The following is a 49,204-nucleotide window of genomic DNA, read 5'->3' as shown; positions in this document are numbered from 1 at the left end:
TCGAGCCGCTGAACAGCTCGTCGATCTTGACTTCGGTGGCTGCGACGTCAGCTGTCGCAGCGGCGGAATCAGCGGAAGTCTCACTGCCGCGGTTCGAGCAGCCCGCCACGCCGGCCAGCAGAACGGATGCTGCCGCCAGGGCAGGGAGAACGATCGTGCGCATGAATTCGGAAATCGGAACGGACAGCTTCGACAGTGTGACCCGTAACCGATCCCCGGCAGCTGTTGCCGCGAAGATCAGAGCACCTGTTCTGAAGTGATGGCCGGATTCGATTCCTCAACGCCGTTCATGCTGCTGGCCCGCATCCACGTGAAGCCGGACTGCGTGGAGGCCTATCTCCAGCTCGCCGCAGACACCGATGCGGCCGTGCAGGCCAGTGAGCCGGGCATGCTGCATCACACCTTTGATCAGGACCCCGACGATCCCCAGGCCTTCGTGTGGTCGGAGGTGTACGCCAATGATGCGGCGTTCTCCGCCCATGTGAGCAATCCGCCGGTGCAGGAGTACCTGCAGAAACATGCTGAGCTGGGTGATGGTTTCAGCGTTGAGGTGTACGGCACGGTCGGCGCTGAATGCCGCGCCCTGATGGAATCGTTCGGGCTGCCGCTGAAGATCTACGAAAGCCGACTGGGCTACAGCCGCGTCTGACAGCGGAACCTGGAGCCAGGCTCAGCGACTGCCTACATCGGGGGATCACTGCGGAGACCTGCGATCTCATTCATTCCTATTGAAACTTCACAGACCAACATCTCCGCCGTGAATTTCCATTGCCGGACGCAGTCAATCTCGCAATGGCGCATACGTTGTTGGGGAAATGCGTCAGGCGATGAAAACCGCTGTCATCCCTGAATTCGAACAGGAACGCCTCAGAGCCCTGAGCGAATACAGGATTCTCGGTACGCGCCCTGAGCAGTCGTACGACGACATCACCCATATGGCCTCCCTGGTCTGCGAGGCGCCGATTGCGTTGCTGAGCCTGGTGGACAGCGACCGGCAATGGTTCAAATCAAAGGTGGGAATCGATGCCGATGAAACCCCCAGAGACTGGTCGTTCTGCGCCCATGCCATCCACAGCGACCAGCCCCTGATCGTGACCGATGCGCTTCGCGATGATCGCTTCGTCGACAACCCACTCGTCTGCGGCGATCCCAAGATCAGGTTCTATGCAGGATTCCCGCTCAACAACGAAACAGAGCATCGAATCGGAACGTTGTGCGTGATCGACCGCAAACCCAGTCATCTGTCAGGCAGTCAGCTGCAGATCATGGAGGCGCTCTCCCGTCAGGTGGTGTCATTCCTTGATCTGAGGAAGCGCTCGATCAATCTGCTCGAGTCGTTCTGTTCCGAAAGCAAGCCTTCGGGAATCATCTCCACCTGCAGCTATTGCCGCAAAGCCAAGGATGAGCGTGGCGACTGGGTGCATCTCGATCAGTACCTCGCCAGACGCAGCACCCTGAACTTCTCTCACGGCATCTGCGACCACTGCATCGAAGAGCACTTCCCGGAAGTGCTGGAGGCCTGGCAGGCAGAGAGCAGGGAGTCAGGGCAAGACGCCTTGAAACCAGCCCAGGTGCTCGATGACGGGCTCTGATCAGGCCAGCTGACGACCTTTCCAGGTCCAGCCGCGGCCGGTGAGCGTGCGCCACACCGACACCGGTCCGATCGCCCCCAGCAGCAGGCCTCCCGCACCCATCAGCCACCAGTAGGTGAGCGGAACATCAAAGCGCTGGCGCTGCCAGAAGCGCAGAGCCAGCTGCTGCCCGATCCCCAGCAACGCCAACCCCAGCAACAGCAGCCACCAGCCCGACAACTGGGGCAACAGCCAGAGCAGCACAAGCGCCGAGGGCAGCAGCAGCCAGGGAACGCTGAACATCAGCACGACCACAGCGGCAGCACCCAGTGCCTTGCCCACGTCGCGATCGAGACCGATCAACCAGTTCTTGGTCCACCCCTCCCAGAGCGATGGCAGATCGGCATACATGCGCAGATCCACCGCATCCAGACCGAGCAGGTAGCGCAAGCGGAAGCCGGCACCCTTGATGCCCCTGGCCAGGGCCAGATCCTCCACGACTTCGGCGGCGAGAGCACGATGCCCGCCAACGGCCTCGTAGGCGCTGCGGCGAAACAGCATGAAGGGCCCTGCCGCGAACGCCACCTCTGAGGCAGGGTCGTTGGTGGCTTCGATTGGAAACCCCAGCCCCAGCAGGCTGGCCATGATCGGTTGCACCATCCACTCCGCCAGGCAGCCGCAGCCAAGCCGTGGCGCCAGGCTGAACAGATCCGCCTCTTCCCTGATCGCCTGAGCCAGTGCACGGCGCAAGGCCGCGGGCTGCAGACGCACATCGGCATCGATGAACAGCACCCAGTGGCTGGTCACCTGCTCCATGGCCCGCGTGCAGGCCCAGTTCTTGCCCACCCAGCGTTCACCGGCGGGACGGGGGCCGGCCCTGAGCAGTTCAAACGGCAGCTCAGCAGCGTTGCACTCAGTCGCTGTGCGCAGTGCCTGTTCGCTGGTGAGATCCGTGGAGTCGTCATCCACCACCAGCACCTGCCAGTCACGGCAGGGAGTGTCGCTGGCAAGCACGCTGGCAAGACAGGGACCGATGTTGTCGACTTCGTTGTAGGCGGGGATCACCACGCACAGAGAGGTGTCCGCAGGATCAAGCTCAGGCGCTGCCTCGAGACAGGGGGCGATCGAAAACACCCGCTGCAACCCCACAAGAGCGATCAGCAGACCGGCGCAGGCGGCAAAAGCGGTGGCCACCAGCAACAGGGCTGTGATCAGCAGAGGGGCCAAGACAAGATCCGAATCGATCACTCCAGGAAATCACCCGGGGCTGCTGAACAAGCGACGCGAGTCCACAGGTCGCCCCATCCAATGATTCAGTGCAACAGGTGTCGGCATGACCGCGCAGCTGAACGGACAGCTCAAGAAGCCAGGCAGAGTGAACAGCTTCGGTGGGTTTCAGTGTTGTGACTGACCTGCCTTGCCTCCAGATCCACGCCTGTTCCTGTATCCCTGCGCTTCAGCGAGATGGCGCAGAAAAACAATCTGATGACGATCGGGGAGACCCGCAGCGGCGATCAGACCCAGCAAGCCGAACAGCAGGCCCGCGATGAACCACATCCTGCTGCTGCGAGCCTTCTGCCGCGCAATCGTCGCGGCCAGAAAGGCGCTGGCCAGATGGGAAGCGGCAATCAACAGCAGCAGCATCCAGTCCATGGGCAGAGAGACAGGTCACTTCAACTAGCTAGCCACATCCACACCACCTGGCTCAAGCTGCGGTCAACAACGGCTCGTACATCATCAGGGCGTGGTTTTCCACCAGCAGCCTCTCTGAGCTGGAACCATCGAGATCCTGCCGGATCCGGAAGATCTGATTGTGCCTGGAATAGCCGCCCCAGATCTGTTGCTTGATCTGGTGATGGCGCTCTACCAGGGTGTAAGTCGATGAATAGTTGGTGTCACAGAAGAGCTCACCATGCAGATGTGTCTCATCCAGCCATAAGTGAATGCGAAAGCAATAGGCCGTGTGATTGGTCAACTGCAGGTCAACATAGTTGTAAGCCAATGTTGCTCCAGCCCCGAAAGGAATCGATCGATTCACATCAGGAAAAACGTCAAACCCATGCCTCCATCGCTCGCTGATCGTGAGTGGACTGTGTCCTGCGATCCAGAACAGAAGATTTCCCAACTGGCAAAGTCCCCCTCCCGGACCTTGAGCAATCCTTCCCTGTTTTAAAACCAAACCATCCAGATAACCTTTGCTTCTGGTCGGCCGGCCAACCAGCTTCCACACTGAGAATGTATCGCCGGGACGCAACACAACTCGGTCCAATCGAGCGATTGCCAGCTCGAGATTCCTGCGCTTGTTGTGCTGGAGCTGAAGATCCACTCCTGGCAGAGGACGAAGAATCAACGACTGATGACTGAACTTCAGATGGTTGATCAACAGGTCGTCCGAGCGGGCAGCCCAGCTCTGGCCACCCATCAACCAGTGGATCTTTCGTTTTGCAATATGGAACTCTCGACCCAGCAAATGCCGGATCCTGTTGCGCTGAATGGGTTGGGGAAGTTCAAACATGCCCAACAGGGGACTGACTCAGAGGTCAGCCACGAATTTTGAATGGCCACACAGAGACGCGTCCATCGGAGTCAATCGCCGCCAGGGCGGTGTCATCCGGCTTCCAACACACCGCACTGATCTTTTCAGCGGTGAAGGCTCCTCCCAGTGGATTGCCATCACCATTGTGATCAAGCAACCAGACAAACACCGATCCATCCCTCGCACCTGAGGCCAGGATCCGTCCCTCATGTGCAAAAGCGAGGGTGGAAACGGGTTCGGGATGAAGCACAAGCTGACCGGGCAGTGATCCTTCAGGACCATCACCTTGAAAATTCCAGACAATGATCTGATCACTGCCACCAGTGGCCAGAAACTGACCGCTTTGATCAAACGCCAGCTGACTGGGCTTTCCTGGATAGCCGGTCATCTCAGCATCCAGGCCGGTTGATCGGCGCCAGAAATGCACGGAATTGTCCTGGCTGCCGCAGGCCACGATGTCTCCGCCGGGGCTCAGCACCATGGAGACCAGGGATCCCTGCCATTTCAATTCCTGGGCAACTTGCTGCCTGGTGATGTCAAAGAAGCTGACCTTCCCATAACAAGCGGTGGCGAGCTCATCGGGCTTCGACCAGGCAATCGAACTCACGGTGCTGGGGTGTTCCTCAGTGCACCATTTCTCAACACCATCAGGGTGATAGATGTGAACGATTTTTGATGCAGCAACAGCGAGCATGTCGCCGCTGGCTGACCAGGCAAGATGCTCCACCCAGCCTCGCCCAGGCTTGATCGAGTGCAGGATTTCCCCCCGCTGACCATCCCAGATCAGGACGCAACCATCCTGGCCGGATGTGGCGAAACGATCCCCTTTCGGATGAATCGCCAGAGCCAGTAAACCACCCTGGTGAAGATTGTTTTTGGTCCAGATCAGTTCACCGGTCTTGCCTGCAAAAAGAGACAATCCACCGGCAACATCGCCAACAAGCAGATTATCTCCATCGCCCGTCCATCCACAGGCCAGCGCGTAGTCATCAACCTGGGCAGTCCAACCCTCATGAAGCATGCCCTGGGGGGCAAATGTCTTCAGATCAGGCATTCGTCAAAGTCCTTGCGCATCTGAGCCTCATCAAGATTACGGCCGATGAACACGAGCTGATTGCAGCGCGGCGCATCTCCCCACTCCTGCCCCGGTTGGGCGGTGAACAACATGTGGACCCCCTGGAACACAACTATCCGGGATTCATTCTTGTAACTGATGAATCCCTTGGTCCGGAAAATATCAACGCCCTTTTCTGCCAGCAGTGTTCCAATCCACTGATGGAGCTTTTCAGGATCAACATTGCCCTGACGCTCGATGGCGATGGAACCGACCTCATCGTCATGCTCGTGCTCTGCTACCCAGACGCGCTCTTTGATCGGGCTCATCACTTGCCCGGCCTTGATGATCTTCAGGTCGAATTCCTCTGCCGTGTGCTGGGCATAGAAACCGATCGTTTCTTCGTTCTTGACTTCAAACAGAAACGATTTCGTCCCCTTCGACTCCAACTCAAGACTGAGATGTTGGTTGGCAGCAATCGAATCGCCTGGCTTGAGGGGTTGCGCGGCCTGGGCGAAGAGCCGAACGCACAGCTCAGCGCTTTGCTTCAGCGCATCTTCATCAGCGTCCTGCCCGGGGATTGCAACCAGAGACATCTCAGGGTCTGGCCCATCATCGAGAGTCATCTCGTAGTTCCCTGGTTCAAGCTGATAAACACCGGTCCACTCAAAGGGATATTCCGGCTCAAGGAATGTTGGACGACGTTCCAGAATCTGATCAAGATCGAAGGCGCTCAGATTCAGCACCGTTTCAACAGGCACTTCGGCCTGGGTGCTGCGCACGACTCGGGCCATGGTGTTCATGTCACGCAGGCGTGACTCCAGCTTCACCAGTGAATCCTCAGGAACAAGGTCAGACTTGTTCAGAATCAAGACATCAGCAAACGCCACTTGTTCGGAACTCTCATTGCTTCGTTCAAGCTGCTGATCAATATGCGCAGCATCAATGAGCGTGACAATTCCATCAAGAGTGAATTCATCACGGATCTCATCATCCATGAAAAATGTTTGCGCTACTGGTCCAGGATCAGCAAGCCCGGTTGTTTCAACCAAGACGTAATCGAACTTGTCGCGTCGTTTCATCAGGTTGCCAAGAACCCGGATCAAATCCCCTCGAACAGTGCAACAGATGCACCCATTGGACATCTCAAAGACCTCTTCATCGGCGTTGATCACAAGGCCTTGATCAATGCCAACTTCCCCATACTCATTCTCAATCACAGCAATACGTTTGCCGTGTTCTTCACTGAGAATTTTATTCAATAAAGTTGTTTTTCCAGACCCCAGATAACCGGTCAAAATTGTAACGGGTACCTTTTGATGCATTGACTTTGAACAGCGCGCTTTCGCAAAGCTAGTGAGCCTGGGCAGTCGTCGCGATAATGATTATCATTTTTGTCGCGGGCTCGATTGAGCTCTGAACCTCACACTCGTCCTGGCTTTCAGAACTGAATGGCTTCTGTGTTTTCGCGTCTGAGCGCAATGTCGCTCCTGCTTGGCCTGGTGGCCTGCGGGGCTCCCAGTGTCAACAACACCGATGCAACCCCAGGCAAGGGAGTGAACGTGGTCACCACTTTTCTGCCGATCACCCTGTTCACTGAAGCAGTCGCTGGTGACTGCGCAGACGTCACGGCCTTGATCCCACCCAATCTCGGGCCCCACGACTTTCAGGCCACACCATCGGACCTGACGGATCTCAGTGGCGCGAACGTGCTGGTCAAAAACGGACTCGGCATGGAGGAGTTCCTTGATGATCTGATCAGCTCCGCTGACAACAAGGATCTGGTGGTGATTGACTCCAGCTCGGGCGTGAACACCATCAAAGCCGCTGGGGGTGGTCATCACGACGACCATCACGCCGATGAGCACCATGATCACGGCCATGGACACAGCCACGGCGAAGACGACCCCCACATCTGGCTTGATCCGGTTCGCGCTGCTCAGCAGGTCGAGAACATCAGAGATGGCCTGGTCAAAGCCGATCCCAGTTGCGCTGAGGAATACAACAGGAATGCAGAGCAGTTCTCCGCCAAGCTCAATGAGCTGAACACGGAGTTCACCGCCAAGCTCAAGCCCTACAGCGGCAAGACGTTTGTGGCCTTTCACGACTTCGCCACCTATTTCGCCAACCGTTATTCCCTGAAGGCGGAATTTCTGGTTGACCTTCCGGAGATGAATCCCAGCCCTGCGGATCTGCAACGGGTCTCGGCTCAGGTCAAAGCCTCCGGCTTGAAGGCCCTGTTGAGCGAACCCCAGGAAGGCAATCGTTCCTTCAATGCCTTGGCGAAAGATCTCGGGGTGAATATTGTTGAATTCAACCCGCTGGAGATGGGCTCAGCAGAGTCCGCCAAAGTGCCTAGAACTTACTTTGAGGTGATGCGCTCCAACGTCAACAATCTGGTTCAAGCCATCGGGGACTGACGCTTGATGCACAGCCCGGTGGTGGTGGTGAGCGACCTGTCGGTTGAACGGTCAGGTCGCCTTGCTGTTGAAGAGGTCTCCTTCGAACTCCAGAGCGAGAGCGAGACCGCTGTGGTTGGCCCCAACGGAGCCGGCAAGAGCACCCTGGTGGCCGCCTTGCTTGGCCTGCTGCCACGAACAGCAGGGCAGGTGCAGATTCTCGGCGAACAGCTTTCAGCCAAGGGCGACCTTCCCGCTGAAATCAGATCCCAGATCGCCTACGTGCCGCAGAGTCTTGCCTTGCAGGGGCGCTTCCCCCTGACCGTGGCCGAATTCGTCGGTTTCGGGTTTGATCCGCCAGGACCACGCTGGCCATGGCAGCACCATCGCCAACGCAGAACTGCCATTGAAACGGCCCTGGATCGCACCGGTTGCATCGATCTGAGAAATCGTCTGCTCAGCGAACTGTCGGGAGGTCAGCTCAAACGCGTGATGCTTTCATTCTGCGTTGTCCGGCCCCGTCAGCTCCTGGTGCTTGACGAAGCACAGGCAGGCCTTGATGTGCCATCGAACGAACGCTTCCAACAGCTGCTGCTGCAGCTGCGGCGTCAGGAGGGATGGACCGTTCTGCACGTTTCTCACGATCTCGACATGGTGCGTCGCAGCAGCGACCAGGTTCTGGGACTGAATCGTCGCCTCTGCTGCAGTGGCTCACCGGACCACACCCTGACTCCTGAACGACTCGTTGATCTGTATGGACCCAACATGGTTCCGTACAGGCATCAGTGTCATGGTTGACACTCAAGCGCTGGCGCTTGTTCTCGCCGAACCCTTCATGCAGCGCGCCTTGATCGGCGGTCTGCTCACAGGAGCGCTCGGCGGTTTGCTCGGCAGTGTTGCCGTGCTCAGGGAACTGTCGTTTTTCAGCGATGCCCTCGGTCATTCCGCCTTGCTGGGCATCACGGTGGGAATTCTGATCGGCGTGAATCCCACACTGGTTCTGATCCCCTTTGCGGTGGTGTTCGCCCTCCTGGTGAATCAGCTGGTGGAGCGCAGCTCTCTCCCCACGGATGCCCTGCTCAACATTGTGTATTCGACCTCTCTGGCGGCAGCAATTCTGTTTCTCAGCCTGGTGGAGAGCTATCGGGGTGGAATTCGCCAGCTGCTGTTTGGAGACATCCTCGGGGTCAGCACTCTCGACCTGATCGTGATCGGCATGATGCTGGCCGCTGCACTGATCTATCTGTGCCTCAGCCTGCGTGCTCAGGTGCTGCTCACCCTGAATCAGGAGCTGGCGGGTGCTGTCGGTGTCCAGACCCGATGGCATCGACTGGCCTTCATCGTGCTGCTTGCTGTTGTGGTGGCGGTGTCGATCAAAGCCGTCGGAGTGCTTCTGATCAGTGCCTTTGTGGTGATCCCTGCCTGTGCCGGGCGCCTGCTCTGTCGTCGTTTTCCGCTCTATGTCTTCGTCTCCTCGATCCTGGGAGGCACCTGTGCATTGCTGGGGTTGTTGACATCCGGGCTCACCGACCTTCCCTCAGGCCCCTCGGTGGTGATGGTGCAGTTCCTGGGATTTCTGATCGCCCTGATCCTCAGTTCACGCGTCTTCAGGCGACCATCATCGACAGCACTCGACCCACAGATCTGAGCGAGGCCGATAGGTTCTCGAGGCAACCGATCAGCTTCCATGAGCGCCGCGACATATCCCAGCACCGGTGCGGTCACGGGCCTCAGGGAGACACTCGACTTCTTCAGTGACCCTGGCTTCGCCAGCAAACGCTTTGCAGCCCATGGCGATGTCTTTGAGACCCGTCTGCTGGCTCAGCGCATCGTGTTCATCCAGGGTGAACGGGCGATTTCCGATCTGCTCAAGCAGGGAGCAGCCCTCGAGGGTTGGTGGCCGGACAGTGTGCGTCAACTGCTCGGCACCCGGTCGCTCGCCAACCGCAGCGGCCCCGCTCACAAAGCCCGCCGCCGCGTGGTGGGGCAGCTGTTTTCCAGCGGTGCACTCTGCCGCTACACCCCATCAATCCAGGGGTTGATCGAGGACCTGATCCTTGAGCTGCAGGAGTCCGAGACTCCGCAGCCTCTGGCCGTCAGGATGCGACGCTTCGCCTTTGCGGTGATCGCCACCACCGTGCTGGGGCTGGACGTCAGCGATCGCGATGCTCTGTTCGCTGATTTCGAGATCTGGACCCAGGCCCTGTTCTCCATTCCACTGGCGGTACCGGGAACCCCCTTTGCCCGGGCACTGGCTGCACGGGAGCGGTTGCTCGCCCGCCTGAAAACGGTGCTGCAACACAGCGATTCCCGGCAGGGGGGGCTTGATCTGCTCAGCGGCGGACTCGATGAAGTCGACATACCTCTGGATGACGACGACCTCGTGGAGCAGTTGTTGCTGCTGTTGTTCGCAGGTTATGAGACAACGGCTTCATCGTTGAGCTGTCTGTTCCGTGCCCTGTTGCTCAACCCTGAAGTGGAGCACTGGCTGCTGCCGGAACTGCTGTCATCACCCTGGCCTTTCGAGGCCTCGCATCGATCACCCCGCCTGGATGCCACGGTTCTGGAAGTGATGCGGCTCACACCACCGGTTGGGGGCTTCTTTCGCCGCAATCTGCAGCCGATCCGATTGGCCGATGTGGAGATTCCCGAAGATCGGGTGATTCAGGTGGTGCTGGGTTCCAGAACCAGCGAGGAATCCGACGACATCGCCGTATTCAGGCCGCAGCGCCATCTGGATGGATCGTTCAATCAAACCCTGCTGCCCTTCGGAGGCGGTGAGCGGGTCTGCCTCGGCAAGGCCCTGGCCGAACTGGAGATCAGATTGATGACCGTCGGGCTGATCCAGAAGTTGCAGCTGCGTCTCGAACCCGATCAAGACCTCTCGTTGAAACAGATTCCCAGCCCGACACCTCGTGACGGGCTGCTGGTGAGCGTGAAACCACGCCAGTGAAAGACCAGCGCAGGCCGTCAGGATGCCTTGGAGGAATTGTGCCGGCGGCGCTTGGCTCGGCGTGGCTTGCCGGCGGTCGCGGAGCTCTGCCTGAGATAGATCTTCCGGCCGTTGGCATCCAGACGGTAAAGGCCTCCGCGTGGCCCTTTGTGAACCAGATCATGTTGATCGGAGGCAACCGCCTGAAGGGTTCGTTCCTTCAACGATTGAGAATCATCCGCGGCCATTTGTTGATCGGTTTCTCCGAAAAACAACGACTTCAGAAACCCAAAGACGCCCTTAATCATGGAAGGGTGAAATGCTTCCCCACTTAAACGTCACCGTCAAGACCCAGGAGATCACAGCTGTTGATCGATGAAGATGAACGCAACCCGATCAAGCCGCTCAGCTTCACTGTTCATCAATGATTTGATCATTCTGCATCAGTCTGTCCAGCAAATCAGGGTCGCCGATGATCACACGCCGGCAACCGTCTTGCCCCATGTAGGTGAGCCGGCCGGCTTCATCGACCCTGAGAGCGGTCTGTGGTGTGATCAGCTCAGGTTCCAGCAAGAGGCTGTGCAGCAGCAGAGCACCATCGTCTTCTGTCAGCACTGGAAAAACACGTGCGCTTCATAAAAAAGTTCCCAGGGTTTTCACCTCGGGAACTCGTGATCTCATGAACTTCTCAACCGCGGTCAGACTCTTACAGCAGCTGGAATCTTCACAGGGGGAAAACCGGCTGAACAGGGTCGGTTGTCCAGACAGCCGCAGACACAACTCCTCCAATGCTCTACTCATCAACCATCAACTAAGCGACCCAGCTGTCGGCGTCCATGATCGTTTTGATCAGCAATCCAAGGCGCTTGAACTCAGCGAAATTAAGGTCCTGGACCGCTTGGTCAAGACCACAATCAACCCATTCACCATCTCGTTTCTCATAGATCGTGAAGTCCTGATCGAGCGACTCACGCCGAATGCAATAGGTGAGTCCGTCGTCATGCAGAAACTCAGCCGAGTGAAGTTGCAAAGCCATACATCCGCAGCCGCAGAGAATGTCTGATCTGCCCGGAGCGTAAAACTCAGCGCTTCAGTTCGAGAACCAGGCATGCCGTCTTCACTCTCCAGGGATTCACCTGGATCAGGCAATGCGCCTTCATGCTCATTGCTTTTGTAGCGACCGACACCAAAACTGTGCACATCGAGATCGGAGGCGCTGATGACAGCCGACACTCCACCCAACCAGATCCCAGAAGTCTTCTGACTTTCCGGCCCCCTGCTCCAACAGTTTCCACCCATCCGTGAGGCTGGTCCTTCGACAGGCAGACACCAGGTGCGCCACGTCGATCGACACTCCATTGCACCGCCGCAGGTGCCCCGGAGCCGCATCAGCCCCACCTCTGGACGTCATGGCCCCAGGGACGCCGCAGCCAGTGGCTTCGCACTCCTTCTTTCATCCCGACGTGATGGAGTGAAACCATGCGAGAACGAGCGAGTTAGGCCGTCTCTTCCATCCGGAAGGGGCGGCCTTCCGTTTTGCATCGATCACGGTCAACCGTTTTGACAGCCACGATTGGTGGTCGATCAACACCCCTTGAGGCCATGCATGACCCCCGCTCTGCGCTGCTGCAGCACAACAGAGGACACTGGAAGGGGCGCTTCATCCGGCTGGGCAGCAGCGGCAACGAGGAAGATCGTTTCCCGACATCACTGAAGGTGCAGGAACGCGATGGCGTGATCGAAAACTGCCTCACCTATCTCGCCTCCGGTGAGCAGCGGTCGATGAATTTCGAAACCGTGCCGTTCACGATGCAGGTGAATGCAGGCGGCGGATGGTCACTCGGCCCGAGTGCGATCACACCGCTCGCCTGGACTGGGGAGCTGAGTGTCGTCAATGGAGATCAACGGCGGCGGATCGTGGCACGCCATGGGTTCCATGGTCTGGATCAGGTGGTCTACATCGTTGAAACCAGGCAAGACGGTGAACCAGAGGCACCGGCTCAGCCACTGCAGTGCACGACAAGAACCAGCGGCAACTGGGTGATCTGGCAACCCGAGCCGAATGTGGAGCTCTTGCTCGATGCCAGAGACCGGCAAATGGGAGACGCCACGGCCTGCGGCATGCGCTGGATCACTCCCCAGGGTCAGACCCATCAGATCGTGCGGCGCTACGACGCCAACGGATACCTCGAGAACCTCTCGGAGGCAGACATCTGGGACTAACGGTTCGAAGCTATCGGCTGCAGAAATCTTCAGGCATGGATGGATGGCACTCAGGCGAAGCGAAGGCCATCAACAGTGAACACCTGCTGGGAGGGATTCAATCCAGTTCCCAGCACTCACTGCCGTTCCTGGTCATCAGACACACCAGACCCGATTCCCTGCTGATCACCCGGTAGGTGTGACCATCTGCATCGCTTTTGGATCTTGCATGCCAAAGAGCGTGGTCTTTGGTGTCATGCAAATCGGTCTGATGCCAGCCCGCGTCAGTGAGCTCTTCGATCTGAAACACAACAACTCGATGAATCTGTCATCAAGATGTTTGGCTGAAACAAACATCTTGAGAAGCAACGGAAAGAAGTCGGGATTGGTTCATCTCAAGTCGCAGTTGATCAATCAACGGAGCTGAAATGTCCTGATCACAAGACGATCCAGGTGGACAGCACAGACTGAAGACAGCGCGCGAATCCAGCCACCCCGGCCTGCCGCCAGTGAATGCGTTGCACTCCGTTACAAAATGCCTTAACATTGCTTTACAAGTACTAATGCCATGAGTTCTTCCACTTCCACCCAAGACCAGTGGTACCAGGATGCAGCGGCAAGCCAGATCAAAGGTGAGCGAATGGTGCGCGCAGAACTGTTGAACGGTCGCGTTGCCATGCTCGGCTTCGTGATCGGAATTCTCACCGAAGCCTTAACTGGCCACGGCATCCTCAGCCAGATCACCTTCGGAGTGCTGGGCCTCAGCTGAGCCCTGGGAGTCTTTCCTCAATCAACTCAAGGCACCTCCCTAGCCATCGCTAATGAGGTGTCTTTTTTGATGGGAACCTTCGGTCTGAACCGTTTGAAAGATCCGTGAGCTTCCCTAAATTTCAAGGGAACGGCAGTGGAATCGATGGCGCTTGTTTACAGCCATTGGGCAGATCCACTGCTCGACACCATCAACGCCGACATCGCCAACACATCGACACTGGCGTCGAGTCTGCTCACAGCGATCGTCTATGGAGCTGATCTGTTCGGAGACGAAGCCGAGTTTTTAACCGGCAACTACGGCTTCGATGGATACATGGGAGTCCCAGGCCTGATGGGTGCCAATGCAGAACAGGCGGCTGCGGAATTCAATGTGGCCTGGCAGACCCTTGATCCGGCTCTGAACCCATCCCTCAGGGCACTCACATCCGCCGCGAGCGTGGTGGGTGCGAGCGGCACCTTCGCCACCAAACTGCTGCTCGCTGACACCATGCCACTGGTGTTCAGCTTTCCCGTTCTGCCCTCGTCCCTGGATGCCGACGGCAGTGACTTTGAGGTGACCCTCAGTGACGGCACAACGGTGACTCCCCAGATCGCGGGTCTGTTGCCGAACCTCGAGCACAACGAACGCCAGACTGTCGTGATCGAGGGTGATTTCGGCAATCGCATCACACCTGGCAGTCCCGGTGCCCGATACCCGATATCGGTGGCGATCGTCAACGACGGCACACCGCTGCAGATGATCGGCAGATCAGGGCCGGTGAACGCCGTTGGCCTGTCGATCGACAGCAGCAACTCCTACGTGGCAGGCAACGGGCCTCGGCTGGTGGCCGCGAAGCTCAATCGGCACAGCGATCTTGGAGAGGGCGGACCCGTCGGTGTCGGTGCTGCATCACAACACAACAGTGGCTCGGATTCCTACGGAGATCAGGCGCAGTACCGGTTGCGGCTTTACACCAGCGCCGGTTTTTCACCGGACGGCATCGCGAGCCTGATGCCGGATGACTTCAGCCGATTTTTCCAGCTGAAGGCAACCACGCAAAGCGGTGAGAGCATTACGATCACTGAAACGGGAGAGTCCTATGCCATCGGTGATCGGGGCACGATCACCGTGGTTGGCCTTGCTGATCTGGCACCGGCAGGCACAGCTGTGAATGCGGCTTATGTCGAGGACCATGACAACTACTACGACGTCATCCTTGAAGGTGATCTGAAGGCCATCAAGGCACTCAGTGCCGTGCGCATGCCATCCGGAAATGGCTACAGCGCTGTGTACAACCCCGGTGGGCCAGGCAACAGCCCCAAGGCTCCCGGCGCCGCTCCGGGACCCTTCACCGTGCCCAGCCAGGACCACAGCATTCCGATCAGCCTCGATCTGGACGGTGCCAGGAAGGTCACCTTTGTGGAGACCGACGGTGCCGTCCTGCGCAATCCCTGGAATCTCCGGCCGGTGGGAACTCTGCTGGGTCCTGCCGTCGAAGACACGGTCACAGGACAAACCATCCTGGCTTACATCGATCCTCAGAAGCGTCGCTTCTTCAGCAGTTTCGCGGCGTCATCCTCAGCAGCAACGGATCTTCCAGGCCAAAGAACTCAGCTGTCTGCCATTGATCTGATCGATATCAGGGAGGTTGATGCGTCGAGTGGTGTAACCGTCTCAGGATCCTTCAGTCGATCGGCTGCAGACGACTCCGTTCTTCAGTGGTATTCCGTCAGCGACGACGAGGGCACGGTGGTGGATCCACTGAGCGGATCAATCCTCAGACCGGGCGAGCCTGGATATGCCGAAGCAGCAGGCCGTCGCGCCGATCTGATCAGCGACAACACTCTGGAGTTGACCAACTCCACGATCGCTCCCTTCAGCATCACCCTGCAGAGCGGTGCGATCTATGCACCGTTGATCATCAATCAGACGAGCGGTGAGCGGTATTTCGCCTTTGCCGCGGCCAACTCCGACAAGCTCGGGCATTTCACAGGATTCGGGGCCAATGGATGGGGCCTGGAGGATGGCTACGGGGGCGGCGATCGCGACTATGACGACCTGATTGTGCGTTTCAGCCTGGGGCTGTGAACAACACCGTTATCTGAGAGTCACTCGTCCTTGGCCTGGCCTGAGGCAGCAATCCTGGCGTCCGCCCAGCGCGCGAAGAAATACACCCCCACGAACAAGGGCGTGTAAGCCAGCCACATCCGTTCAGGAGCCAGACCGCTGTTGTTGATCACAGTCAGTCCTCCATATCCCACCAGGAAATAGATCACAGCCCGTCGAAGGGCACCCACCTGCTTGGGATTCATGTCAGATCCAACGGTGATCTCATCCTAAGAAGCCGATCACGCCGCAGTTCGCCGTGAATCACTGCCTGCCCGCTTGTGCAGGACAGTGGAACGCGCCATGTAGCGGCGCGAACGACCTCACTGTTGACCAGCCTGCTATAAAAATCGTGTTGAGTCTCTCAACATCGTTCACCTCGTCTTTGACGAGGCGCAGTTCGACTCAGGCCATGGAACGGGGACCTGAGCTTGCTTCGAGGAACCTCCATGACACTGACCTACCGCGGCCAGAAGTACGCGCAGAACACCGCTGTCGCCAAGAACAGCGAGCGTCCTGAACTCGTGTACCGGGGCCAGAAAGTGGCCAGATGAGTTCCGCCGAACTCCGGCACAACGCCCTGATCCGTCAGGGCTTTTTTCATGCCTCTGCACCATCCTCTGAAATCCACCTGCCGTCTTCTGCTGCTGAGCCTTGGCTTCGCCATCACTGAGGCGGCCACAAGGGTTCATGCCGACAGCACGGTCGCCCATTGCCAACTGAGCAATCACAACCCTTCCGTTCCGCTCCAGTCAGGTCCGTGTCGGTTCAGCCAACGCCAGGGCAACGTGACCATCATGTTCCGCGGACAGATATTCAATTTCCCGTACAGCGAGGCGGGACAGCGTTATCAGCGCAGCAACAGCACAACAGGCATCCGCTTCGACATGTCCGGAGGTTCCACGATTGAGGTGCTGTGGCGATGAGGCCAGGGCGTTCCATGGCTTCGCGGCGTTGCCTTTAGGCCATCAGCAACTGATAGGCGTCATTGACCCTGCGAAAAGCATCTGCGGATCCACCCAGATCGGGATGATGCTGCTTGACCAACGTCCGGAATGCCTGCTTGATGGCCTCCTGGGAAGCACCCGTCTTCAACCCCAAAACCAACAGCGCTTCGGAACGCGCATCAGCCGATCCACTGTGCCTCCGCTCACTTGGCTCTCGATCCGTCGCTCGTTGATCACTGCGCGTCCGCCGACCACTGCTGCCGGTCTGGCGATGATCCTGGACCTGACGATGACGGTGACGGAGTTCCGCCACCACCCTGCGTGGATCCTCATCAAGCCATTCACTGGCCCGCACCCCATACAGCGCAAACGCCGCCAGCACCGCCGCGGTTTTCTTCGTGGACTTGCCCCCCACGGCAGCCAACAGATCAGTGCCAAGACCACTGACCAGCCGGTCGAGCCTCTGACGCAAGCTGAGCTGAGAGTGAAAGCTGCTGCGATTGAGCTGATCGATCAGCTGCTCAAGGCCGTGCTGGCGCAACGCGCTCCAACCCGGCTGCATCGCCAGAGAATCTCCCCAGAGCTGCACCTGCGCAGAGTTCACCAGAGTCGATGGCTGTTGCCGGGTCCAATCACGGTCCGGATCACGTTGAGGTCGCTGCCACTGCTGCCGCTGCAAACGATCAAGCTGCAGATGCAATCGCTGCACCTCCCTGCGCAGAGCATCGTTTTCGCGCAGCAAAGCTTCCACATTGCTGGTGACACGTTCAGCGTGGTTCTGCCGGTTGCGATCGTCACGGGTTGACGATGAAGGCGACCACTGGCGCGGATCAAAGCCCATGTAAACCGCGCAACAGCGACCGCTTCAGCGAATCCAAAGAGACTACGAGCCGAGCTGATGGGCGAGGCCCATCCGTTGATGCTGACGGCAGGATGGTGCTCAACTGCGATTCGGCCCTTGGCGACTTCTCTGGTGACCGGTGCCAACAGGGGAATCGGTCTTGCTTATTGCCAGCAGCTCCACAGCCGTGGAGACAAGGTGATCGCGGTCTGCCGTCAGTCCAGCGACGAACTGGACGCCCTTGGAGTACGGGTTGAATCAGGAATTGAACTCACCAGCCCCGATTCAATCGCCGCGTTGGTCAATGGACTGGCCGGCCAGCAGCTGGACACCGTGATTCTCAATGCAGGGATGCTGCAGTCGATGGGGCTGAGCGACCTGGATCCGGCGGGCATCCGCCAGCAGTTTGAGGTCAATGCCCTGGCACCTCTTCTGCTTGCCAGGGCATTGGTTCCGTTGATGCCTGAGGGATCAAAGCTGGTGCTGATGACCAGCCGCATGGGGTCGATCGAAGACAACAGTTCAGGGGGCTCTTACGGCTACAGGATGTCGAAGGTGGCGCTGAACATTGCTGGCAAATCGCTTGCGGTGGATCTGCAGAGCCGCGGCATTGCCGTGGCGATTCTTCACCCTGGCCTGGTCAAGACTCGGATGATCAGATTCAATCCCAACGGCATCAGCCCGACGGACTCTGTCAACGGACTGATTGCACGGATTGATGAACTGACTCTTGAGAACAGTGGCAGCTTCTGGCACGCCAACGGCACCGTGCTGCCCTGGTGAAGAACGACAGTTGGCATTAAAAAACCCCTGCTTCAGCAGGGGCTGATTCAACAAGCTGAAAAACAGCTTGGTGAACTGGATCAGAAATAATTGCTGAGAGCGTCCAGCGATGACCAGAGGTACTTCACAACGATGTTGGCACCGACTCCGAGGGTCGCGATGAACGCACCGAAGAGAATCAGCTGGACATAACCAACACGATCTTCCGGTGCCCAAACATCAGGCTCCTGAATGGATTTCAACCGAGGCCAACCTGGGAAAGGATTCCCTGACCGGTCAGAAGCTCGGTGCCGAGGCCGATGACGAAGCCCATCATTGCCAGACGGCCGTTCCACTGCTCAGCGAAGGCGGAGAAACCAAATTTTGCGTTGTCCATCGGGAAGAATCGCGTGTCCACCCTTTGTAACAGATTGTGTCGCCCCTGTGTGGATCGGAGTGCAAATGACTAGCTGGCACCAGCGTTGAAGCCTGGATCAACATGGGGTCGAGGCATGCAGGATGCCTCTGCCGCCAGCGCAACGATGGACCCGCAATCGCCTGACACGCAAACGCCTGCCAAACCCTCGCTTCAGGACTTTCTGCTGCGAGGCCTGCGGATCACCGCAAGCACCGTTGCGATTGTGGAACTGCTGCGCAGCCACTGGACCGGGGGAGTCCTCGCGGCTGTGGCCTGGCTTCTGTTCACCCAGGTCGAGAGATCACGCGGCTCTGCCGATGAACACACCCGCAACGGATCCAGCTGAGTAGTCATGACAGACACGATCCCGATCGAACAGGTCGCCGCTTTTGCTGAAGCTCCGTTTCAGGGCAACCCTGCCGCTGTCTGCCCTCTGCAGACCTGGCTACCGGATCGGGTGATGCAGGCGATCGCTTCTGAGAACAATCTCTCCGAGACCGCCTTTTATGTGGGTCGTGAAGGTCGCTATGAGCTTCGCTGGTTCACTCCCAGCTGCGAGGTGGATCTCTGTGGTCACGCCACCCTGGCGGCTGGCCATGTCGTGTTCCAGCGTGAACCTGATCTCGAGATGGTGCAGTTCAGCTCCAACAGCGGACCGCTGACGGTTCGCCGCAACGGAGAGCAGCTCACTCTCAACTTCCCACTGCAGCCGGGAGAACCTTGCGCCACCCCGACCGGACTCCATCAGATCCTTGGCACCAGCGTCCTCGCCTGTCTGCAGGCAATGGATCTGATGGTGGTGGTCGCAGATGAGCGTGAGGTCGAGGCGATCAAGCCTGATTCGAAGGCTGTTGCCGCTCTTCCTGGACGGGGCCTGATCGTGACGGCGCCAGGGTCGGACTCGGACATTGATTTCGTCAGCCGGTTCTTCGCTCCGTCATGCGGCATCGAAGAAGATCCAGCGACCGGATCAGCGCATTGCACCCTGGCGCCTTACTGGGCTGATCGACTCGATCGCACAAGCCTGGTTGCCCGTCAGCTTTCAGCTCGAGGTGGGCTGCTGCAGTGCGAATTGGCGAATGAAAGAGTGTTGATCAGTGGCCGTGTGATCCCTTATCTCAGTGGTGTGATTCACATCGACGGATAACGCGCTGTTCCGATAAACAACGACGAGCCTGCGTCGACATGGGCTCAAGGGATGTCGACAGGCTCCACCAATCAACGCTTCGCCAGCCAGGACCAGACAAACCAGGCAATCACGCCGAGCAACACCCAGGGCAGAAGTGCACGCAGCACAATCACGGCGACGAACACAACCAGCAGACTCACGGCACCACGCTTGACGAGTGCCTTGCTGTCGTCGGTCATATACCGCCAGCGGGGGATCAAAGACATCCTTGAAAAAGTAGTAGTGGACTGACTTTTGAGAAACTGTGTCAGTGCTTGTACGCCGAAAAATACTCTCAGCGCACAAACTCCGCACAATCCTCGCAACAACGTGCGCATCAAGCTTTGACCAGGGATGGCGCAGAGACACCATCGAGCTGACAAGGCTCGCGCCAAGTGATTCCCAACTGATGGTGATTACCAATATGAATGCTTTAAAAACTTCTTATGAAGTTGGCAGAAAAATGTTCCTTGGTACATCATAGTCTCCATCGACCATTTTTCTGCATTTTGAGCGGGAAGTTCTTGCATTAAGTTAAAGCTTGCGCGCTGACTTTTGCAGTCAACAAAAAGTGTCGTTGGCACGACTAGACCATTGTCAGCCATGGTTTGAGTGGGAGTGGTGATTCCGACTCCAAACGCTGTTTTACTTCCCGGCGCTCTTGCATAGCTAAATACGTATTTTTCAGGCTTATCGACTTCAAAATAACCGTATTCTTCAAGTGGCTTGCTGCCCTTGCCTCCAATATGCACATCGGCTGCAAAAACTTTGCTGTGTTGACTAAAAGCTGCAATTACAAAAGATGTCGACAGTAATAATCTCAAGAGTCTTCGGGTCATTCTAAATATCAATACTTCTTTTCTTCTAGCAGTTTTATTTCGCTTGGCAGAATGGGATATGGCAACCGCTCAGATCGAACTCAAGCCAGCCGCCGCTGAGATCCACCGCTCTGATGCTCAGATCAAAGTGGTGTTCAGCGGTCGCCGGTTGGGCAAAACCCGGCTGATGCTCACCGCAGGCATCGAAGAATGCCTCGTAAACCCTGGAGCATCCGCGACAAGGTGAGCGCCACCCGCTCGATGATCCGCGACGCCAACGGCCACAGGCGTCTGAAGGTGAATCCACGCTGCAAGCGAGTGATCCGCTCCCTCAGCAACCTTGAATATCGGGCTGGAGCGAGCGTCCCAGATCCAAAGAGCAATCACAGCCACATGGCCGATGCACTGGGCTATGCCTGCATCGCGCTCCAGAAGGTCCTACTCCCCTGGGGCCTTGGCTTCACCGGCTTCCGCTTCAGCTGAGCAGGCTCAGCAGCCCTGCCGAGCGCAGGGCTTTTTATTGCCTTACGTTCAGGTGTCTCGCATCTGTATATGAAATCTCTATTAGCCCTTGGTGCACTACTCCTCTCAGCATCACCTGCCATTGCACAATTCGACAGGGACAACAACTGTATAAGGAATAAGGAAAGTGAAATGAAAAGGTATGAGAGGCTTTATCAAACTGCTTATCAGGAAGTACTAAAGCCAGAGAATATGGTTGAGATAGCAAGGCAAATGGAGGAGGCAGGTCATCTATCCAAAGACTTGAGCCAAGCCGAGAAGAATGGCATTGCTTACAAATTGATGACGGATCAACTTACTCAAATGAAACAGCAGCTTGAGCTGTATAAAACTCTGCCTGACTGTTCAGGACTTCAAGGAGGCAAAGGACAGTGAAATACCTTCCACTCCTTGGAGCTCTACTCCTCTCAGTTACGCCTGGTCTTGCTGCCAGTAATACGGCTTCAGAAAGGCTGAAAGGGTATAATTACGGCTACATTTATGGAGTTGGCAATGTTTTGTGCGGCCTGGCAATAGACAAACTTGTAAAGAAGGAATACGCAAAAGATATATTGTCCGGAACAGTTAAGGTGCTTTCAGAAAATCCAGATCACAAACCTTATATTTCTGAAATACGCAATGCATATGAGAATATAAAAGAAGATATAGTCTGTAAAGAGGTGTACCAGTGAAACTTTCAACCCTTCTTGGTGCTCTACTCCTCTCAGCATCGCCTGCCATCGCCGATGACTTTGTTTATTTGAAATGCGAGACTAAGGTAACTGTTGTTGAAAAAGACCTTAAGTCGAACAAGATCACGAAGAAAGAAGAATTAATTGATGCCGATCATATAATGGTAAATCTGACAAAAAGCCGAATTCTAACGGCAAAGGAGCCTGAATGGAATGAAGATAAAATTGTCAACGGTGTGGCTATTATAGATGAAAATTGGTCAGAAAATGGGTTTACTAATACCATGAAAGTTACTATGCAAATAGTCCCTCCTGGGCCAATGATTGGAGATGCTATACGTCGTAATGATGCCACCTTGGAAACATTAAAGGCGAGGGGAATGTGCAAAGGAATTGATGAATCAGAGTTTGAGAAGGCTCTGAAAGAGGCAAAGAGCTGATTTAGATAGCCGTCAGACCGAGGGGAGGATGTGCGTCACCAGATCGGCGTTGACCCAGCGGATCACTACTGAATCCACATCGGCGACCTGATCTAATGCGTCCTTAGTCGAAGGTGCAAAGACCTTCGTAATCGTGAAAAGTGACAGTAATTTTCTTTCTACTCGCTGCAAGCACGTGCTCTTCTTCATACTCACCCAGATCCTCTACCAATTCGAACTTCGCAGGAGGTCTAACTGAATCGATGCTTTCATTCCCGTCAGCGTCATTCTCTCCTAATCCCCACACCCACCAGATGGTCATTGGATAAGGAGATATTTCGACTGTTTTAAGACACTTGTGTACTGCTGGCCCCTCAATCTCCAAAGGCCATGATGCGCTCCTGTCCTCTGCCATTACTGGTGAGCATCCGATTGCCATCAATGCCAGAAGGACGTGGGTCTTCATCAGTGGTTCTGATTACTCAGACCTAAATAGCACCGGTTTGCAAGATGCCACTCTCTGAATAACTTGGGGCAATGGCCTCCGTTTTGGTTGACTCGAATTCCAGAGAACTGGATTCCTGGGCTTCAATCTCCTAAGCCTTCCTCTGCCGACCTCAAGAAAGGACCAACTGTCGAGGGTGTTTCTGAAGAGGGGAAGAATGAGAAGGTCATCTCTCTGGAAGAGCTAGAGCAAGCCAAGGAATCAGGCTTCGAGGTTCCCAATGAAGGGCGTGCCCCCGGCTTCTAGGGCTCTTCCGATAGCTGCAAGGACTTTCTGGCTGACTTCTAGCGCTGCAATCCCGGCAGGATGTGGGTCACCAGATCAGCGTTGACCCAACGGATCACGCCTGAATCCACATCGGCGATCTGGAAGCTCGTACCTACGGACGCGAGATAGCTGCTACTACTGGGGGAAGTCTTAGAGACTCTGATGACTGAAGAGCAAGGCAAAAAGGAGGAAGTCAAGGAAGAGACAACTAAGGCAGAGCAGGGCAAGGAAGAGTTGACTGATGAAGAGGCAAAGGGTGTCAGTGGCGGTAGAGCAAGATGTCCTGGGACAGCTGATTTCATTAGAGGAGATTTGAAATGACCGAAGAGCAAGCCAAGAAACTCAATGACGACAAGAAAGAGAACGAGTCACCAGAACTTACGGAAGAGCTGAGTGAAGATGAACTCAGCGGATTAAGCGGTGGATTCAAGTTTCATAAGCACAAACAGAACCCAACCCAAGTCCCAATCTCACAACCACCGGATGATTGAACAATGACCGAAGAGAAAGCCAAGAAACACCGGACTCTCTGACTCGGGCGAGTTGTAGACCCCGAGATCCACAGGCATGTCCACAATGCTAGGACACCAGTACTGGCCGCGAACGTAAAAGGCTGCTGCTCAACGGGCGCAACCAAGCAAAGCCCGGCATCATGCGCGGACTGATTACAACTCAATGCTTCGTTCAGCGATTACATCTAGCGTCTCTCTCCTGGCAATAACTCTTGCGTATCCTCTATTAAATGCAAATGCTCAGAGGGCTGGGGGTGAGTTCTTCTGGTGCGAAGCGAAAGGCTTCACCTGGATTACTGACGCGGAAGGTAATCATCTCCCAGAAAAGAAGGCCGAGATCCGGTTGATGGTCGAAGTCGATGGACCAAACGGGAATGTGAAGTACAGCGAGCCTATCGAAGGAGATGATTGGGGTCCTTGGGGTCCTTGGCGTACTGCCATCTCAGACCGGTATGCAGACGGAAGTTGGAAGACAGTTGAACTTATAGAGGAGATAATAAACACAAAAACAGAGATCACGATATTGAAAGATGAAGGGGGGAAGTTTGCTTTTGTGAGAACGCAGAGTACGGTGTTTCCAAAGTTCTTGACAGGAGCCGAAGGTGAATGCAGACGTTATTAATTAATTAAAGCAATGCCCTATCAATTTGTGTCTCGCCTCCTTGGGAACCTTCTGATCGCAATCATTACTCAAGTCTTCAATAGCTGGCACGATTGAACGCAGTAATTATTAACCAAAGACACTGCCGTAGACCGTTGCTATAAATGTTGAATAGACTTGATACACATGTCAGAAGAACAACTCAAAGCGTTCATAGAAAAGGTCAAAGGAGACACCAGCCTTCAGGAGAAGCTCAAAGCAGCTGCTGATACTGATGCTGTGGTTTCTATTGCCAAGGAAGCAGGATTTAGCATCTCTGCTGATGACTTGAAGAACGCTCAATCAGAGATTTCTGAGGAGGAGTTAGAAAGCGCGGCTGGTGGAGGTAGTGCAATTACAAGTTCTTGTGACACAAATTGCGGAATGTGTGCAAGTGCACCACCATGGTGTGAAACACGTGGATGGGACACTGTGTGCCAAGTGGAACACTGACAGACCCGAGTTGTTAAAAGCCTACTCATTGCAAAGCCCCTGCCGCCGCAGGGGTTTTTATTTCTTCAATCACCCCATACCCACCATCAATCAGCCTTCAATACCTGGCACGATTGAGCGCAGTAATTATTAGCCAAATACGCTTCAAGATATCGTTGCTATAACCGCTATAAACTCCCAGTAGCCATGTCAGAAGAACAGCTCAAGGCATTCCTAGAAAAGGTCAAAGGCGACACCACGCTTCAGGAGAAGCTCAAAGCTGCTTCGGATGCTGATGCAGTAGTTGCGATTGCAAAAGAAGCTGGGTTTAGTATTTCTGCTGATGACTTGAAGAACGCTAAATCAGAACTTACAGATGAGGAACTGGAAGGCGTGGCTGGTGGAGGAGGAACTAACTGGATTGGATGCCTGGTGGATTGGCTGGCTGGGGTGGACTGATTGGTTGTGGATGGATTCTGAGCCTACTCATCAAAGCCCCTGCAACGGCAGGGGGTTTTATTTCTTCAATCACCCCAAGCAGCCCACAAATTAGCCTTCAATGCCTGGCACGATTGAGCGCAATTGAGCAGAGATAGATCAGGCAATTAGTTATTCAATAGGAACTAAATCTTCCTCAGTGCCGTTACAAAGCTCAGCTGCAACGGGCGCAACCAAGCAAAGCTCGGCATCATGCGCGAACTGACGCCTGATCCATGCATCGGTCCCTGAGCCTTTCTTTATCGCTGAGCGGTGTTGCTGCACTGGCACTTGCCAATACCCCTCTCTTGCCTGCTGCTGCTCAAGAGGCAGGCAGCGCAGATGATCTCGGGGTGATGGAGATCAACCTCAAGGATGCAGTCAAGTTCAACTGGGGTTTTCAAGGCGCACTGCAAGGAGCAGGTACACCGAATCAAGCAGGTATTGGTGGGTTCTTGCCCCTGTCTGTTGGCGAGAACAGTGTGTTCTTTGCTGATGTGTTGCTCAATGCCAACTTTGCTGATTACGGCGGGAACAGCAGCATCGTCAATACAGAGGTTGCTGGAACAACGATCAGCACCTCATCAAGGCTTGGCTACCGCTGGCTGAATGGAGACCGCAGCTGGATGTTCGGGGTGAATGCTGGTTACGACAGCCGCCCGATGAATACAGGCAATGCTGAAACAGGTGTCACCCTCTACGACAAGGAAAGTGCTTTCTTCCAGCAGATCGCAGCAGGTTTAGAAGCAGTCTCTGATACCTGGAACTTCAATGCCTATGCCTTAATCCCTGTTGGTGATACAGAGCAGCGCCTTAATGCTCGTTATTTCGGTGGGGCGCTTGATACCTATGGCCTGGATGTTGGCTATTTCATCACGCCAGAACTCAATGCCTCTGTTGGTTACTACTACCAAAGTGGTGATTTAGGAACAGCAGATGGTTCTGGCGTGCAGTTTGAGCTTGATTATCTGATCGCTGATGGATTAACTGCTGGCATCAATGTTTCCTATGACGAAGCTTTTGAAACCAGAGTTTCAGGCAACATTGAGTATCGGTTTGGTAGCAATAGTTCAGCTTCAGAAACGAAGAAAAAAGCATGGCAAAAGCCAACGATTCTAGCGTTATCCGAAAGAGTTAAAAACAGAAATGTCCGCGTTCATGATGCAGCCGTATCGTGCACGCTAAAGAAATTCTATCGATCCAAAGGTACTATTATCAAGCGTTACAGAGGTTCGATAACTGGAGGGGCGGTTACACAATTGAAACCAGAAAATAAAGGCTTGGTAGCTTCTACATACCACTGTGAACCCCCATATTGGGTCCCCGGCAAAAGAAAACCTACACCACCATACCACCCAACTCCTCCTCCAGAACCTGGAGATCATGGTAGGACAGGAGCATTTTGCGGCTTACCTGTAACCCAAATCTGCCCTTAAAAGCAGCTATTTGACGGTTCAATACCTGGTACGATTGAGCGCAGTTGAGCAGAGATAGTCAGGGCTTAATTAGTAATCAAGCCTGCAATCAACTAGCGACTCCGGCCAATACTCGTTCAGCGGCAGCAATCAACTCCGACTCCCTGGCGTTGGTGCCGTAGTGCTGCACGTAGGTCATGCGGTTGTTGCCCATGAACTGGCAGATCTCCCGATCGTTCAGGCCAATCCGATCAGCCGCATACGCATAGCGATGGCGGAATGAGTAGCTGGCCAGAACCTCTCCGTTCTCCTTCGCCGCGGCCTTCAGCTCCCTCCAAAACGGATTGTGGTGGAGATAGTCGTTAGTCATGTTGCCGACCTGATTGGGACGGGTTCCAAGCGACGGCAGCCTTGTCGTTCCAGACGACAACTCCAGCAATAGCTGCTGACTCAACCCCGGCATGTCCTCTGGATCGATGCCCATGACGATGCGTGGATCGGACTGTTTGCGGGAATTGCGCTTTCCCTCCGTCACCCGTAGGAACTTGCCCTCAACCTCCAAGAACTTGAGTTCCCAAGGCCTCAGCCCGAAGCAGGCCAACAACCCAATGGCCAGCCGCCAACTCTTACCAACCTCCGTATCCCGGAACGATTCCATCAGCGGTTTCAGAGCTGACTCTGGAACGGCATCCTTTTTGTTCTTCTGACGCTTCCCGACAACGGCTGCCCGTGGAGCGATGCCCACATACTTTTTGGTATTAGCCGGTGGGTGCCACCTCTCTTCAAAACCGAGTTCATCACGGCAGAACTCCAGAAACGCTTTGACGAGCTGCACCTTCCGGCGGCGATAAGACGACCCCTGAGGCAGTGGAATCCATTTCCCCTCAGCATCCTTTTTGGCACTGTTGGTGGCGTACTGGAGGAACTGCGATGCGTTCTGAGGCGATTGCTCATCCATCGCCAACCGCAAAGCTCTCCAGCTCATTCCGTATGTGCGGTTAAACCCGTGCTCATCGGAAACAACGCCGCCGACCTTGGAAGCTTTGAACTCTTCAAAAGCAGCATCCCAGTCCAAACCACCATCAGCGGTGGTGGCCTGCTTGCCGATCACCTTGACCGCTTCCTTCAGGGTGCGGCCATGCACCATCGCTTTCTGAACCACGTTCAGAGCACCGATCACATCAGCAGCGCATCCACGCTCCCAAGCAATCGGAAGCATGGCGGTCGCCTTCTTACTGCTGCCCCCTGGCTCGAGCCAGGAATGCTGAACCTGCACCTTTCCGTTGCGCTGGATCAGTGACCAGCCATCAGCAAAACCGGCATCGGCTACCGAGTCACGCAGTGTCTGAACCCACCTCTCGGCCGCCATGTAATGCCTAACGCACTACCAACATACGCACGAAAATACGCAGTTGATACGCAGCAACAGCGCATCAACTGCGCACTAACTGAGCAGCATCAGCGCATCTACTTTCCTTAAAACTGTTGCTGTGACTGCTTTCTGCTCTTCCGAAGAAGGAATGAGAAACAAGCTCCGATCAAGGCATGTACCGCCAGCGGGGGATCAGCGGCACGGCATCAATGCAAGAGCAGCATTGAATTCAGGAGATGTCTGCGCAGAACACGCTTCCCAGGCTTTGTTCGCTCACGGTCCTGCCTGCTGGTTGTTGAACTGATTGAGCCCACAGAGATCTGCAGCGTGGTTGTAGTGAGGCTCAAAACGATCCCAACGGAAGCTGCGCGGGTCATATCGACTGCGACTGCGATCCACGGCTGCATGCGTGGTCAGGCGCGTGATGGGGATCCCGAATGTCGCTTGCCAAAGCAACACCTGCTCGGCGAGCGCTTTGTATTGCGCGTTCGTGTAACCGGAATGGCCATGGGAGTCTCCGCGACCATCCGACGGCGTCACCAAGCTGATGTGCAAAGCGATGTTGTTGATCGATCCCACACTGCCGGGACGATCCCGCACCGTGATGTCGCCAAAGGCCGACATGCCGCTGCCGTAGGCACGCTTCTGATCGGGAACGATCCGCACGCGGCGCCCATCCCGGCCAATGAGCATGTGATAACTCACCTGTTGATCATCATCCGGATGATTGGTCTTGAACAGGTCAAGGGCCTGAGGCTCGCTGATCACCGTTTCGTGCAGCACGATCACCATCGGCTTCACCTGCAACACACGTCCCCACGAATCCCTGGTCTTGCGTTCTCCGAAATTGGTTGAGTGAGCCAACTGGACATCCTCCGCAGCAAGACCGAGACGCTGTTCACAGGCCTGAATCACCTCCAACGACGATGCAGCAACACGGCTTTTGCCCAGGCGCATCAGAGGAGGGCGATCCCGAGATGGCAGAACACCAGCAGCTGTGTCGGACACTCCTTGGCCACCGGAATCGCCCTCCAGAAGCGAACAGCTGCAAAGACCAATCACCAGTGAAATCGTCAGCCGATGCGGCACTGATCTCATCACGGCGATTGGCACGTTCAACGCAGGAGCAACACTCTCATGCTTTGCGGAATGATCAACAACAGCGACATCAATCCTTTTGCCGAGCAGTTGATGCAGGACGTTACCTGCAAATCGAGCCATTCATTCGGCGATCAATTTTTCGATCGAGAACAAGATCGACGAGCTTTCTGAAACCGCTTCAGTGCATCAAACCACTGAAACAACAATGGCAGTCAGACCCTCCACCACAGCACTCTCTTGAGTGAATTTGAACAAGCTGGATGAGACATCACCAGCAGACTGCTGCTGGTGATTGACAGGTTGGATGACTCCTGATTCTTGCTGGACGACAGCGAATCAACACGTTGTCAGCCCGGCGATCAGAGGCGCAGTGAAAATGTCATCGGCACGATTGAAGATTTAACGCTTCACGGCTCGGATGCTCATTCACCGGGCTCTGGCATCACATCAAGCTTGTGTCGCGTGACGCCGGCGTCCGAGAGGCTCAATCCAGTGCTCAACCACATCCCGATGCTGGAACCACTGAGGCGAAACCCGGCAGCCGAGATTGACAACCCCGTCGTCCATCAGGCGTCCCAAACGCACTGCAGCAGCCTCTTCGGCACGGGAGAAAACGTGTTGATGAGAAGCCAGCCAATCCACCTCATCTTCTGTAATCACCCCTGTGGAGAGGCTTTCCAAGAAAAGTTCGCCGAGGGTCATCGGGCTTTGTAACGAAGTTGTTACATCATGACGCTCGCGACAGGCCACCGCGAGTCTCATCGCAAATCGGCCGGGCAAGCGCTCTCGCGAACGGTCGTGACATTTTTTTAAGCTTTCGCCAACATCCGTCTGTTTCATGCAGGTCAATCTCTCTCAGCAGTTCGAAGCCGAGTCGCTCAAGCGGATGATTGATGCCACCACTGACGTGCGCGAGCTCCAGTCGCTGGCACGGGAACTCACCGATCTTTATTTCCGCCAACGAGCTGCAACCGCCTGGGTGGTCTCAGAGCAGTAACGACGAATCGTCTGCATCACAGACGCATCAACATTCCCATCGAGTGATCGACACGGGACGAATTCTCCAGCCGTTCTCTCTCAAGCTGGAAAATCATCACAGCGTGGGCAGAAAAGCGAAGCGCCGACAAAACAGCAAGGCCCATGCAGAGCGGACAGTGAAGTAATCCCATGGCTCAAGACTGGGATCGAGATCACCGATTCACACGATTGCTTGCCATTTCTTGACCTGAAGTCCTGCAAACCAGAGGATCAACTCGGTCTCACTCTCATCATGCGCGCATTCAGCATCGCTCTGGTCACAGCCACTGGGTTACTGGCAGCCACTTTCTCTGTCGAGGCCAAAACCACCCGAAACTTCAGTGGTTCAAGCCCAGCGGAAGTTGAAAAGAATGCCCGCAAAGCCGGCTACAGCTACCCGGATGGGGACATGAACTGCTCCAGCAGGTGCAATCAGCGCTGGGCCAAAGATTGAAAAGGCTGCAGGCGAAACACTGAACAAGCCTTCACAAAGGCGCTCATTTGCCAAAGGCCACCGTGCAGGCCGCATTGACCAGCTGAGCCTGGCCGCGGTTTTCAGCGGCATGCCCGTTGAGATATCCGCTGGTGCAGTCGGCACTCATCGGCGCTCCATCAACGTTGAACATCACGATGGATCCATTCACGCGGATGCTGTCGTAATCAAGTTGATAAGCGCTGTTCGGCACAGCAATCGTTCGATTGTTCGAATGAAATGCCGAGCTGATCAACCCACCGATCACGGCAGCACCAGCCAGGGCGCCAAAGCTGTTCCAGTTCCAGCGGTTGTGATAGTGATGCCCATACCACTGGCCGTGATGCCCATACCAAGCACCACCTGCATAGCGGGGGTGGTAGTGGAAATCGGCATGAACAGAGTGATGGTGGGAGCCACCTCCAGAGTGCTGATGGTGTCCGCCACCGTGGTGATGGCCAGCCCAGGCGACAGGTAAAGCCAGTGGCTGGAGAGCGCAGAGAGCACCCACCAACATCTTCATCACTCCGCGAGACAGCATCGGTGCGATTTCAGCAAGCGTTCACCGACTGCTTAGCCACGTAGAAACCAAGCTGCATTCAGCCTGACGCAGGTCGCAACGCGGAACAATGCGTGATTGCACTGATTGCCGAACAGTCCACACAACATCAACACTGGAGTCATCCAATCGGAGGTACCGGATGACGGCAGACACTCCACCTGAGCAGATCTGAGAAGCGATTCGACTGTTCGTCACTGCTCCAACGTTTCTCTCAACCAACATGAGGTGCAATTGACCGGGTCATCAAGGCCGATCCGATCAGCCAAGCCTTACAGGAACCTGGCCCCAGAGGCTCACAGCAGAATTGTTCGCTTCTACTTTCCTTCGCTTCACCCACTGTCCTTCGTAACGAATTCAACCAGGATTCACGTTCAGATTCAGACAGGAAGCCAATGAACAAACGAGCGAGTTAGGCCGTTCCATTCGTCCGGATGGTGCGGTCACCAGACCAGCAAATCGCTGGCGAAAACCCCCGGAATTCAGCACCAACTCTGAATTCCGGGGGTTCATTCATGCCGACTCAAACGAACTGTGCTCTGCTGAATCTGCAGCACTGTTGACAGCCGGTCGGCACAACGCCTGGTTCGGTCAGCGAACGAGACATCGCCTGATCACGACCAGCACCAATCACAACCTGCTCAACATCAGAGGCGTTCATGGCGGTCCAGTCAGCACACCAACCTGTGATCTGCGGGAGAGAACAGGAGCTGCTCACTCTGATGCAGGACTCGACCAGGAACTGGCGATCAACCGAGCACGGAGTTCAGGGGCTGAAATCAGCCTTCGCCTGTGCGTTGCACATGCATCAACCCACGGTGCCAGCAGGTCCAAACGGAGCTCTGATCTCCCACCTTCAGTACATGCTGGAGCACCCCAATGAAGGCGATAACCACAACGCCGAACCATTCGCTGAGTGCTACAGGCGCATGGCGACGCTGATCCCGGAGTTGATCAGAGAGGGCTGCAGCCCGCGGATCATGCTCGATTACTCAGGGAATCTGCTCTGGGGCGTCACACAGATGCAACGGCGGGACATTACCGAAGCACTTCATTACCTGGCCTGTGATGCAGAGATGGAGAGACATGTGGAATGGCTGGGCACGTTCTGGAGCCATGCCGTTGCGCCTTCCACCCCCATTCCAGATCTGGCTCTGCAGATCAGCGCATGGCAACACCAGTTCGCCGACCTATTCGGCGACGCCGCTCTTCAGCGCGTTCGCGGGTTCTCGCTGCCGGAAATGCACCTGCCCAATCACCCGGACACTCTGTTTGCGCTGGTGAACAGCCTGCTCGAAGCCGGTTATCGCTGGCTGCTCGTTCAGGAACACAGCGTGGAACAGCTGGATGGTTCTCCACTCAGTTGCCAACAACGCTTTGTTCCCAACAGGCTGGTGGCTCGTTCCTCCTCAGGCGAGGTGGTCAGCATCACAGCCTTGATCAAGACCCAGGGGTCAGACACCAAACTCGTCGGCCAAATGCAGCCATGTGAGGAAGCGTTTGGGCTCAGTCGCCAACGACTTGGCAACGTTGAGATCCCCTCTCTCGTCAGCCAGATCGCAGACGGAGAGAACGGTGGAGTGATGATGAATGAATTTCCGGAAGCCTTCCGTCAGGCCAATCGCCGCATTCGCGACAGCACACCAGACACAGCCGCACTGAATGGATCGGAATACCTCGAACTGCTCGAGGCAATGGGACTGAAGACAAGCGACCTGCCCAGCATCCAAGCCGTGCACCAGCATCGTTTGTGGCAGAAGGCGGGAAAATCGGGTGGGAAGGAAAGCGTTGCCACAAGCATCGAAGAGCTCAGCTCAGCCAACGACGGTTTTTCCATGGAGGGCGCTTCATGGACCAACAACCTCAGCTGGGTTGAGGGATACGACAACGTGCTCCAACCGATGCAGCGCTTCAGCGCAAGCTTTCATCAGCAGTTCGATCAGCAGCTCTGCGAGCAGCCACGCTTGTCGCAGACCCCTGCCTTCCGGGATGCGCTGATGCATCTGCTTCTGCTGGAAACCAGCTGCTTCAGATATTGGGGGCAGGGCCAGTGGACCGACTATGCCAAGGCCATCCACACAATGGGCACCACGCAGCTCGGGCGGTCCGCAAAACAGTGACCGCGGAATGGATCAACACAAACCGAGAGATCAGGCCAGGTTTTCATTGAGAGCGACTGCACAACCTTCTGAATAAGTATGAATTACCCTCAAAAACAATGACCACAAACTCATCAGACTGAACAACACCCTCATATTCAACGCAAAACGAATCAACAAACTGATCGGCAGTTTCAATTCCGTTTTGCCTTAAAAGAGCGATGAATAAATTGTTCTGATCTTCTCCAAGAATGTAATCAGTCTGGTCAGCAATCTCATCGATCAGCAGCTGTTCCTCTTCAGCCTTTGCCTCATACCAGTCGGCATACCTTTGTCGCTCTTTGAGCGATTCACGCGAGAGACCGCGACTCATCAGCGGACCTTGATCGCTGAGGGGGTGTGAGACACGCTTTGTTCAGGAAGGGGAGAAATCATCAGGGTTTCGCAGTCCTGACGCTCGTCTGAACGGCTGACTGTCTTCACCCGATCAGATGGCAACAACACCGTCACGAATCCGATCCCAGCTCTGCTGCGTCAACAACGACTGGCGCAGTCACCCAATTCAACCGGTGGAGCGGGAGCGGCGGCGCACCACTCGGCGACCATCAGGTGTTTGTTCGACTTCGGGAGCGGAGTCTGCCGACTTGGTCACGTCCTGCCCTTCAGGCTCATTCTCAGGGGGTTCCTGTTCAGCAATCAAGCCAACCACCACAGCCGCCTGCACCTGGTCATGCAGATCGCCGATCACCATCAGGGCTTTGAGCGTGAGCTCAAGCCGAGACTCCCTTGGTAGGCCTGGACGCAGCTTCTTGACTGAGCCCCAAAGCTCAAGCGCCACCTCTCTGAGGAGTTCCTTGTCTGCCATTCGAGCCCGATGCGATCCGTTTAATCGATCGCATCAACCTACCGTTCAGAGTGCAGCGCGCTTCGCTTGAAGCGAGAATTGACGGCAGACCGTTGCCTGCCACTGCCGCTGAACAGCATCTGAACACGCCAGGATGTCTGCATGGCTCTCACACTCGTCTATGACGGCGGCTGCCCGTTCTGCAGGCATTTCGCCCACCGCAGTGAACTGGTGGGTGGTCTTCCCGACCTGGTGATCAGGGATGGCCGCAGTGACCATGCACTCAGAGCAGAACTGCGCAGCCAGGGATTCAATCTCAGCAACGGCGCTGTGCTGATGGACGAAGACCGGATCTGGCATGGCAGTGAAGCCATCGCCAGGCTCTGTCAGCAGCTTTCCCCCAGCGATCCTCTGCTACGCCTGCTGAATGGCCTGTTCAGCAATTCTGGACGAGCCAATCGCCTCTACCCGGGGCTGCTCATGGCCAGACGGATTGCTCTCAATGTCCGTGGACTGCCAGTGGATCCAGATCAGGCTTGAGCGGAGCTTCCCAGCAGATTGCTGGACAGCTGCTCAGCAGGGTCCGGCACGTGATCGTGCTGGTATGCGAACTCTTCCAGTTCAGCGTGCAATTCCAGCAGCATCACAGCCATTGAATGTGCCAGTTCACTGCTGAAGCTGATCTGCATGGAGCGCTCGAATGACCAACCCGGCGGTTCTAAAAGCTTCAACGGAAAAGGCGTGGATGTCGTCAATGTGCCGTTACATAAGGGCCGCCAACGGATCAAGTGGCGGCCCGAACATTCACTTGTGCTCGCGCTGCCAGCGGCTGAAGTTGGCTGCGGAAAACTTGTGCCCATGGCGCATGCCGACCTTGGCCACGCAGGTTGTATCACCAGCGCATTGCTCAACCTCGCGGCGGATGTTGTCGTTGCCGTTGGCCCTGGCGAGAAAAGTCTCCAGCTGTTTCATGGACATGGGGAACCTCAAGAGGGTTTCTCCACCGCTAACCAAACCTGACGGAAACATCCGAATCCATCGGTTTTTCTTCCCCAGCACGCCGGCCAGGGCAGCTGGCCTGACAAGCGGCATCACATCAGCACACCTGGACGCTGATTGCGCTGCTGAGAAGGAGCAGGAGCCTGCGGCAAAGGTCCTTGTTGCGGCAACACCCGGTACTGAACCCTGACCCGCGTACGAGCCGCGCAGTGGGTGATCAGACCCAGCAGAAGCACCAGCAACAGGCCTGTAGCTGCGCGTTGACTCATGTTCAGACCGGCCTCGCAGGCCAACCGGCCGGGCGGACAACCCTCCCCGGCACGAATGACCTGTTCAGGAGCAGAGGCTGAAACAACATCACTTGCGGCCGACAATCACCGGGGGAGTTCCGCCAGCACCGCCTGGCAGACCAGGCACAACCTGGGTCTGGCCATCCCACTTGTCCAGGAAGAGCTTGTAGAGAACCTGATCATCGAGGCTCTTGTTGAGCGTGTCGTAGCGGAGCGCTTCCTGCTCAGCAATCTTGACCTCGGTCTGGGCACGCAGCAGCTGCTGCTCAGCAATCTGTTTCTGCTCAATGGCAGCTCGGTATTCCTCAGCAATCTCCAGACCTGTGAGATCCAGACCCACAACCTTCACGTAATCGAACTGATCCAGTTCTTCGGCAACCGTGGAGGCCACCAGCGATGAAATGTCATTCCACTCGGAAGCGATCGTGACCAGCTCGTACTGCGAAAACACCGATTTGAGCGCTTTCAGAAGCGAAGGCTGGATGATGCGCGGATAAACATCGCGATCACTGCTGGCGATCGTGCTGTAAACCCGGCCGGCTTCATCAGGGCGCAAGGCGTATTTGATGGTGGCCGTGGCCTGGATCACCTGAAGGTCCTTGGTGAGCGTGGCGAAGTTCTCCGGCCTCACCTGGGTCCTGATGCTGAATGGCCACACCTGCTGCACCAGCGGGGCTTTCACATTGAGGCCCGGCTGGCGCGGAGCACCGCTCACCTTGCCAAGGGTGGTGATCACCGCCACCTCACCGGCTGGAACAACGAACAGCGCCTGACCCAGGAGCAGCAGACCGGCCAGAACAAGGGCAACGATCGCCACCAGACCGCCTTCGGGACCTCCTGGGGTGACCGATCGCATCGACGAAGGGCTCTGCATGAAGTGAATGCGTCAGACGCTGAAGTTCGCTCTCTTCTAGCGACGAGCGGCGCTCTCTGCTCGCGGGAGCGATTGAGCCCTGATAACGTCCGCCCATCCTGTCTGGGTCCCATGCTGAGAAGCCTGTTCTCACTGTTGTTTGCAGCCCTCCTGCTGATGGCGCAACCGGCTTGGGCAGCAGACCTGAAGCTCTCCTCCGTGAGCCTCGCTCCCTGCGACGCTGCCGACCCTGGCTCCCAGCCAGGCAAAAGCAACGGGCAGCGCAGCAACATCACCAGCCCGGAGGGTGCGAGCTGTTATGTGCTGAGCGGAAACGTCAGCAACCCCGGCCGCAACACCGTTGTGGATACCGATGTGTATGCCCGGATTCTGGATCGCAGTGGCGAACCGGTGCTCCCGAACCGCACACGCGTGGGATCGATCGGCGATGTACTGCCGGGAGATCATCCTTTTGCACTGCGACTGGCAGTACCCACTGGAACGCCAGGACCGTTTGAGGTGAAAAACCCACGTGCACGCGGCTTCAGCGCTCCGGTGCGCAGCCGGGCCGGCGACGACGAGGAGTTGCTGCCGCTCGAGCAGGGCGTGGTGCAACCTGGACTGGAGGACGAGATCAGCTGATGCTCCAGATGCTTCGAGCCGGAGCGGTGATCATGCTGATGCTGATTGGCATGGTGCTGATCAGCTATCACCCTCGTGCACGACAGTCGGGGAAAGGGATGCACTCACTGCAGGAGAACCGGATGATGCCCAGAAACACCATGAGGCGTCTGCGGCAGGACAGGCTTTAGGACGTCCGGCTGGAACCATTCCGGATGCAGGGAGTCAAGGCCGGTGCTTGTTCGGGCTTGAAGCCACTCCAGCAGTCCCAGAGTCGAAGCCAGGCGTTGAGGCTGGATTGCCAATCATGAATTCACCAACGGAACATTCCTGCCGACCTGAAAGGCCTGAAGCCTGCTCGAACAATTCGCTGCTGCCGAAACTCAGCCCGCAAGGCGCGAGTCCAAGCGCCGTTGCCACCAGATAAAGCTGCTGATAAATCGCCCCCGCATCCTTAAGGATCAGCGCGTAAGACAAATCGGTTTGCTGATGAAGACTTGCAGTTCTGCCATAGCGGGCAGCCATCACAACAAGCACATCCGGTCGCTGGCCCTGCCCCGGCGAGACAGAAGCCACCTGAGGTGCACGACAGGTGGAGGCAGCAGCAAGGTCCAGCATCTGCAGACAAGGCTCGCCGAGATCACTCAGTTTTCCCAGAGAGTGATTGGAGGAGTTGTAGTGATGGAACCCTGGCTGAAGACCGATACATCGGTTGATGCATAAATAGAGCTCAATGGAATGCAGAGCTCCTGCACTGGCAACAGGTCTCAACAAGCCGGAATACGCTCGCGAAAGACCTGGGTCGCAGATGATTTCCTCCCGGATGTGCATGGAGTACCAGAGGAAATCACTCAACACTCCAGCAGTCACGGGCTGTTCGTGATAGGCGCGAACTGTTTTACGCTCGCAAACAACTTGAAAAAAACTCAGGTTGTGATGAATGCGGGTCGGCTCAGGAAGGGTTGCAGTGGAGAGAACGATTCTTTGATGCTTCGCAGGCAACCGCTGCTTGTTGATTGGCTTCGGGAGTGATTGATTACGACACACATCAATGAACTGTTCACGCGTATGACAATGAAAGGCGAGATCTTCAGGCGTCCAGCCCGCATCGACGGCTTCCTTGTCGATATCAACCACACCCTCGCCATCGCAAACGCCCGCGACACCAGAGCTCAACAACAAAGAAACAATATCCTCATGGTGCTCACGCAGATCATCAGGAAGAGCTGCCTGGAAGGTCTTCTGATCACACGCCGAAACGAGCTGTACGAGGATCGGGAACACTCGTTGATCCTTCAGCAAAACCGTTGCCGATGCCAGAGGTGTTCTGATCAGCAGCCCATCAAACAGGGGCTGAACATGAACAAACTTAGACAACCTGATGCGATAGTCACCAACAGGAACAGTCTTTCGGTGGAGCGACGACTTCACAGGATTCAGACAGATCGCTGCGCCCTTTGATCCGCTGATTTCAATAAAAATCAATCCCTTCGCGTAAAAATTCTCAAGCTCGCCGAACAGCTCTTGATGACCCGCGACGGCGAACAATCCATCACTATTGCTTAAAACTTGTGCTCGATTCACGCCGCTTCCAGAGAGATCTTGCAGAAGAATCTTCAACAAATCACTTGGATGTTCAATCCGCAGGCTTTGCTGGATCGAGTTCAGCCTCGTGGCATAGGGAGTGGTGATGACAACGGCGTTCTCACCCGAATCAACGTGAACGCCTTCGCGGAATCGGTAGCTCAGCATCGCCATGACACTAGCCCCAGGCGCCAAGGTCACAAACCCTGCATTCAGAAGCTCACATCAGTTCATCCAGGGAAATCGCAATCGAACTCAGCCAGACAGGCCACTTGATGGATCAGCCAAATTCGCAGGGCCAAACCACCCAAAGCTCAGCTCATCAACGAACCATGATCAAGATTGCAACCGCTCTCTGGAGAAAGACTCTGCTCAGACACAGTGTCATTCAAGAGCAACAATAAAGAACTGGGGCAAACCGTTAGGCGAGGTATTTCCAGAATTTTTTGTTCACAGCAATTCGAGCCCAAAAATATAACGACAAAAGAAGTGCTCCTAAAAACCCGAGTCCCATTCCCCACATCAAAGTGTCTTCAGCACCAAGAAAGTCAATACAATGGAAGCAAGCACCCGTCATAAAGAATGCAAAGCCAAAAGCCCGAAAATTCTTCGGCATTTCAGTTGTGACCTGAGTGGAGCTGTTCATTTCCGGTTAAAGCCTCTGTTCAAAAAGGTGAACCATCCGCCGGCCACAAGAAGCATTGCCGGCAGACCCGCGATGAAAACGCTGAAATCCGATTCTGCTGCATTAACAATCCAGAAAATTCCCCAGAACCAGGTCAGGAGAAAAATCAGATTGAGCAGCAGCTTCGAGGAGAATTGAGCAATGAGCACTTCTCCAACCCGACGCTGAAAAGTTGTAGCTTGCGTGTTAGCCATAATCATCACTCCTGACTAGATTTTGATACTCACGCGTGCTAGCGCTGTATCAATTGCTTCGGGCAGCAAGGTCTCCCCGACCAGGCGTGGGAATCAATTGATGCAACAGCTGTTGTTTCGGCAGGGCTCTGACGACCTTGCCTGCTGACTTGAAGCGAAAGTGCATTCCGACTCTTCATCCAGAAGGCACTAAGACTCAACAGGCAAGACAAGTTCGAACGTCTTTTCACAAGCGAGCAACGCATTGGATGAGCGGGATTGACTGAGCGGGATTGGCTGAGCGGGATTGGCTGACGAGCAATCGGTGTTTTCCGAAAACCGCCTCCGTTCAGCAACGGATCAGCTCTGGAGATCAGACAGCAACGAAAGCTGGCCATCATCCGTGTCTGAAACCACTTCCCAACCACTGGGATCCCATGGACCGAGCAACGGCTCAAGCGCTCTCAACTGCTGGCCATCCAAGGCTGTCATCCAGGCCTCTTCCAATCCATGCGGAATCAGCACCGGCATCCGGTGATGCAGTGGCTTGACGAGCTGATTCGGACTCGTGGTGAGGACCGTGCAGGTATCAACCTCACTGCCATCACTCCCCAACCAACGCTCCCAGAGGCCAGCAAGCCAGAAAGGTTGGCGATCAATGCGTCTGATCGCGCGACCTTTTTCGAAAAAACAACTGGCAGGGATCAGACAGCGTCGATGTCGCCAGGAGCCTCGAAAGCTTGGCTTGTCTGCGACCGTTTCCGAACGGGCATTGAAAGGCCTGGGGCCCTGAGCGGGATCCTTCAGCCAACCGGGGATCAAACCCCAGAGCATCAGCGATGCTTCTGGACCCGACTGATCAGAGCGATAGGCCAGCAGGGGCTCACCAGGAACAATCAAATCGCGTGGTGCATAGCGAGTCCGATGTTCCTGATCCATGCTGCTGAGCAGCACAGTCGGCAGCTGGCTCAGGGGCGTGGCGAGGGCGTAACGACCGCACATTTCAGCTTGGCCTGATCAGGATTCCTGACGAAAGATACGTTCCAGATCGCGTCGGAACTGCTGGGTGGAAAGTGGCTGCTCTCCGCGACGGCGATTGTTGCGAATCACCAGTGAGCCAATCCACCAGACCTGCAGACCTGCAAAGACCGAGCCGACCACGAGCAGACTGAATGTTGGAGCATCAAGCTGGAAAGGCATCACCGAAGCGACAAATCGAGCAAAATGAAGATCCTCGCCATTGATCGATGAAGGAGATCAGCATTGTTGAGCTGGTTGCTCGCAACTTCGCCCGTTTCGCTGCAGTCTCCGGCGTCATTGCACTTGTGATCTGGCTCAGCTGGGTGTTGCTCGATTTTGAGCACATGAACAGCGGCTTCACCCTGCCTCAGTCTGTGTACTGAAGCAGGGCGTAAAACCGATTCAGCTGACGCCGTCAGCAACAACGTCTGCTTTCACGTCGTTAGCGGACTCGGTGTCTGCTGAGAAAGCTGCTTCGAGCCGATCAGCTTCTGAACGCGTGTCGGGAGAGAAGCGGCGCGCAATCAGTTCATCAACAGAGAGTCGACCGGGTCCCACAGCCAGAATGGCAATCGCAGCCCCGAAGTAAAGACCAAGAAGTTCCAGCAGGTAAATGTTGAAGCCGGCGGTACTGACTGCGTGGTAGATCGCCACAGTCATTGTTCCGAGGATGGCCAGAGCACCGAAACGGGTGAGCAGGCCTGTAATCAGCAACCAGCTGCCGCCAACTTCCGAGAAAGCCGCGATGTAGGACAGCGTGATGGGGAATGGAAGTCCGAGGGGGCGCACAAACGCGTCCGCGAAATTATCGATATTGGCGAGCTTCTCGTAACCGTGATGAATCAGGAGCACTCCGGTGAAGACTCGGAGGATGAGGAGACCAGCGTCCGCGAGGAATGGTCGAGTAAGGATTGCCCTGATCACAGAAATAAAAGATAGTTTACGAAACGTAAGGGACCAGCCCCCCGACTCGTGTGACCAAAGAACAAATCAGGCGAAAAATAAGTAGATATGCTCACTCAGGCCCAGGTCGCAGCGCGGGGCCACGTCGTGCAAAATGAAGGAACGTTACGAGTGCTTGACATGACCAGCGAAGCTCTCATCACTTTGTTTCTTGGCTTCGGAGCTGCAACTCTCAGCCTCCTGTTTTGGAAACTGAGCCGTGCTCAGTCAACAAACCGTTTGTAAAGCCAGCGAACAAAACCACCAACCACTGGAACGGGCTCAAAGGTTGGGCCCACGAAGTCGAAGTAATCCCTGTGGTCCTCCACCTTGCCTGCGGCGTTGAAGCGCAGCCGACTCGTGCCCGGGTAGACAAACTCAACCCCCTTGATCTTGAGTCCCAGCTCCCATTCCACAAATGCGGTGTCGCCCTCTATGGCGATGGCAGCAGGAGTGAGATAGACGTCATCGCAACGCCGCATCAAGCCATCCTGGGCTTCCACATAAGCCTTGATGCCTTGGCGCTCCTGAGTCGGGTCCTTGAAGCACACGTTCTCGTCATAGAGCTCTCGCCACTGCTCCTCAGTGGGAGCAGCCATGCCGTAAGGCTTGGTGAACAGTTCACGCAGACGATCAACGTTCACAGCAGAGACCAACAGGGAAAATCACACTATTCAGATTTCTGCGGTGATTGCATAAGCTTCTGTGCCGCACAAGCGCCTCGTCCCATGCCCGATCAGCGATATCAATACGAACCCATCGAAGCCTTCGGAGAAAGTCTCACCACCAATCGTCCCTGGAACACTTCGGCTCTGGAGGTCGTTGAGCGAATTAACGGACGCACCGCAATGGTGGGATTTGCAGCCGCGATCGTCGGAGAATGGTTCACCGGCCATGGTCCCGCCGGGCAGGTGATGGCCCTGATCCGCTGGTACCTCAGCTGAGTTTCAAACAACCGCCAACTCATCGTCCGTCCGTCAGTTCATGGAGGGCGGAATAGTCGCCAACATCCAGCTCCGTGCCATCAGCACGTTCCAGCAAACTCGCGAGCCCATCAAGAGCGGAAGCATTCACTCCCGCCAATCGCGCCTCCCGCAAAAAGAGCCTTAGATCCTTTCGCAGCAGGCTCGTGCTGAAGTTTGGATCGCCGTAGTGGTGAGACATCATCCGCTCGAGCTTCTTGTCGACGGTGGGTGCGTAAAGAGCAGATGGACGCAGAACCTCCATGAAGCGGTCAACCTCCAGACCGGAGGCCTGAACCAAACGCAGCGCCAGTGAATATCCATGGGTGAGGCTGGCGATCAGCTGATTGAGAGCCAGCTTCGAGGCAGCACCCGTTCCCACAGCACCCATCAAACGTGGCTCTGATGCCAGCTCGCGCAGCAGGGGCAACTGAGCTTCAAACACGTCCTTCTCGCCACCGGCCATCACCAACAAACTGCCCTTCAACGCTTCAGGACGACTGCCAAGCACCGGAGCTTCCAGATAGGAGCCTCCCTGAAGTCGCACCTGCTCAGCGAGAGCGATGCTCTCACTGATCCCCATGGTGCCCATCGGCATGATGCATCTCCCAGCCAAGGGTCCGAGGCTGCCGATGATCTCAGCGGTGACAGGACCATCTCGCAGCACTGTGATCACAACCGATGAGGACTCCAGTCCCTCGCCGGGACGATTCAGCTGCTGAGCACCTGCCTCAACGAGTGCAGTACAGCGAGAGGGATTGCGATTCCACACGTTCACACTGCGCCCCACTTCAAGCAGCCGTTGCCCGATCGCAGCGCCCAGCAGGCCAGTTCCCAGCAAAGCAATGGTGGTCATCAAGCAGCCTGAAATCTCTTCCACCTTGCAACAGGCGACGGTCAAGCTCGATCGATGCGTGCATCTCGATCAGCCTGCGCCGGTCAGGCTCTCAGTCAGAACTCGAAGACATCAGTGGTCACTGAGGCCGGATCTAGCAACCAATAGGAGGATGTCTGGTCTCAAGTGATGGCGAGAAAAATCCAGCTCCCACTCTCCAAGCGCCCCAGTTCAATCACTGCAGCCTGGGCAACATTGACCTTCGCCTACGTCGCAGCCTGGGCTCTTTGGGGATTAGCCAACGCTTACCCCAGTCTTTAACCCGGAAAGAAGGTCGTCTTACGGCTGGAATGACGGCCTTGGAGTGTTAGCTCTCGATGACGAATACGGCCTCCATCATTCACATCCTGCAGGGATCGAATGAATCAACATTGCTCATTAAAAAATAAAACCTTTAAGTTGCTTTAGACCCTTCATCTTGTTTCGAGGATGACACGATAGGACTGACGAACAAGTCATCGAGATAACGCTCTGTCACTGCCCTTTCGCTACAGCCGTTCTGGTAGAGGAATCGCGCCAAAGCTGAACTCATCACCTGATATTGATCCCAGTTGGGGTTGGCACCGATGAACCCCTTCATGGCAATAAAAAGGACTTCAGGTATTTCAGATTCCAGACTCACAAACGGCGTCTGTTCGTCAGTGGCGACAGCCAGAGCGGGATTGATGCAGCTTTCCAATTGGTTGCGATCCATTCAGTCTCCGGACGTCCGGCTTTCCGCCACCACAAAGCCATGGATCCAAAAGGACGTCAAAGCTCTCGCGGAATTGCCAGCAATCCCTGATCTCAAATGAGACTCTTGTCGTGGCAATGGCTTCCGTTTTGGCAATGCGGTTCAACAGTTCCCTTTCAAGCGAGCGACCTTTTCTGTCAAGCGGCGAATGGCACTTGGGGCAAAAACCACAGATTTTCTCTTTTAACCCGCTGTTTCGAAGATTTCCTGTGGAAAAGCTCATGGGATTAGTGGAAAATCGCCAATTTTTTCCACAAGACAGCCCGCCATCAGCAAGGCTTATCCCTCGAAGTCTCACAGGACCCGCCAAGAGCAAAGACATTTGAGAAACAAACCGGGGCAAGGTTGCTTGGAGAGATGAGTAGCGCTTGCTACTTATTTTTTCTCCATGGTCGATGCGGATCAATCGTGACCAGCATCGACGTTCTGATCACTCAGAAGCGCAGCTGAATCCCTACGCCTGCAGGTGCCCCATCAACGGATCCAGTGAGATAGCCATAAGCAGGCCTCACACGTGGATCACGATTCAGCTCTCGGTGATAGGCCCGACGTGCATGCCTGTAAGCACGCATGTGATGACGGATGTCACGGCGCAACTGCCTCAGGCAACGAAGCGGCTTGTCTCCGAGCTCCGATCCGGCACAGCAATAAAAAAGACCCCACTGCTAGTGCAGCCGGGCCAGGGTGATGGGGATCCACATCTTGGGGTGACTCATCAAGCTCGTCAACGCCACATATGGTGCATCGCTGCTGAAATTGATGACCAGGTATGCCCGAACACCTATTTCGCTTGTTTGATCCCTACTCTCCCGAAGAGGGCCGGGTGATGGAGATGAACCGTGCCACGATTCGAGCCACTGCCAAGGCGGTGGCTTTTTGATGGCACAAGATCTCTCACACGTTCTGGCTTTGACGCCAGTTGCTGAGCCAATCCCCCAGCTGCGTCTCACCCCGCGCCAGGATGAATGGACGGTAGAGCTCGCCGACGCTTGAACAAAGTGTTAGGCCGCCCTTCCGGATGGAAAGACGGCCTAAGTCGCTCGTTTATGCACTATTCAACCCATCACTTGTTGGCAAAGGAAGGGTTCGAAGCTTCTGGCTGGAGGCGCCCTGGGGCCATTGGCTCTAGGTGTCGGGTTGTTGTCTCCTGGGGCACCTGGGGCGGTGCAAGCGGAGCGTCGATTGGCGTGACGTATCTGATGTGTACCTAACCAAACGACCAACCCAGGTCATTGTTGAGACTGTTGGAGCAGGGGCCAGAAGTCAGTCTGCTTCTGAGATCTGCTCAGGTGGAGTGTCGACCAAGGCTGGTTCCTCCGATCTCGATAGTCATACTTTCGTCAGTGAACACACATGTGGCAACCAGCCATCGTGCTCATTGCCTTCATCGGCAAAAAATCCAATAGTGAAGACGGCGTGCCCAAACCTCAGACGAAGGGCAGGAGTGATGGCACTTCGATGCGCTGAGATCAGATCAGTTGCACTGTTGTCGGTGCTTGCCCTGGCGCAACCTGTTGCGGCCCTGGACACCGTCATCATCCGCAGCTGCTACGACGGCGACACATGCCGAACCACTGACGATGAAAAGATCAGGCTTGCCTGCATCGACACGCCTGAATTGAAAGGGAAGCAGTCTCAGCCGGAGCGGGCCAGAGCTGCCCGTGATCAGCTTCGGGCCATGGTCGTCGGAAAGTCCATCAGGCTTCGCCGGATCACCACCGACCGCTACGGCCGGACCGTCGGGGAGCTGTTTGTCGACGGGATGAACATCCAGCAGGCCATGGTCGCCAGCCGCCATGCGGAGATTGATTGGACATACGCAAGCCAGTGCCCCTGGACGCGCTGAATATCTGAAGAGGGGTAACCAGGGCAGAGAAGTCCACCCTTCCGGTTGATCAGAAATGGCGCATGGAGTGATGAAACACCGAACCCCGAGGCTGACAACATTGATGAGCGACTTGCTTTGAATCGCAGCAAAGGGTGGAGATGAATAAGCTCAGCAAGGCGCAGGTAGCATTTGACGCTTCCACGAAGCTAGATCAGGGCCAATAACATAACTTTTCACTTCAAATCTGCACAATGTCGTCACTCAGCCCTGAAAGCATTTTGAGTTACTCAGAAACACTATATTATTACGATGATTATGAAGAAGAAATTGAAGAATCTGATAACAACGTTGTAGAGCCTGATTCCAGTGATTCAAGCAACTCGCCGGTCAACAATGTGGTGGCATCGATTGAAAATTCTTTGATCAACGGTCGTAGATATTACAACAATGGAGCTGATTTACTGAATTTATCAACAAGCTTCAACATTGGCTTGCTTGCCGGCAATGATGTTCTCGAAGTTACTGGAGGTTCTAATAACTTTGCCAATGGCAATAACGGCGAAGACTACATCGTCTTGCGTGGTGGACAAGGTCGATACCTTGGCGGTGCTGACAACGACAGGCTTGAAGTATTTGCTGCTGAAGCCGGCAGCTGGGTGAATGGAAATCGTGGAATGGACGTTGTGACTGGAAGCGTTGATGGCGTCACATACCGCGGAGGATCTGAGAATGACACTCTGAAAGTCAGTGCTGGCACTGTTTGGGGCGACAAAGGTGCAGATATCTTCCAAGCTGTTGCTGGCGCTGGTGTTGCCGTTGTCCAGGACTACACAGCAGGAGAAGACTTTGTTCAAAGCCTCTCTGGAGGCAGCTTCACGCTCACTGATCAAGGCTTGTCCTACGGCGTAGGCACGGACCAAATGCTGTTACTCCTGAATATCAGTGATGCTTCTCAAGTCAGTGTGATCTGAAGACAGCATGCTGACGGGAAGCCTGAAGCCATGAATGCGAGGCCGAGAGCTCCACGAGACCCAAAAAGGAAAAGCAGAGGGCGTTAAATGGTAACTACCGGTCTCCCGATCAAACAACCTCACACCAATCATGCCCCGCAAAGTGCGGGGTTTTTTGTGAAGCGGGATATTCGCCCGATGCTGATCAGCTTTGCGGCCAGTTACCCATATAAGGCAACGCAAACAATGCTGCTGATACCGTAAACAGTGAAAAGCCAGCCAAAAGGCTGTAGGTGAATGTAGACATTGTGATCGAACCAAGGTCTATTTTTGTTTTAAACAGGCTCACCATTTCTGGCGGTAGATAATCACTTCCATCCATGTGCCTCTTGCGCTGTTTCTTGCGAGCAGTCTTGCCAGAACAAAGTCTCATTTTTCTCAGAACTCCAGTGTCATCGGAAGCTGTTCAGACACCCAACCCAACGCTGCCGCCTTGGTCCCACCTGACATCAGCATTGCTTTGACGGGCCCAACCCAACAAAGCCCGGCAGCATGCGCGGACTGACGCGAGCCCAATTCTCCCCAGATCGCTTGCTGTCACTTGTTCAGAAAAGGCCGTGGGTCCTGATCGAAACGATGCTCGAACGGCAGTGCATCCGGATGGTGATCACCATCCAGTGCAGCAGTGGACTCAAGACACTGCCTCAACAATCTGGCGCTCTCCAGCGGCATGTCCCGAGGCACGGAGATCCGGTCACGCAGATAACGCAATCCTGAGGCCGAACCGGTCTCAGGTGTCACAGGCTTGTCGAGAACCATTGCTGTGAGTGCAGCCCTCAGCGGTTGGTCAAAGCGATCACCAAGAGGGTTTCTGGCCAGAAGAATGCTGCGATGCCTCAGCACCCTCTCCAGAGCACGCGCCTTTGAAGACACCTTCTCGCTGGACGAGCTCCAGCGACGTTCAAGCTCATTGAGTCCTGCTCCGCTGTCAACCGCCAGAGCCATGCGTTGCTGAGCCTTGCTGCCATCAGCCCAGCAGCCTCCCATCTGCGGCGGCAGGTCATGGGCATGGGTGTGCACATCGCTCTGGGTGCCTCGATAGGTCTCCAGTTGCTCAAGTGCCGTGAGCCAGCGATCGATTGCGGGATGCTCCTGGCGCAACGCAAAGCCCTTGAAGTAAGCGAGTGAGGCATTCATCCGCTCCACATAAGGAATGAACACCAGGTCTGCAGTGCCAGGGATCGACCCATCAGGAGCATCGGGATCCAACCAGCGGCCGCCGCCGCTGGCGAGTGCCTGCTCCATTTGCTGTGCGACACGCTGGAACTGATCACGGGCCTGACGTTCTTGTCGCTCACCCAGACCGGGGGTGCACAACCAGATACACCAGGCCCTGAACAGCAGGCGTTCAAGATCCCGAAGCCGACGCACTCTGCGGTCAGCCATCGGAGCGCCAACGGGCCCGAAGCTTCGCTCCAGAGCCTCCAAAATCCGATCACTTTCAGTGATCAGACGCCCATCAAGCTCCAGAGCCGGAAGCATCCCCGATGGAACGAGCGCAGTGAACCAGGGTTCCTTGGGGCCGTAGCAGCGCATGGTCACCTTGCGAATCCGATACGGAATCCGGCGAAACTCAAGCCAGAGCCACACTTTCTGGCAGTACGGGCACCAGGCATGGTGATCGCGGTACAACGTGACCCGAATCGAGTTCTCGGGCTGACCAAACAGGCGCAAGGTGGCCTGGGCATTGGCAGGTCCTTCGATGCGCTCGGCAGCGGGCGGCGCCAAAGCATCAAGTGCAGACCAGCTGAGTGCCTGCTCAGACACTGCGGGATCAGCCATAGGTGCCGGGACGAACAATCGATCTCATGCTGGCGTGCCAACAATCAAAGGGTGATCAGATTCAGCTGATATGAAGGCTGAAATTGCTGTGTGAGCAAAATCACAGCCTGACTTGATGTCGATCAACACATCAATTTGATGCCTGATTGATGGTGAAGGTGCCAGAGACCAAGCTCCACCTCACACCCCTTCCATGTTCAACACCAACCAGTTTTTCCTGAACAGATTTCAATCCAAGTTTCAGGGCCAACGAAGACTTCGCTTCACAACAAACCGACTCAGCAAAGCGGAGCGCCTAGACAGCTTTCGGGGTCAACACTTCAACCAGGAAACCAACAGGTTTCAAGCACAACAAACCGATCTCAAAGCACGGTCTAACGATGAAGCACGCCTGGAAGGCGATACAACAAAGTGGTCAAAAGATGGGCTCAGCCAAGCGAAAGAAGGTAAAGCATGGTCAAGATCACTCAGAAGCCTTGCACTTGACAGAGGGACAGTCGAGATCAAAGGCACCAATAATGATGACTTTATCAAGTCAGACAAGGCGTCTAAGTCCTTACGTCAAGGCTTTGAAAAAGCAGACAGCCAAGAGCATCAAGATACTTTCAAAAGCCATGTCTTCATGCGCAGCAATACCAATGGAACAGAAACCGAAATAGAGGCCAAGATCGCCACTGGCATGGGCGGAGGAATCATTGGCCATCAATTTGACTGGAGAAATGACTCGACCAATACGATTACACAAAGTGCCTTTAGTCGAGCGAACCCTCAGGCAAAACAGTTCAACTGGCACAACAACTTTGATCAAAATCTGAACCTCGGGGGATTATTCGGACCTCAGCGTATCTTCGATGCATCAGGTGACGCATCCAAAAAGGAAGTCTTTGAAGATGGTGCGTTGGAAATCAGCTACAACAGTCGTTATCTCAGCAACCTCAAGAACAATCACGCCCCTGAATACAATTTCCTGGGAATGGAGTTCAGCCTACCCGGTTGGG

General features: G+C 55.5%; 77 protein-coding genes and 2 pseudogenes (2 of these 79 running past the window's edge). 37 read left to right on the top strand and 42 right to left on the bottom strand.

Annotation, left to right across the window (positions count from 1 at the left end):
• On the bottom strand, nucleotides 1-163 hold the 5' end (the start) of the coding sequence (locus AC6EI9_RS01085; protein WP_498468644.1) for a cupin domain-containing protein. The gene continues 332 nt to the left of window position 1, outside the view; only the first 163 of its 495 coding nucleotides appear in the window; the start codon lies at nucleotides 161-163; its stop codon lies off the left edge, out of view.
• Nucleotides 164-259: 96 nt separating this feature from the next.
• Between AC6EI9_RS01085 and AC6EI9_RS01080 the strand changes: the two genes are divergently transcribed.
• Entirely contained in the window at nucleotides 260-649 is a 390-nt protein-coding gene (locus AC6EI9_RS01080; RefSeq protein ID WP_498468643.1) for a putative quinol monooxygenase, read from the top strand.
• 178 nt (nucleotides 650-827) lie between these two features.
• Nucleotides 828-1,592, top strand: coding sequence for a GAF domain-containing protein (locus AC6EI9_RS01075; RefSeq protein ID WP_498468642.1), 765 nt, complete (start codon nucleotides 828-830; stop codon nucleotides 1,590-1,592).
• Here the strand turns inward: AC6EI9_RS01075 and AC6EI9_RS01070 are convergent, their stop codons facing one another.
• From AC6EI9_RS01070 to AC6EI9_RS01050, 5 genes are all read right to left on the bottom strand, one after another.
• A complete protein-coding gene (locus tag AC6EI9_RS01070) occupies nucleotides 1,593-2,798 on the bottom strand; it encodes a glycosyltransferase family 2 protein (protein ID WP_498468641.1) in 1,206 nt (401 codons plus the stop codon).
• A gap of 168 nt (nucleotides 2,799-2,966) precedes the next feature.
• Entirely contained in the window at nucleotides 2,967-3,224 is a 258-nt protein-coding gene (locus tag AC6EI9_RS01065) for a hypothetical protein (protein ID WP_498468640.1), read from the bottom strand.
• 52 nt (nucleotides 3,225-3,276) lie between these two features.
• A complete protein-coding gene (locus AC6EI9_RS01060; protein ID WP_498468639.1) occupies nucleotides 3,277-4,086 on the bottom strand; it encodes a VanW family protein in 810 nt (269 codons plus the stop codon).
• Nucleotides 4,087-4,111: 25 nt separating this feature from the next.
• Entirely contained in the window at nucleotides 4,112-5,161 is a 1,050-nt protein-coding gene (locus AC6EI9_RS01055) for a WD40 repeat domain-containing protein (protein ID WP_498468638.1), read from the bottom strand.
• A complete protein-coding gene (locus AC6EI9_RS01050) occupies nucleotides 5,149-6,486 on the bottom strand; it encodes a CobW family GTP-binding protein (protein WP_498468636.1) in 1,338 nt (445 codons plus the stop codon). Before AC6EI9_RS01050 ends, AC6EI9_RS01055 begins: the two co-directional genes overlap by 13 nt.
• A gap of 156 nt (nucleotides 6,487-6,642) precedes the next feature.
• Between AC6EI9_RS01050 and AC6EI9_RS01045 the strand changes: the two genes are divergently transcribed.
• The 4 genes from AC6EI9_RS01045 to AC6EI9_RS01030 are packed head-to-tail and all read left to right on the top strand — an operon-like array spanning nucleotide 6,643 to nucleotide 10,513.
• Nucleotides 6,643-7,581, top strand: a complete 939-nt coding sequence (locus AC6EI9_RS01045; protein ID WP_498468634.1) for a metal ABC transporter solute-binding protein, Zn/Mn family — start codon at nucleotides 6,643-6,645, stop codon at nucleotides 7,579-7,581.
• Nucleotides 7,582-7,587: 6 nt separating this feature from the next.
• Nucleotides 7,588-8,358, top strand: coding sequence for a metal ABC transporter ATP-binding protein (locus AC6EI9_RS01040; RefSeq protein WP_498468633.1), 771 nt, complete (start codon nucleotides 7,588-7,590; stop codon nucleotides 8,356-8,358).
• Nucleotides 8,351-9,208, top strand: a complete 858-nt coding sequence (locus tag AC6EI9_RS01035) for a metal ABC transporter permease (RefSeq protein WP_498468632.1) — start codon at nucleotides 8,351-8,353, stop codon at nucleotides 9,206-9,208. Before AC6EI9_RS01040 ends, AC6EI9_RS01035 begins: the two co-directional genes overlap by 8 nt.
• Nucleotides 9,209-9,247: 39 nt before the next feature.
• Complete coding sequence (locus tag AC6EI9_RS01030) at nucleotides 9,248-10,513, top strand: cytochrome P450 (RefSeq protein ID WP_498468631.1); 1,266 nt, start codon at nucleotides 9,248-9,250, stop codon at nucleotides 10,511-10,513.
• A gap of 17 nt (nucleotides 10,514-10,530) precedes the next feature.
• Here the strand turns inward: AC6EI9_RS01030 and AC6EI9_RS01025 are convergent, their stop codons facing one another.
• The 3 genes from AC6EI9_RS01025 to AC6EI9_RS01015 form a co-directional block, all read right to left on the bottom strand.
• Entirely contained in the window at nucleotides 10,531-10,800 is a 270-nt protein-coding gene (locus AC6EI9_RS01025; RefSeq protein WP_498468630.1) for a hypothetical protein, read from the bottom strand.
• 103 nt (nucleotides 10,801-10,903) lie between these two features.
• Nucleotides 10,904-11,107 (bottom strand): hypothetical protein, encoded by a 204-nt coding sequence (locus tag AC6EI9_RS01020; RefSeq protein ID WP_498468629.1) that lies wholly within the window; start codon nucleotides 11,105-11,107, stop codon nucleotides 10,904-10,906.
• A 196-nt stretch (nucleotides 11,108-11,303) separates the two neighbouring features.
• Nucleotides 11,304-11,528 (bottom strand): hypothetical protein, encoded by a 225-nt coding sequence (locus AC6EI9_RS01015; RefSeq protein ID WP_498468628.1) that lies wholly within the window; start codon nucleotides 11,526-11,528, stop codon nucleotides 11,304-11,306.
• A gap of 524 nt (nucleotides 11,529-12,052) precedes the next feature.
• Here AC6EI9_RS01015 and AC6EI9_RS01010 point away from each other — a divergent pair.
• A complete protein-coding gene (locus tag AC6EI9_RS01010) occupies nucleotides 12,053-12,715 on the top strand; it encodes a DUF3598 family protein (protein WP_498468627.1) in 663 nt (220 codons plus the stop codon).
• 97 nt (nucleotides 12,716-12,812) lie between these two features.
• Here AC6EI9_RS01010 and AC6EI9_RS01005 read toward each other — a convergent pair whose 3' ends face one another.
• Nucleotides 12,813-13,004 carry a hypothetical protein gene (locus AC6EI9_RS01005; RefSeq protein ID WP_066908047.1) on the bottom strand — a complete coding sequence of 64 codons (192 nt, stop codon included), beginning with the start codon at nucleotides 13,002-13,004 and terminating at the stop codon, nucleotides 12,813-12,815.
• 258 nt (nucleotides 13,005-13,262) lie between these two features.
• On the opposite strand from AC6EI9_RS01005, the gene AC6EI9_RS01000 reads away from it, so the two are divergent.
• Nucleotides 13,263-13,463 carry a chlorophyll a/b-binding protein gene (locus tag AC6EI9_RS01000; protein WP_498468626.1) on the top strand — a complete coding sequence of 67 codons (201 nt, stop codon included), beginning with the start codon at nucleotides 13,263-13,265 and terminating at the stop codon, nucleotides 13,461-13,463.
• A 144-nt stretch (nucleotides 13,464-13,607) separates the two neighbouring features.
• Nucleotides 13,608-15,533, top strand: a complete 1,926-nt coding sequence (locus tag AC6EI9_RS00995; RefSeq protein WP_498468625.1) for a DUF4114 domain-containing protein — start codon at nucleotides 13,608-13,610, stop codon at nucleotides 15,531-15,533.
• Nucleotides 15,534-15,553: 20 nt separating this feature from the next.
• Here the strand turns inward: AC6EI9_RS00995 and AC6EI9_RS00990 are convergent, their stop codons facing one another.
• Nucleotides 15,554-15,757 carry a hypothetical protein gene (locus AC6EI9_RS00990; protein ID WP_498468624.1) on the bottom strand — a complete coding sequence of 68 codons (204 nt, stop codon included), beginning with the start codon at nucleotides 15,755-15,757 and terminating at the stop codon, nucleotides 15,554-15,556.
• 243 nt (nucleotides 15,758-16,000) lie between these two features.
• Between AC6EI9_RS00990 and AC6EI9_RS00985 the strand changes: the two genes are divergently transcribed.
• Together AC6EI9_RS00985 and AC6EI9_RS00980 are read left to right on the top strand one after the other, a co-directional pair.
• Entirely contained in the window at nucleotides 16,001-16,105 is a 105-nt protein-coding gene (locus AC6EI9_RS00985) for a DUF4278 domain-containing protein (protein ID WP_498468623.1), read from the top strand.
• Between the two features lie 48 nt (nucleotides 16,106-16,153).
• A complete protein-coding gene (locus AC6EI9_RS00980; protein ID WP_498468622.1) occupies nucleotides 16,154-16,477 on the top strand; it encodes a hypothetical protein in 324 nt (107 codons plus the stop codon).
• Between the two features lie 34 nt (nucleotides 16,478-16,511).
• On the opposite strand, the gene AC6EI9_RS00975 is transcribed toward AC6EI9_RS00980, so the two are convergent.
• Complete coding sequence (locus AC6EI9_RS00975) at nucleotides 16,512-17,339, bottom strand: J domain-containing protein (RefSeq protein ID WP_498468621.1); 828 nt, start codon at nucleotides 17,337-17,339, stop codon at nucleotides 16,512-16,514.
• A 117-nt stretch (nucleotides 17,340-17,456) separates the two neighbouring features.
• On the opposite strand from AC6EI9_RS00975, the gene AC6EI9_RS00970 reads away from it, so the two are divergent.
• Nucleotides 17,457-18,122 (top strand): SDR family oxidoreductase, encoded by a 666-nt coding sequence (locus tag AC6EI9_RS00970; RefSeq protein ID WP_498468620.1) that lies wholly within the window; start codon nucleotides 17,457-17,459, stop codon nucleotides 18,120-18,122.
• 80 nt (nucleotides 18,123-18,202) lie between these two features.
• On the opposite strand, the gene AC6EI9_RS00965 is transcribed toward AC6EI9_RS00970, so the two are convergent.
• Together AC6EI9_RS00965 and AC6EI9_RS00960 are read right to left on the bottom strand one after the other, a co-directional pair.
• Nucleotides 18,203-18,364 carry a hypothetical protein gene (locus AC6EI9_RS00965; protein WP_170951881.1) on the bottom strand — a complete coding sequence of 54 codons (162 nt, stop codon included), beginning with the start codon at nucleotides 18,362-18,364 and terminating at the stop codon, nucleotides 18,203-18,205.
• The gene (locus AC6EI9_RS00960) at nucleotides 18,361-18,498 is read right to left on the bottom strand and encodes a CAB/ELIP/HLIP family chlorophyll-binding protein (RefSeq protein WP_066908436.1); all 138 of its coding nucleotides are present in this window, start codon (nucleotides 18,496-18,498) and stop codon (nucleotides 18,361-18,363) included. The genes AC6EI9_RS00965 and AC6EI9_RS00960 overlap by 4 nt, the downstream gene beginning before the upstream one ends.
• 115 nt (nucleotides 18,499-18,613) lie before the next feature.
• Between AC6EI9_RS00960 and AC6EI9_RS00955 the strand changes: the two genes are divergently transcribed.
• On the top strand, nucleotides 18,614-18,865 hold the full coding sequence (locus AC6EI9_RS00955) for a hypothetical protein (protein ID WP_498468619.1): 252 nt from the start codon (nucleotides 18,614-18,616) through the stop codon (nucleotides 18,863-18,865).
• Nucleotides 18,866-18,871: 6 nt separating this feature from the next.
• Complete coding sequence (locus AC6EI9_RS00950) at nucleotides 18,872-19,666, top strand: PhzF family phenazine biosynthesis protein (RefSeq protein ID WP_498468618.1); 795 nt, start codon at nucleotides 18,872-18,874, stop codon at nucleotides 19,664-19,666.
• Nucleotides 19,667-19,737: 71 nt separating this feature from the next.
• Here the strand turns inward: AC6EI9_RS00950 and AC6EI9_RS00945 are convergent, their stop codons facing one another.
• Nucleotides 19,738-19,914: a hypothetical protein gene (locus AC6EI9_RS00945; RefSeq protein ID WP_498468617.1), complete on the bottom strand. Its 177-nt coding sequence runs from the start codon at nucleotides 19,912-19,914 to the stop codon at nucleotides 19,738-19,740.
• 189 nt (nucleotides 19,915-20,103) lie between these two features.
• Complete coding sequence (locus AC6EI9_RS00940; RefSeq protein ID WP_498468616.1) at nucleotides 20,104-20,526, bottom strand: hypothetical protein; 423 nt, start codon at nucleotides 20,524-20,526, stop codon at nucleotides 20,104-20,106.
• A gap of 58 nt (nucleotides 20,527-20,584) precedes the next feature.
• On the opposite strand from AC6EI9_RS00940, the gene AC6EI9_RS00935 reads away from it, so the two are divergent.
• The 5 genes from AC6EI9_RS00935 (at nucleotide 20,585) to AC6EI9_RS00915 (ending at nucleotide 22,138) form a co-directional block, all read left to right on the top strand.
• On the top strand, nucleotides 20,585-20,752 hold the full coding sequence (locus AC6EI9_RS00935; RefSeq protein WP_498468615.1) for a hypothetical protein: 168 nt from the start codon (nucleotides 20,585-20,587) through the stop codon (nucleotides 20,750-20,752).
• On the top strand, nucleotides 20,716-20,988 hold the full coding sequence (locus tag AC6EI9_RS00930) for a hypothetical protein (protein WP_498468614.1): 273 nt from the start codon (nucleotides 20,716-20,718) through the stop codon (nucleotides 20,986-20,988). The genes AC6EI9_RS00935 and AC6EI9_RS00930 overlap by 37 nt, the downstream gene beginning before the upstream one ends.
• A gap of 69 nt (nucleotides 20,989-21,057) precedes the next feature.
• Nucleotides 21,058-21,402: a hypothetical protein gene (locus AC6EI9_RS00925; protein WP_498468613.1), complete on the top strand. Its 345-nt coding sequence runs from the start codon at nucleotides 21,058-21,060 to the stop codon at nucleotides 21,400-21,402.
• A complete protein-coding gene (locus AC6EI9_RS00920) occupies nucleotides 21,399-21,698 on the top strand; it encodes a hypothetical protein (protein WP_498468612.1) in 300 nt (99 codons plus the stop codon). The genes AC6EI9_RS00925 and AC6EI9_RS00920 overlap by 4 nt, the downstream gene beginning before the upstream one ends.
• Nucleotides 21,695-22,138, top strand: coding sequence for a hypothetical protein (locus tag AC6EI9_RS00915; RefSeq protein ID WP_498468611.1), 444 nt, complete (start codon nucleotides 21,695-21,697; stop codon nucleotides 22,136-22,138). Before AC6EI9_RS00920 ends, AC6EI9_RS00915 begins: the two co-directional genes overlap by 4 nt.
• A gap of 12 nt (nucleotides 22,139-22,150) precedes the next feature.
• Here the strand turns inward: AC6EI9_RS00915 and AC6EI9_RS00910 are convergent.
• From AC6EI9_RS00910 to AC6EI9_RS00900, 3 genes and pseudogenes are all read right to left on the bottom strand, one after another.
• Nucleotides 22,151-22,234 (bottom strand): annotated as a pseudogene (locus tag AC6EI9_RS00910) (DUF3104 domain-containing protein); the annotation flags it as partial.
• A 7-nt stretch (nucleotides 22,235-22,241) separates the two neighbouring features.
• Nucleotides 22,242-22,583, bottom strand: coding sequence for a hypothetical protein (locus AC6EI9_RS00905; RefSeq protein ID WP_498470157.1), 342 nt, complete (start codon nucleotides 22,581-22,583; stop codon nucleotides 22,242-22,244).
• Between the two features lie 323 nt (nucleotides 22,584-22,906).
• Nucleotides 22,907-23,005, bottom strand: a pseudogene (locus AC6EI9_RS00900) (DUF3104 domain-containing protein); the annotation flags it as partial.
• 46 nt (nucleotides 23,006-23,051) lie between these two features.
• On the opposite strand from AC6EI9_RS00900, the gene AC6EI9_RS00895 reads away from it, so the two are divergent.
• From AC6EI9_RS00895 to AC6EI9_RS00870, 6 genes are all read left to right on the top strand, one after another.
• Nucleotides 23,052-23,210, top strand: coding sequence for a hypothetical protein (locus AC6EI9_RS00895; RefSeq protein WP_244279880.1), 159 nt, complete (start codon nucleotides 23,052-23,054; stop codon nucleotides 23,208-23,210).
• Nucleotides 23,207-23,380, top strand: coding sequence for a hypothetical protein (locus AC6EI9_RS00890; protein ID WP_498468610.1), 174 nt, complete (start codon nucleotides 23,207-23,209; stop codon nucleotides 23,378-23,380). Before AC6EI9_RS00895 ends, AC6EI9_RS00890 begins: the two co-directional genes overlap by 4 nt.
• A 184-nt stretch (nucleotides 23,381-23,564) precedes the next feature.
• Nucleotides 23,565-24,023 carry a hypothetical protein gene (locus AC6EI9_RS00885; RefSeq protein WP_498468609.1) on the top strand — a complete coding sequence of 153 codons (459 nt, stop codon included), beginning with the start codon at nucleotides 23,565-23,567 and terminating at the stop codon, nucleotides 24,021-24,023.
• 165 nt (nucleotides 24,024-24,188) lie between these two features.
• Nucleotides 24,189-24,494, top strand: coding sequence for a Nif11-like leader peptide family natural product precursor (locus AC6EI9_RS00880; RefSeq protein WP_498468608.1), 306 nt, complete (start codon nucleotides 24,189-24,191; stop codon nucleotides 24,492-24,494).
• A 186-nt stretch (nucleotides 24,495-24,680) separates the two neighbouring features.
• A complete protein-coding gene (locus tag AC6EI9_RS00875) occupies nucleotides 24,681-24,932 on the top strand; it encodes a Nif11-like leader peptide family natural product precursor (protein WP_498468607.1) in 252 nt (83 codons plus the stop codon).
• Nucleotides 24,933-25,186: 254 nt separating this feature from the next.
• Nucleotides 25,187-26,386 carry a carbamoyl-phosphate synthase gene (locus AC6EI9_RS00870; RefSeq protein ID WP_498468606.1) on the top strand — a complete coding sequence of 400 codons (1,200 nt, stop codon included), beginning with the start codon at nucleotides 25,187-25,189 and terminating at the stop codon, nucleotides 26,384-26,386.
• Between the two features lie 88 nt (nucleotides 26,387-26,474).
• On the opposite strand, the gene AC6EI9_RS00865 is transcribed toward AC6EI9_RS00870, so the two are convergent.
• The 3 genes from AC6EI9_RS00865 to AC6EI9_RS00855 form a co-directional block, all read right to left on the bottom strand.
• Complete coding sequence (locus AC6EI9_RS00865) at nucleotides 26,475-27,734, bottom strand: site-specific integrase (protein ID WP_498468605.1); 1,260 nt, start codon at nucleotides 27,732-27,734, stop codon at nucleotides 26,475-26,477.
• Between the two features lie 276 nt (nucleotides 27,735-28,010).
• Nucleotides 28,011-28,835 carry an N-acetylmuramoyl-L-alanine amidase gene (locus tag AC6EI9_RS00860; RefSeq protein ID WP_498468604.1) on the bottom strand — a complete coding sequence of 275 codons (825 nt, stop codon included), beginning with the start codon at nucleotides 28,833-28,835 and terminating at the stop codon, nucleotides 28,011-28,013.
• Between the two features lie 450 nt (nucleotides 28,836-29,285).
• Nucleotides 29,286-29,540, bottom strand: coding sequence for a PM-15 family protein (locus AC6EI9_RS00855; RefSeq protein ID WP_498468603.1), 255 nt, complete (start codon nucleotides 29,538-29,540; stop codon nucleotides 29,286-29,288).
• Between the two features lie 136 nt (nucleotides 29,541-29,676).
• Here AC6EI9_RS00855 and AC6EI9_RS00850 point away from each other — a divergent pair, with 136 nt between their 5' ends.
• On the top strand, nucleotides 29,677-29,835 hold the full coding sequence (locus tag AC6EI9_RS00850; protein WP_498468602.1) for a hypothetical protein: 159 nt from the start codon (nucleotides 29,677-29,679) through the stop codon (nucleotides 29,833-29,835).
• A 16-nt stretch (nucleotides 29,836-29,851) separates the two neighbouring features.
• Here the strand turns inward: AC6EI9_RS00850 and AC6EI9_RS00845 are convergent, their stop codons facing one another.
• Nucleotides 29,852-30,007, bottom strand: a complete 156-nt coding sequence (locus tag AC6EI9_RS00845) for a hypothetical protein (protein ID WP_498468601.1) — start codon at nucleotides 30,005-30,007, stop codon at nucleotides 29,852-29,854.
• Nucleotides 30,008-30,108: 101 nt separating this feature from the next.
• Here AC6EI9_RS00845 and AC6EI9_RS00840 point away from each other — a divergent pair, with 101 nt between their 5' ends.
• Complete coding sequence (locus AC6EI9_RS00840) at nucleotides 30,109-30,309, top strand: hypothetical protein (RefSeq protein ID WP_498468600.1); 201 nt, start codon at nucleotides 30,109-30,111, stop codon at nucleotides 30,307-30,309.
• A 43-nt stretch (nucleotides 30,310-30,352) separates the two neighbouring features.
• On the opposite strand, the gene AC6EI9_RS00835 is transcribed toward AC6EI9_RS00840, so the two are convergent.
• Nucleotides 30,353-30,868: a hypothetical protein gene (locus AC6EI9_RS00835; RefSeq protein ID WP_498468599.1), complete on the bottom strand. Its 516-nt coding sequence runs from the start codon at nucleotides 30,866-30,868 to the stop codon at nucleotides 30,353-30,355.
• A 677-nt stretch (nucleotides 30,869-31,545) separates the two neighbouring features.
• Here AC6EI9_RS00835 and AC6EI9_RS00830 point away from each other — a divergent pair.
• The gene (locus AC6EI9_RS00830) at nucleotides 31,546-33,006 is read left to right on the top strand and encodes a polysaccharide deacetylase family protein (protein ID WP_498468597.1); all 1,461 of its coding nucleotides are present in this window, start codon (nucleotides 31,546-31,548) and stop codon (nucleotides 33,004-33,006) included.
• Nucleotides 33,007-33,049: 43 nt separating this feature from the next.
• Here the strand turns inward: AC6EI9_RS00830 and AC6EI9_RS00825 are convergent, their stop codons facing one another.
• Nucleotides 33,050-33,358 carry a hypothetical protein gene (locus tag AC6EI9_RS00825; protein WP_498468596.1) on the bottom strand — a complete coding sequence of 103 codons (309 nt, stop codon included), beginning with the start codon at nucleotides 33,356-33,358 and terminating at the stop codon, nucleotides 33,050-33,052.
• Between the two features lie 189 nt (nucleotides 33,359-33,547).
• The gene (locus AC6EI9_RS00820) at nucleotides 33,548-33,850 is read right to left on the bottom strand and encodes a TIGR03894 family protein (protein WP_498468595.1); all 303 of its coding nucleotides are present in this window, start codon (nucleotides 33,848-33,850) and stop codon (nucleotides 33,548-33,550) included.
• 141 nt (nucleotides 33,851-33,991) lie between these two features.
• Between AC6EI9_RS00820 and AC6EI9_RS00815 the strand changes: the two genes are divergently transcribed.
• A complete protein-coding gene (locus AC6EI9_RS00815; RefSeq protein WP_498468594.1) occupies nucleotides 33,992-34,369 on the top strand; it encodes a DCC1-like thiol-disulfide oxidoreductase family protein in 378 nt (125 codons plus the stop codon).
• Here AC6EI9_RS00815 and AC6EI9_RS00810 read toward each other — a convergent pair.
• The 4 genes from AC6EI9_RS00810 to AC6EI9_RS00795 all read right to left on the bottom strand — a co-directional run bounded on the left by AC6EI9_RS00810 (nucleotide 34,360) and on the right by AC6EI9_RS00795 (nucleotide 35,992).
• The gene (locus AC6EI9_RS00810; protein ID WP_498468593.1) at nucleotides 34,360-34,518 is read right to left on the bottom strand and encodes a hypothetical protein; all 159 of its coding nucleotides are present in this window, start codon (nucleotides 34,516-34,518) and stop codon (nucleotides 34,360-34,362) included. The genes AC6EI9_RS00815 and AC6EI9_RS00810 overlap by 10 nt on opposite strands.
• A gap of 115 nt (nucleotides 34,519-34,633) precedes the next feature.
• Entirely contained in the window at nucleotides 34,634-34,807 is a 174-nt protein-coding gene (locus AC6EI9_RS00805) for a Nif11 family protein (RefSeq protein WP_074160695.1), read from the bottom strand.
• Nucleotides 34,808-34,920: 113 nt separating this feature from the next.
• Nucleotides 34,921-35,202: a hypothetical protein gene (locus AC6EI9_RS00800; protein WP_498468592.1), complete on the bottom strand. Its 282-nt coding sequence runs from the start codon at nucleotides 35,200-35,202 to the stop codon at nucleotides 34,921-34,923.
• On the bottom strand, nucleotides 35,186-35,992 hold the full coding sequence (locus tag AC6EI9_RS00795; protein WP_369818414.1) for a prohibitin family protein: 807 nt from the start codon (nucleotides 35,990-35,992) through the stop codon (nucleotides 35,186-35,188). The genes AC6EI9_RS00800 and AC6EI9_RS00795 overlap by 17 nt, the downstream gene beginning before the upstream one ends.
• 111 nt (nucleotides 35,993-36,103) lie before the next feature.
• Here AC6EI9_RS00795 and AC6EI9_RS00790 point away from each other — a divergent pair, with 111 nt between their 5' ends.
• Both AC6EI9_RS00790 and AC6EI9_RS00785 read left to right on the top strand, forming a co-directional pair.
• Nucleotides 36,104-36,613 carry a hypothetical protein gene (locus AC6EI9_RS00790; protein ID WP_498468591.1) on the top strand — a complete coding sequence of 170 codons (510 nt, stop codon included), beginning with the start codon at nucleotides 36,104-36,106 and terminating at the stop codon, nucleotides 36,611-36,613.
• On the top strand, nucleotides 36,613-36,783 hold the full coding sequence (locus AC6EI9_RS00785) for a hypothetical protein (RefSeq protein ID WP_498468590.1): 171 nt from the start codon (nucleotides 36,613-36,615) through the stop codon (nucleotides 36,781-36,783). The genes AC6EI9_RS00790 and AC6EI9_RS00785 overlap by 1 nt, the downstream gene beginning before the upstream one ends.
• A 34-nt stretch (nucleotides 36,784-36,817) precedes the next feature.
• Here the strand turns inward: AC6EI9_RS00785 and AC6EI9_RS00780 are convergent, their stop codons facing one another.
• From AC6EI9_RS00780 to AC6EI9_RS00760, 5 genes are all read right to left on the bottom strand, one after another.
• Entirely contained in the window at nucleotides 36,818-38,350 is a 1,533-nt protein-coding gene (locus tag AC6EI9_RS00780; protein ID WP_498468589.1) for a SagB family peptide dehydrogenase, read from the bottom strand.
• Nucleotides 38,351-38,597: 247 nt separating this feature from the next.
• Complete coding sequence (locus tag AC6EI9_RS00775) at nucleotides 38,598-38,822, bottom strand: hypothetical protein (protein WP_498468588.1); 225 nt, start codon at nucleotides 38,820-38,822, stop codon at nucleotides 38,598-38,600.
• Complete coding sequence (locus tag AC6EI9_RS00770) at nucleotides 38,819-39,055, bottom strand: hypothetical protein (protein ID WP_115126805.1); 237 nt, start codon at nucleotides 39,053-39,055, stop codon at nucleotides 38,819-38,821. The genes AC6EI9_RS00775 and AC6EI9_RS00770 overlap by 4 nt, the downstream gene beginning before the upstream one ends.
• Before the next feature lie 339 nt (nucleotides 39,056-39,394).
• Nucleotides 39,395-40,036, bottom strand: coding sequence for an SOS response-associated peptidase (locus tag AC6EI9_RS00765; RefSeq protein WP_498468587.1), 642 nt, complete (start codon nucleotides 40,034-40,036; stop codon nucleotides 39,395-39,397).
• 15 nt (nucleotides 40,037-40,051) lie between these two features.
• The gene (locus AC6EI9_RS00760) at nucleotides 40,052-40,234 is read right to left on the bottom strand and encodes a DUF8681 family protein (protein WP_498468586.1); all 183 of its coding nucleotides are present in this window, start codon (nucleotides 40,232-40,234) and stop codon (nucleotides 40,052-40,054) included.
• A gap of 47 nt (nucleotides 40,235-40,281) precedes the next feature.
• Here AC6EI9_RS00760 and AC6EI9_RS00755 point away from each other — a divergent pair, with 47 nt between their 5' ends.
• On the top strand, nucleotides 40,282-40,437 hold the full coding sequence (locus tag AC6EI9_RS00755; protein ID WP_498468585.1) for a hypothetical protein: 156 nt from the start codon (nucleotides 40,282-40,284) through the stop codon (nucleotides 40,435-40,437).
• 19 nt (nucleotides 40,438-40,456) lie between these two features.
• Here AC6EI9_RS00755 and AC6EI9_RS00750 read toward each other — a convergent pair whose 3' ends face one another.
• Together AC6EI9_RS00750 and AC6EI9_RS00745 are read right to left on the bottom strand one after the other, a co-directional pair.
• On the bottom strand, nucleotides 40,457-40,978 hold the full coding sequence (locus AC6EI9_RS00750) for a DoxX family protein (RefSeq protein ID WP_498468584.1): 522 nt from the start codon (nucleotides 40,976-40,978) through the stop codon (nucleotides 40,457-40,459).
• A gap of 242 nt (nucleotides 40,979-41,220) precedes the next feature.
• The gene (locus tag AC6EI9_RS00745) at nucleotides 41,221-41,595 is read right to left on the bottom strand and encodes a nuclear transport factor 2 family protein (protein ID WP_498470113.1); all 375 of its coding nucleotides are present in this window, start codon (nucleotides 41,593-41,595) and stop codon (nucleotides 41,221-41,223) included.
• Between the two features lie 129 nt (nucleotides 41,596-41,724).
• Here AC6EI9_RS00745 and AC6EI9_RS00740 point away from each other — a divergent pair, with 129 nt between their 5' ends.
• Nucleotides 41,725-41,940 (top strand): high light inducible protein, encoded by a 216-nt coding sequence (locus AC6EI9_RS00740; RefSeq protein WP_498468583.1) that lies wholly within the window; start codon nucleotides 41,725-41,727, stop codon nucleotides 41,938-41,940.
• Between the two features lie 19 nt (nucleotides 41,941-41,959).
• Here the strand turns inward: AC6EI9_RS00740 and AC6EI9_RS00735 are convergent, their stop codons facing one another.
• The gene (locus AC6EI9_RS00735; protein ID WP_498468582.1) at nucleotides 41,960-42,814 is read right to left on the bottom strand and encodes an NAD(P)-dependent oxidoreductase; all 855 of its coding nucleotides are present in this window, start codon (nucleotides 42,812-42,814) and stop codon (nucleotides 41,960-41,962) included.
• 168 nt (nucleotides 42,815-42,982) lie between these two features.
• On the opposite strand from AC6EI9_RS00735, the gene AC6EI9_RS00730 reads away from it, so the two are divergent.
• On the top strand, nucleotides 42,983-43,114 hold the full coding sequence (locus AC6EI9_RS00730) for a hypothetical protein (RefSeq protein WP_498468581.1): 132 nt from the start codon (nucleotides 42,983-42,985) through the stop codon (nucleotides 43,112-43,114).
• Between the two features lie 133 nt (nucleotides 43,115-43,247).
• Here AC6EI9_RS00730 and AC6EI9_RS00725 read toward each other — a convergent pair whose 3' ends face one another.
• Both AC6EI9_RS00725 and AC6EI9_RS00720 read right to left on the bottom strand, forming a co-directional pair.
• Nucleotides 43,248-43,547 (bottom strand): DUF2811 domain-containing protein, encoded by a 300-nt coding sequence (locus tag AC6EI9_RS00725; protein WP_498468580.1) that lies wholly within the window; start codon nucleotides 43,545-43,547, stop codon nucleotides 43,248-43,250.
• 473 nt (nucleotides 43,548-44,020) lie between these two features.
• Nucleotides 44,021-44,158 (bottom strand): hypothetical protein, encoded by a 138-nt coding sequence (locus tag AC6EI9_RS00720; RefSeq protein WP_498468579.1) that lies wholly within the window; start codon nucleotides 44,156-44,158, stop codon nucleotides 44,021-44,023.
• A gap of 920 nt (nucleotides 44,159-45,078) precedes the next feature.
• Here AC6EI9_RS00720 and AC6EI9_RS00715 point away from each other — a divergent pair.
• Nucleotides 45,079-45,432, top strand: coding sequence for a thermonuclease family protein (locus tag AC6EI9_RS00715; RefSeq protein ID WP_498470112.1), 354 nt, complete (start codon nucleotides 45,079-45,081; stop codon nucleotides 45,430-45,432).
• A 233-nt stretch (nucleotides 45,433-45,665) separates the two neighbouring features.
• Nucleotides 45,666-46,385 carry a hypothetical protein gene (locus AC6EI9_RS00710; RefSeq protein ID WP_498468578.1) on the top strand — a complete coding sequence of 240 codons (720 nt, stop codon included), beginning with the start codon at nucleotides 45,666-45,668 and terminating at the stop codon, nucleotides 46,383-46,385.
• A 184-nt stretch (nucleotides 46,386-46,569) separates the two neighbouring features.
• Here AC6EI9_RS00710 and AC6EI9_RS00705 read toward each other — a convergent pair whose 3' ends face one another.
• Nucleotides 46,570-46,746 (bottom strand): hypothetical protein, encoded by a 177-nt coding sequence (locus AC6EI9_RS00705; RefSeq protein ID WP_498468576.1) that lies wholly within the window; start codon nucleotides 46,744-46,746, stop codon nucleotides 46,570-46,572.
• Nucleotides 46,747-46,961: 215 nt separating this feature from the next.
• Complete coding sequence (locus AC6EI9_RS00700) at nucleotides 46,962-48,206, bottom strand: glutathione S-transferase family protein (protein ID WP_498468575.1); 1,245 nt, start codon at nucleotides 48,204-48,206, stop codon at nucleotides 46,962-46,964.
• A 193-nt stretch (nucleotides 48,207-48,399) separates the two neighbouring features.
• Between AC6EI9_RS00700 and AC6EI9_RS00695 the strand changes: the two genes are divergently transcribed.
• Nucleotides 48,400-49,204, top strand: partial view of a S8 family serine peptidase gene (locus AC6EI9_RS00695; protein WP_498468574.1) — the 5' end (the start) only. 1,565 nt of this gene lie beyond the right edge of the window; only the first 805 of its 2,370 coding nucleotides appear in the window; its start codon is at nucleotides 48,400-48,402; the stop codon falls past the right edge of the window.

It is taken from the genome of Synechococcus sp. MIT2312 (genome assembly GCF_059772315.1).
This window is presented reverse-complemented; position numbering and strand designations above follow the sequence as displayed.

What these genes read in the sequence shown, in the direction of transcription:
- AC6EI9_RS01080 (WP_498468643.1), top strand. Translation starts at nt 260, where the DNA reads ATGGCCGGATTCGATTCCTCAACGCCGTTCATGCTGCTGGCCCGCATC.
- AC6EI9_RS01075 (WP_498468642.1), top strand. Translation starts at nt 828, where the DNA reads ATGAAAACCGCTGTCATCCCTGAATTCGAACAGGAACGCCTCAGAGCC.
- AC6EI9_RS01065 (WP_498468640.1), bottom strand. Translation starts at nt 3,224, where the DNA reads ATGGACTGGATGCTGCTGCTGTTGATTGCCGCTTCCCATCTGGCCAGC.
- AC6EI9_RS01060 (WP_498468639.1), bottom strand. Translation starts at nt 4,086, where the DNA reads ATGTTTGAACTTCCCCAACCCATTCAGCGCAACAGGATCCGGCATTTG.
- AC6EI9_RS01055 (WP_498468638.1), bottom strand. Translation starts at nt 5,161, where the DNA reads ATGCCTGATCTGAAGACATTTGCCCCCCAGGGCATGCTTCATGAGGGT.
- AC6EI9_RS01050 (WP_498468636.1), bottom strand. Translation starts at nt 6,486, where the DNA reads ATGCATCAAAAGGTACCCGTTACAATTTTGACCGGTTATCTGGGGTCT.
- AC6EI9_RS01045 (WP_498468634.1), top strand. Translation starts at nt 6,643, where the DNA reads ATGTCGCTCCTGCTTGGCCTGGTGGCCTGCGGGGCTCCCAGTGTCAAC.
- AC6EI9_RS01040 (WP_498468633.1), top strand. Translation starts at nt 7,588, where the DNA reads ATGCACAGCCCGGTGGTGGTGGTGAGCGACCTGTCGGTTGAACGGTCA.
- AC6EI9_RS01035 (WP_498468632.1), top strand. Translation starts at nt 8,351, where the DNA reads ATGGTTGACACTCAAGCGCTGGCGCTTGTTCTCGCCGAACCCTTCATG.
- AC6EI9_RS01030 (WP_498468631.1), top strand. Translation starts at nt 9,248, where the DNA reads ATGAGCGCCGCGACATATCCCAGCACCGGTGCGGTCACGGGCCTCAGG.
- AC6EI9_RS01025 (WP_498468630.1), bottom strand. Translation starts at nt 10,800, where the DNA reads ATGATTAAGGGCGTCTTTGGGTTTCTGAAGTCGTTGTTTTTCGGAGAA.
- AC6EI9_RS01015 (WP_498468628.1), bottom strand. Translation starts at nt 11,528, where the DNA reads ATGGCTTTGCAACTTCACTCGGCTGAGTTTCTGCATGACGACGGACTC.
- AC6EI9_RS01000 (WP_498468626.1), top strand. Translation starts at nt 13,263, where the DNA reads ATGAGTTCTTCCACTTCCACCCAAGACCAGTGGTACCAGGATGCAGCG.
- AC6EI9_RS00995 (WP_498468625.1), top strand. Translation starts at nt 13,608, where the DNA reads ATGGCGCTTGTTTACAGCCATTGGGCAGATCCACTGCTCGACACCATC.
- AC6EI9_RS00990 (WP_498468624.1), bottom strand. Translation starts at nt 15,757, where the DNA reads ATGAATCCCAAGCAGGTGGGTGCCCTTCGACGGGCTGTGATCTATTTC.
- AC6EI9_RS00985 (WP_498468623.1), top strand. Translation starts at nt 16,001, where the DNA reads ATGACACTGACCTACCGCGGCCAGAAGTACGCGCAGAACACCGCTGTC.
- AC6EI9_RS00980 (WP_498468622.1), top strand. Translation starts at nt 16,154, where the DNA reads ATGCCTCTGCACCATCCTCTGAAATCCACCTGCCGTCTTCTGCTGCTG.
- AC6EI9_RS00975 (WP_498468621.1), bottom strand. Translation starts at nt 17,339, where the DNA reads ATGGGCTTTGATCCGCGCCAGTGGTCGCCTTCATCGTCAACCCGTGAC.
- AC6EI9_RS00960 (WP_066908436.1), bottom strand. Translation starts at nt 18,498, where the DNA reads ATGGACAACGCAAAATTTGGTTTCTCCGCCTTCGCTGAGCAGTGGAAC.
- AC6EI9_RS00955 (WP_498468619.1), top strand. Translation starts at nt 18,614, where the DNA reads ATGCAGGATGCCTCTGCCGCCAGCGCAACGATGGACCCGCAATCGCCT.
- AC6EI9_RS00950 (WP_498468618.1), top strand. Translation starts at nt 18,872, where the DNA reads ATGACAGACACGATCCCGATCGAACAGGTCGCCGCTTTTGCTGAAGCT.
- AC6EI9_RS00945 (WP_498468617.1), bottom strand. Translation starts at nt 19,914, where the DNA reads ATGTCTTTGATCCCCCGCTGGCGGTATATGACCGACGACAGCAAGGCA.
- AC6EI9_RS00940 (WP_498468616.1), bottom strand. Translation starts at nt 20,526, where the DNA reads ATGACCCGAAGACTCTTGAGATTATTACTGTCGACATCTTTTGTAATT.
- AC6EI9_RS00935 (WP_498468615.1), top strand. Translation starts at nt 20,585, where the DNA reads ATGGCAACCGCTCAGATCGAACTCAAGCCAGCCGCCGCTGAGATCCAC.
- AC6EI9_RS00930 (WP_498468614.1), top strand. Translation starts at nt 20,716, where the DNA reads ATGCCTCGTAAACCCTGGAGCATCCGCGACAAGGTGAGCGCCACCCGC.
- AC6EI9_RS00925 (WP_498468613.1), top strand. Translation starts at nt 21,058, where the DNA reads ATGAAATCTCTATTAGCCCTTGGTGCACTACTCCTCTCAGCATCACCT.
- AC6EI9_RS00905 (WP_498470157.1), bottom strand. Translation starts at nt 22,583, where the DNA reads ATGAAGACCCACGTCCTTCTGGCATTGATGGCAATCGGATGCTCACCA.
- AC6EI9_RS00895 (WP_244279880.1), top strand. Translation starts at nt 23,052, where the DNA reads ATGACTGAAGAGCAAGGCAAAAAGGAGGAAGTCAAGGAAGAGACAACT.
- AC6EI9_RS00890 (WP_498468610.1), top strand. Translation starts at nt 23,207, where the DNA reads ATGACCGAAGAGCAAGCCAAGAAACTCAATGACGACAAGAAAGAGAAC.
- AC6EI9_RS00885 (WP_498468609.1), top strand. Translation starts at nt 23,565, where the DNA reads ATGCTTCGTTCAGCGATTACATCTAGCGTCTCTCTCCTGGCAATAACT.
- AC6EI9_RS00880 (WP_498468608.1), top strand. Translation starts at nt 24,189, where the DNA reads ATGTCAGAAGAACAACTCAAAGCGTTCATAGAAAAGGTCAAAGGAGAC.
- AC6EI9_RS00875 (WP_498468607.1), top strand. Translation starts at nt 24,681, where the DNA reads ATGTCAGAAGAACAGCTCAAGGCATTCCTAGAAAAGGTCAAAGGCGAC.
- AC6EI9_RS00870 (WP_498468606.1), top strand. Translation starts at nt 25,187, where the DNA reads ATGCATCGGTCCCTGAGCCTTTCTTTATCGCTGAGCGGTGTTGCTGCA.
- AC6EI9_RS00865 (WP_498468605.1), bottom strand. Translation starts at nt 27,734, where the DNA reads ATGGCGGCCGAGAGGTGGGTTCAGACACTGCGTGACTCGGTAGCCGAT.
- AC6EI9_RS00860 (WP_498468604.1), bottom strand. Translation starts at nt 28,835, where the DNA reads ATGAGATCAGTGCCGCATCGGCTGACGATTTCACTGGTGATTGGTCTT.
- AC6EI9_RS00855 (WP_498468603.1), bottom strand. Translation starts at nt 29,540, where the DNA reads ATGACCCTCGGCGAACTTTTCTTGGAAAGCCTCTCCACAGGGGTGATT.
- AC6EI9_RS00850 (WP_498468602.1), top strand. Translation starts at nt 29,677, where the DNA reads ATGCAGGTCAATCTCTCTCAGCAGTTCGAAGCCGAGTCGCTCAAGCGG.
- AC6EI9_RS00845 (WP_498468601.1), bottom strand. Translation starts at nt 30,007, where the DNA reads ATGGGATTACTTCACTGTCCGCTCTGCATGGGCCTTGCTGTTTTGTCG.
- AC6EI9_RS00840 (WP_498468600.1), top strand. Translation starts at nt 30,109, where the DNA reads ATGCGCGCATTCAGCATCGCTCTGGTCACAGCCACTGGGTTACTGGCA.
- AC6EI9_RS00835 (WP_498468599.1), bottom strand. Translation starts at nt 30,868, where the DNA reads ATGCTGTCTCGCGGAGTGATGAAGATGTTGGTGGGTGCTCTCTGCGCT.
- AC6EI9_RS00830 (WP_498468597.1), top strand. Translation starts at nt 31,546, where the DNA reads ATGGCGGTCCAGTCAGCACACCAACCTGTGATCTGCGGGAGAGAACAG.
- AC6EI9_RS00825 (WP_498468596.1), bottom strand. Translation starts at nt 33,358, where the DNA reads ATGAGTCGCGGTCTCTCGCGTGAATCGCTCAAAGAGCGACAAAGGTAT.
- AC6EI9_RS00820 (WP_498468595.1), bottom strand. Translation starts at nt 33,850, where the DNA reads ATGGCAGACAAGGAACTCCTCAGAGAGGTGGCGCTTGAGCTTTGGGGC.
- AC6EI9_RS00815 (WP_498468594.1), top strand. Translation starts at nt 33,992, where the DNA reads ATGGCTCTCACACTCGTCTATGACGGCGGCTGCCCGTTCTGCAGGCAT.
- AC6EI9_RS00810 (WP_498468593.1), bottom strand. Translation starts at nt 34,518, where the DNA reads ATGCAGATCAGCTTCAGCAGTGAACTGGCACATTCAATGGCTGTGATG.
- AC6EI9_RS00805 (WP_074160695.1), bottom strand. Translation starts at nt 34,807, where the DNA reads ATGTCCATGAAACAGCTGGAGACTTTTCTCGCCAGGGCCAACGGCAAC.
- AC6EI9_RS00795 (WP_369818414.1), bottom strand. Translation starts at nt 35,992, where the DNA reads ATGCAGAGCCCTTCGTCGATGCGATCGGTCACCCCAGGAGGTCCCGAA.
- AC6EI9_RS00790 (WP_498468591.1), top strand. Translation starts at nt 36,104, where the DNA reads ATGCTGAGAAGCCTGTTCTCACTGTTGTTTGCAGCCCTCCTGCTGATG.
- AC6EI9_RS00785 (WP_498468590.1), top strand. Translation starts at nt 36,613, where the DNA reads ATGCTCCAGATGCTTCGAGCCGGAGCGGTGATCATGCTGATGCTGATT.
- AC6EI9_RS00780 (WP_498468589.1), bottom strand. Translation starts at nt 38,350, where the DNA reads ATGGCGATGCTGAGCTACCGATTCCGCGAAGGCGTTCACGTTGATTCG.
- AC6EI9_RS00775 (WP_498468588.1), bottom strand. Translation starts at nt 38,822, where the DNA reads ATGAACAGCTCCACTCAGGTCACAACTGAAATGCCGAAGAATTTTCGG.
- AC6EI9_RS00770 (WP_115126805.1), bottom strand. Translation starts at nt 39,055, where the DNA reads ATGGCTAACACGCAAGCTACAACTTTTCAGCGTCGGGTTGGAGAAGTG.
- AC6EI9_RS00765 (WP_498468587.1), bottom strand. Translation starts at nt 40,036, where the DNA reads ATGTGCGGTCGTTACGCCCTCGCCACGCCCCTGAGCCAGCTGCCGACT.
- AC6EI9_RS00760 (WP_498468586.1), bottom strand. Translation starts at nt 40,234, where the DNA reads ATGCCTTTCCAGCTTGATGCTCCAACATTCAGTCTGCTCGTGGTCGGC.
- AC6EI9_RS00755 (WP_498468585.1), top strand. Translation starts at nt 40,282, where the DNA reads ATGAAGGAGATCAGCATTGTTGAGCTGGTTGCTCGCAACTTCGCCCGT.
- AC6EI9_RS00745 (WP_498470113.1), bottom strand. Translation starts at nt 41,595, where the DNA reads ATGGCTGCTCCCACTGAGGAGCAGTGGCGAGAGCTCTATGACGAGAAC.
- AC6EI9_RS00740 (WP_498468583.1), top strand. Translation starts at nt 41,725, where the DNA reads ATGCCCGATCAGCGATATCAATACGAACCCATCGAAGCCTTCGGAGAA.
- AC6EI9_RS00735 (WP_498468582.1), bottom strand. Translation starts at nt 42,814, where the DNA reads ATGACCACCATTGCTTTGCTGGGAACTGGCCTGCTGGGCGCTGCGATC.
- AC6EI9_RS00730 (WP_498468581.1), top strand. Translation starts at nt 42,983, where the DNA reads ATGGCGAGAAAAATCCAGCTCCCACTCTCCAAGCGCCCCAGTTCAATC.
- AC6EI9_RS00725 (WP_498468580.1), bottom strand. Translation starts at nt 43,547, where the DNA reads ATGGATCGCAACCAATTGGAAAGCTGCATCAATCCCGCTCTGGCTGTC.
- AC6EI9_RS00720 (WP_498468579.1), bottom strand. Translation starts at nt 44,158, where the DNA reads ATGCGTGCTTACAGGCATGCACGTCGGGCCTATCACCGAGAGCTGAAT.
- AC6EI9_RS00710 (WP_498468578.1), top strand. Translation starts at nt 45,666, where the DNA reads ATGTCGTCACTCAGCCCTGAAAGCATTTTGAGTTACTCAGAAACACTA.
- AC6EI9_RS00705 (WP_498468576.1), bottom strand. Translation starts at nt 46,746, where the DNA reads ATGGATGGAAGTGATTATCTACCGCCAGAAATGGTGAGCCTGTTTAAA.
- AC6EI9_RS00700 (WP_498468575.1), bottom strand. Translation starts at nt 48,206, where the DNA reads ATGGCTGATCCCGCAGTGTCTGAGCAGGCACTCAGCTGGTCTGCACTT.